We start from the raw sequence: 56,967 nt of genomic DNA, 5'->3' as shown, positions 1-56,967 counted from the left end.
GGCTCGGACTCGTCGCTGCGCGCGGTGGATCGCGCAGCCGCGATCGCCGCGGATCACGGCGCGAAACTGATCGTTGTGACGGCGCATCTCCCCGTCGCCCAGGAACGCGGCCGCTACGCCATCCCGCCGGGGAGCGACCACGGCCAGGACTATCGGACGGTTGGGGAAGCCCCCTTCTACGCGATCCTGCAGAACGCCAAGGAACGGGCGCACCAAACAGGGGCCAAGAACGTGGAGGAGCGGTCGATCGTCGGTGCCCCCATCAACGTGCTGGTGCAGCTCGCCGAGGAGGTCCAAGCCGACCTGATGGTCGTCGGCAACGTCGGGCTCGACAGCGTCGCCGGGCGGCTGCTGGGATCAGTCCCGTCCGAGGTCTCCCGCAAGGTCAAGATCGATGTCCTGATCGTCCACACCGCGAGCTGAAGCATCGGTGCGACTCGGTCCGAAGGTTAGCTGAGCAGCTCGGAGAAGGCGCGCGCGGCCGCGTCGACGCCGACGTCGTCGTCGGTGGCCACGAGATCCAGTAGCAGGCCACGGATTACGGCCAGCCCGAGTCTGGCCAGGGCGGGGTCGACGGGGCTGTCGTAGGCTTCCTTGGCCTCGCGCAGCCAGCCCTCGACGGCACCGGGAACCATTCGGGCGAAAGGTTTTTCGCCCTGCGCGCCGCGGGCGTAACACTCGAAGAATAGCCGTTCGGCTTGGCGCAGTTCGGGCCGACGGAGATCGGCCCACATGGCGGCGAAGCTCTCGGCCGGGTCGGTGGGCAGTTCGGTCAGCAGTCCCATCTGGCGACGCTCGATCTCCTCGACGATCGCCACGAGCATGTCTTCGCGAGAACCGAAGTGGTGCAACAGCATTCGGTGGCTCGTACCGACCGCGTCTGCCACCGCGCGCAGCGACCGGTCGCCGATGCCGCCGGCGGCGAATTCCGTGACGAGGGCATCGAGGAGCTGCCGGCGCCGCTCGGTGTCAGGGGTGCGCGCCATCGGCGCGGCTGAGCTGTTCGGAGCGGGCCTTGAGGCCTTGGGCCTCGAGTTCGAGGTATCGCTGGGTCATCGATCGCATGAGCCGCCCGACAAGAGCGCCCAGCACGCCGTTCTGGTCGATGCGCTGGCGCACCAGGGTTCCCCCGCCCGGTTGGGCGATCACATCGTGGCGGGCGCTGGCCCTGGCGCCGGGAGCGCGTTGTTCCCACGTCCAGGACGTTCCCGGCTCGACTTCGGTGATCCTCCACACCAGCGTCGACAGGCGTGGCTGCTTGATCGCGAAGCGCTTGCCGACCGCGAGCCCGGGCCCATCGACCGCGGCCAGCGACGTCACCGACGCCGTCCACTCCGGCCAGCGCTCGACGTCGGTGAACACCTTCCATACCAATGGGGCCGGCGCGTCGATCTCGACGCTGTCTTCGGTAATCATGTACCAAATGGTACATCCAGCCGCCGATTTCGCCTACGCCACGGCGGCGAACGCGCCATACTGGAAAGGTAAGTAAATCCGGCGGCCCGCGGGCGTCCGCGACACGGAAAACACAACCTCTTGTGTTGCGCTCGGTAGTCGTACCCCAGGGGTAGTGTCTGGAGCCTGACGTCCCTCCGGCAAAACGGCGTGTGAAGTGGGGTTCTGGTGACCGAAAACATGAAACTGATTGACCGCGTTTCGGCGATCAACTGGAACCGGGTGCAAGACGAGAAGGACGCCGAGGTCTGGGACCGGCTGACCGGCAACTTCTGGCTGCCCGAGAAGGTGCCGGTATCCAACGACATCCCGTCCTGGGGCACGCTGACCGCGCACGAAAAGCAGCTGACCATGCGGGTGTTCACCGGCCTGACGCTGCTGGACACCATTCAAGGCACGGTCGGCGCGGTCAGCCTGATCCCCGACGCGCTGACCCCGCACGAGGAGGCCGTCTACACCAACATCGCCTTCATGGAGTCGGTGCATGCCAAGAGCTACAGCCAGATCTTCTCCACGCTGTGCTCGACGGTCGAGATCGACGACGCGTTCCGCTGGTCGGAGGAGAACCCCAACCTGCAGCGCAAGGCCGAGATCGTCATGCAGTACTACCGCGGCGACGAGCCGCTCAAGCGCAAGGTCGCCTCCACGTTGCTGGAGAGCTTCCTGTTCTACTCCGGGTTCTACCTGCCGATGTACTGGTCGAGCCGGGCCAAGCTGACCAACACCGCCGACGTGATCCGGCTGATCATCCGCGACGAGGCGGTGCACGGTTACTACATCGGCTACAAATTCCAGCGCGGCCTGGCGCTGGTCGACGACGCACGCAGGCAAGAGCTCAAGGACTACACCTACGAACTGCTCTTCGAGCTCTACGACAACGAGGTGGAGTACACCCAGGACCTCTACGACGAGGTTGGGCTGACCGAAGACGTCAAGAAGTTCCTGCGCTACAACGCCAACAAGGCGCTGATGAACCTCGGCTACGAGGCGCTGTTCCCGCGCGACGAGACGGACGTGAACCCGGCGATCCTGTCGGCGCTCTCACCCAACGCCGATGAGAACCACGACTTCTTCTCCGGCTCGGGCTCGTCGTACGTGATCGGCAAGGCCGTCGTCACCGAGGATGAGGACTGGGACTTCTAAGTAGGTGGTCAAGGTCCTGAAACCGCGCTTGTCGGTCTGGCGGTTCTCGGGTGTGCGGTAGCGAACACGGTAAAGTGTTGCACCGCTTGAAGATTGGTATTTATTGATCGTGGCCACTGATGGCCTCCGAGGCGTTGCTTGAGCTTTCGTGAGATCCGCCCACGCTTTTTGTTGGCTGGCTTGCTCGCCGGCCTGGTCGTCCCGTTCGGCGCGCTAAAGCAGACACGTCCGACCGCGTTGCATCGCCGCGATGGCGCGGGCGGCTAGGAGAGGTCTGCAGCTTCACGAATTGAGCTTCTCGCCGCCGACGACAACGTCGAGGCCGTATCGTCGACGTCGCTTTCCATGGTGACCGCTGGACCGCGAGGCAGTTCCAACCGCCGGTACAGCGGTCCGTGAGAACGCCGCCCAGTCAGGGCCCAGGTCCACCCGGGTACGACACAATCACCCGGGTGAGTCGGCAACACGGGTGATGACAATTCAACCTGACTTCGGACAGCGTTGACCCGTGGCAGCCCGGGCTTCAAGTCCCCCGCTACCTATCGGTGTCAATCGCAACAAAAGGAGAGTGCAGATGGCTGTCAATACCTTTCGTGGGGTTGTCGATATCCTCGATGCCGCTGTCGGAGGCCCAGACGCCGAGGTTGGCCCACCGCACCACGCGTTCTGGCGCAATGTCAATCGGGACGAGTTCGTCGCCACGAAGTTGTTCGGCCAACCCATCCTGACGCTCGGCGATGGAGCGCATTCGAATGTAATCCTGTCCTTGAAAGGTGAGCCACCGTTCGGCACTGGCCCCGATGCGAAGTTTCCCCGTATGCCAGTCGGATTCGACCCGGTGGCCGACGATGAGATCCGTTCGATCGAACAGTGGATCGACAACGGCGCTCCGGACGGTTCCGATACTCCCGGGACCGCATAGCGGTCCGAACCATATCGGACCAGGTTCCGTGCCCACATTTTGCCCACACCTTGCGGCAATTGACAGATAACTCGAGCAAACACAGCGACAAATATTCGCAGCTCAAGCCCATTTACAGCGCTCTGACCAGGTAGCTGATCCAAACCACGACTTCTGCTCCGGCTCGGGCTCGTCGTACGTCATCGGCAAGGCCGTCGTCACCGAGGACGAGAACTGGGAGTTCTAAAGCGGTTTGTGAACGCCGCGTGAATTGTCGCTAGGGCGCGGCGGCCCGGTGGCGCCGCCGACCGGGTAGCCGGGAGACTGGGGGTGTGGCGATAACCCCATCTTCTACGGCCGCTTTTTTCCGTTCGGTGATCCAGTGGCTGCAGTGCGGCTATCCCGACGGCGTTCCCGGACCCGACCGGGTCCCGCTGCTGGAGCTGCTGCGCAGCACGCCGCTGACCGAGGACCAGATCAAGGAAGTCGTCGACGCGATTGACGAGGAAACCAAGCCGGGCGACGAGATCAACCGCGACGTGATCGCCGATTTCATCTCCGATATGACCCACTACGACGCCGGTCCGGAGAACGTCGCGCGGGTGGCCGCCCGGCTGGCGGCCGCGGGGTGGCCGCTCGCCGGCATCACGCTGTCCACCGAATCGGCGGCAGAACACGGGGCGGCCAACGGCAAGCCCGAACCGGCCCCCAACTCGGTTTCCTGAGCCGCTACAGCTTCGAGATGTCGATGACGAAGCGGTAGCGGACGTCGCTGGCCAGCACCCGCTCGTAGGCCTCGTTGATGTAGTCGGGGTCGATGACCTCGATCTCGGGCGTCACATCGTGTTGGGCGCAAAAATCCAGCATCTCCTGGGTCTCGGCGATCCCGCCGATGTTCGACCCGGACAGGCTGCGGCGTGCCAGCGCCAGCGAAAACGCGCCCAACTCCATGGGGTGCTCGGGGATGCCCAGTTCGACCAGGGTGCCGTCGACGTCGAGCAGGCTCAGGTAGTCGTTGAGATTCAGGTTCGCCGAGACGGTGTTGAGCATCAGGTCGAAGCTGTTGCGCAACTTCTTGAAGGTGCCGCGGTCGGCGGTGGCGTAGTAATGCTTGGCGCCCAGCCGCAGCCCGTCTTCCATCTTCTTCAGCGACTGCGAAAGCACCGTGACCTCGGCGCCCATCGCGGCGGCCAGCTTGACACCCATGTGCCCCAGGCCGCCCAGGCCGATGACCGCCAGCCGCGTGTCCGGCCCGGCCTTCCAGTGCCGCAGCGGGGAGAACAGCGTGATGCCCGCGCACAGCAGCGGCGCCGCCTTGTCCAGCGGCAGCGAGCCGGGGATGCGCAAGACGAAGTTTTCGTCGACGACGACCGCCTGGCTGTAGCCGCCCTGCGTCGTCGTGCCATCTTTGTCCTTGGCGTTGTAGGTGAACGTCGCGCCGTTCTTGCAGTACTGCTCGAGCCCGGCGTCGCAGCTGCTGCACCGGCCGCACGAATTCACCATGCAACCCACGCCGACGTGGTCGCCCACCTTGAACTTGGTGACCTCGGCGCCGACCTCGGTGACGACGCCGGCAATCTCGTGGCCCACGACCAGGGGGTAATCCGGTGTGCCCCATTCGCCTTTGGCCGTGTGGATGTCGGAGTGGCAGATGCCGGCGAACTTGATGTCGATCGCCACGTCGCGCGTGCCCGGGTCGCGCCGCTCGATGGTGGTCTTGGTCAGCGGTTCGGTCGCCGACGTGGCGGCGTATGCCGAAACAGTGCGCATGAATATCCCTCTTCGATGTGATGGGTTCGAATAAAATTTTAGCTAGGGTAACGTTCTTCCGCCAACTATCGGGGCGAACATCACGTTCCGGCGGCGGCGTACCGGGGGCGTGGCGTCAGTTGATCGGGGCGTTCACCAGGCGCAGGTCGTCGACGATGCCGCGGGCCGCGATCAGCCCCTTGCCGGTTTGCCAGATCTCGTCGTTGACGACATAGACCCGATTGTCGCGGTTGGCGGACAACTTGCGCCACGGACCGCTGTCGAGCACCGCGGCGGCCCGGTCGGCGGCGGCCGGGCCGGCGCAGGACAGGTACACCACGTCGGCGTCGGCGATGGACAGGTCCGGGTTCTTCGCGAGGTCCGCGTCGGTGGCGCCGATCTCGACGTAGGGCTTGTCGGTGAACCGCTGCGCGGCCGGCCGGTCCACCCCGACCGCCCCGAGCACGCTGGCCGGGAAGTTGTTGGCCCCGTACACCCGGATCGTCTCGGTGGTCAGCCGCACGATCGACGCCTGAAAGTGGGAGGCGTCATGCCGCGCGCCCACGTCGGTCGCTCGTCGCGCAAACCCGCTGAGCAACGCGTCCATCGCGCTGCCCCGCGCGGTGGCGGTGCCGATAGTGCGCAGGTTGTCCTCCCAGGCCGCGCCCGGTGCGCCGGTGAACACCGTCGGGGCGATCGCCGCCAGCTGCGGATACAACGCGGGCGTCAACCCCTGGGAACCCAGGATCAGATCGGGGTGGGCGGCCGCGACCGCCGTCACGTCCGGGTGGGAGCGTGTACCGGCCCCGGGCACACCGTGCACCGTCCCGCCCAAATAGGTGGGCTGACTCGACGAGCCGTCCGGCAACGCGGCGGCGACCACCCGCGATTGCAGGCCCAGCGCGCACAACGCGTCGAGCTGGTCGCCGGAGAGCACCACGATGCGCTGCGGGTCGGCGGGCACCTGCACCACGTCCGGCTCGACGCCCGCCGCGTTGTGCACGCGCCGCTTCGCGGCCCCCGAATCGGCCTCGGCGGCCTCCCGGGCGCACGAATCGTCAGGCCGGCGGTCGTTTCCCAGCACGCCGGCCCCCGCGATCTGCGTGGTGGGGGTGACCAGCGAACGGGCCGGCGGCGTGGCGGCGGGCTTGTCGGATCCGCAGCCGCCGCATGCCACGGCGACCGCCGCCGTCACCGCGGTGGCCGCGGCCAGCCGAGCGGGTCTGATCACGCCGAACAACACGCGTCAGACGCTAACATCCGGCCAGCTCGGTGCGCATCAGCAACGCCATCAGCCCGCCTATGAAGAAGAAGACGAAGCAGGTGACGGTGTACATCACGCCGATCAGCTTGTGATCGGTGGTGGTGATCAGTTTGTAGACGAGGTTCCCTTTGGGGCCCATCCGATCCGGATGTTTGGAGAAGCTGTTGACAGCCGAAGCGCCCCCCTTGGGAGAACTCGAGGCCGTTCGTCCGTACCCGGACCGGATGGGCCCCAAAGGGAACCTCGTCTACAAACTGATCACCACCACCGATCACAAGCTGATCGGCGTGATGTACACCGTCACCTGCTTCGTCTTCTTCTTCATAGGCGGGCTGATGGCGTTGCTGATGCGCACCGAGCTGGCCGCCCCCGGGCTGCAATTCCTGTCCAACGAGCAGTTCAACCAGCTGTTCACCATGCACGGCACGATCATGCTGCTGCTCTACGCCACACCGGTGGTGTTCGGTTTCGCCAACCTGGTGCTGCCGCTGCAGATCGGCGCGCCCGACGTGGCGTTCCCGCGGCTGAATGCCTTTTCGTACTGGCTGTTCCTGTTCGGTGGGCTGATCGCGGCGGCCGGCTTCATCGTCCCAGGCGGGGCCGCCGACTTCGGCTGGACCGCCTACACGCCGCTGTCTGACGCCGTCCACTCGCCCGGCGCCGGCGGAGACCTGTGGATCACCGGACTGATCCTCGCCGGTCTGGGCACCATCCTGGGCGCGGTCAACATGATCACCACCGTGGTGTGCATGCGCGCGCCCGGCATGACGATGTTCCGGATGCCGATCTTCACCTGGAACATCCTGGTGACCTCGATCCTGATCCTGATCGCGTTCCCGATCCTGACCGCGGCGCTGTTCGGGCTGGCCGCCGACCGCCATCTGGGCGCCCACGTCTACGACGCGTCCAACGGCGGAGTCCTGTTGTGGCAACACCTGTTCTGGTTCTTCGGCCATCCCGAGGTCTACATCATCGCCCTGCCATTCTTCGGCATCGTCACCGAGATCATCCCGGTGTTCTCGCGCAAGCCGGTCTTCGGCTACACCACGCTGGTGTACGCCACCCTGTCGATCGCCGCTCTGTCGGTCGCGGTGTGGGCACACCACATGTTTGCCACCGGAGCCGTTCTGCTGCCGTTCTTTTCGTTCATGACCTACCTGATCGCGGTGCCCACCGGGATCAAGTTCTTCAACTGGATCGGCACCATGTGGAAGGGGCAGATCACCTTTGAGACGCCGATGCTGTTTTCGGTCGGCTTCCTGCTCACCTTCCTGCTCGGCGGCTTGACCGGCGTGATGCTGGCCAGCCCGCCGATCGACTTCCACGTCACCGACAGCTACTTCGTCGTCGCGCACTTCCACTACGTGCTGTTCGGCACCATCGTTTTCGCCACCTTCGCGGGGGTGTACTTCTGGTTCCCGAAGATGACCGGCCGGTTGCTCGACGAGCGGCTGGGCAAGCTGCACTTCTGGTTGACGTTCATCGGTTTCCACACCACCTTCCTGGTGCAGCACTGGCTCGGCGACTTGGGCATGCCGCGCCGCTACGCCGACTACCTGCCCAGCGACGGGTTCCAGCCCTACAACGTCGCCTCGACGGTGGGCGCCTTCATCCTGGGCGCCTCGATGTTCCCGTTCGTGTGGAACGTCTTCAAGAGCTGGCGCTACGGCGAGGTCGTCACGGTCGACGACCCGTGGGGCTACGGCAACTCGCTGGAGTGGGCGACCAGCTGCCCGCCGCCGCGGCACAACTTCACCGAGCTGCCCCGAATCCGTTCGGAGCGGCCGGCTTTCGAGTTGCACTACCCGCACATGGTCGAGCGGCTGCGCGCCGAGGCGCATGTGGGCCGGGCGCACGGGCCCGCGGACAAGGACGTCACCAGGCTCGACGACGTCCAGGTTCGCAGCTGATGGCCTGACGGGCGGCTGTCGGGAGTGAACTCACCACCCAAGGTGTCGGTGCTGATCACCGTCACCGGCGTGGACCAACCGGGCGTGACCGCGACCCTGTTCGAGGCGTTGTCGCGCCACGGGGTCGAGCTGCTCAATGTCGAACAGGTGGTGATCCGGCACCGCCTGACACTCGGCGTGCTGGTGTGCTGCCCGTCGGCCGTCGCCGACGGTTCCGAGCTGCGTGACGACGTCGAGTCGGCCATCCGCAAGGTGGGCCTGGACGTCAGCATCGAGCGCAGCGACGACGTGCCGATCATCCAGGAACCCTCGACGCACACCATTTTCGTGCTGGGCCGGCCCATCACCGCCGGCGCGTTCGGCGCGGTGGCCCGCGAGGTGGCTGCGCTGGGGGTCAACATCGACCTGATCCGCGGCGTCTCCGACTATCCGGTGACCGGGCTGGAGTTGCGCGTCTCGGTGCCGCCCGGCGTCGACGGCCGGCTGCGGACCGCCCTGAACCGGGTGTCCAGCGAGGAGCACGTCGACGTCGCCGTCGAGGACTACAGCCTGGAGCGGCGGGCCAAGCGGCTCATCGTGTTCGACGTCGACTCCACGCTGGTGCAGGGCGAGGTCATCGAGATGCTGGCGGCGAAGGCGGGTGCCGAGGGCAAGGTCGCCGCGATTACCGACGCCGCGATGCGCGGCGAGCTGGACTTCGCCCAGTCGCTCGAGCAGCGCGTGGCGACGTTGGCGGGCTTGCCGGCCACGGTGGTCGACGAGGTCGCCGATCAGCTGGAGCTGATGCCGGGCGCGCGGACCACGCTGCGGACCCTGCGGCGGCTGGGTTACGCGTGCGGCGTGGTGTCCGGGGGCTTCCGCCGGATCATCGAACCGCTCGCCGAAGAGCTGATGCTGGACTACGTCGCGGCCAACGAGCTGGAAATCGTCGACGGCACCCTGACCGGACGCGTGATCGGGCCCATCGTCGACCGTGCCGGAAAGGCCACGGCCCTAAGGGAATTCGCGGAACACGCCGGGGTTCCCATGGCGCAGACCGTCGCCGTGGGCGACGGCGCCAACGACATCGACATGCTGGCCGCGGCCGGGCTGGGGATCGCGTTCAACGCCAAGCCGGCGCTACGGGAAGTGGCCGACGCGTCGCTGAGCCACCCGTATCTGGACACGGTGCTGTTTCTGCTGGGCATCACCCGCGGCGAGATCGAGGCCGCCGACGCCGTTGACGGCGAGGTGCGCCGGGTGGAAATCCCGCCCGACTAAGTGACGCTCGCGGGCCATACGGCACGATGGGCGGATGCCCGAAAACGGAAGCGAGGCAGCCGACCCCGATCTACTGATCGAGTTACGTGAGGTGGCGCTGCGGCGCGGCGGCAACGTCCTGGTCGGGCCGCTGGATTGGGCGGTCGAACTCGACGAGCGCTGGGTCATCGTCGGGCCCAACGGGGCCGGCAAGACGTCGCTGCTGCGGATCGCCGCCGCGGCCGAACATCCCTCGTCCGGTGTGGCTTTCGTGCTCGGTGAGCGGCTGGGCCGCGTCGACGTGTCGGAGTTGCGTTCCCGCATCGGGCTAAGTTCCTCAGCGTTGGCGCAGCGCGTGCCCGGCGACGAGGTGGTGCGCGATCTCGTCGTCTCGGCGGGCTACGCGGTGCTGGGCAGGTGGCGCGAGCGCTACGAAGATGTCGACTACCGCCGGGCGATCGACATGTTGGAGAGCCTCGGCGCCGAGCATCTGGCGGACCGCACCTACGGCACGCTGTCGGAAGGTGAGCGTAAGCGGGTGCTGATCGCCCGCGCCCTGATGACCGACCCCGAACTGCTGCTGCTCGACGAACCGGCCGCCGGTCTGGACCTGGGCGGCCGCGAGGAGCTGGTGGCGCGGCTGGCCGACCTGGCCGCGGACCCCGACGCGCCCGCCCTGGTGCTGGTCACCCACCACGTCGAGGAGATCCCGCCCGGTTTCAGCCACTGCATGCTGCTCGCGGAAGGCCAGGTGGTGGCCGCGGGATTGCTCACCGACGTGCTGACCGCCGAGAATCTGTCCACCGCGTTCGGCCAATCGATCGCCCTCGACGTCGCCGACGGGCGTTACTTCGCGCGGCGAGTCCGCACTCGCGCAGCCCACCGGAGGAGGCAGGAATGACCACCACCCCCGAGCCGCTGCCGACCCGACCGGCGGCCACCGTGATGCTGATCCGCGACGTGCCCGGCGGCTTGAAGATCTTCCTGATGCGCCGCCATTCGAAGATGGAGTTCGCCCCAGGCGTCATCGTGTTTCCCGGCGGCGGTGTCGACGACCGCGACCGCAACGCCGACATCGCGTGGGCCGGCCCGCCGCCGCAGTGGTGGGCGCAGCGGTTCGGCATCGAACCCGATTTGGCCGCGGCGCTGGTGTGCGCCGCCGCCCGCGAGACGTTCGAGGAATCGGGAGTGCTGTTCGCGGGCCCGGCGGGCCCGGGCGGTACGGCACCGGACGGCATCGTCGGCGACGCCTCGGTCTACGCCGATGCCCGGCGCGCCCTGGACGACCGGACGCTGTCATTCGCCGACTTCCTGCGCACCGAAAATCTGGTGCTGCGCTCTGACCTGCTGCGGCCGTGGGCCAACTGGGTCACTCCCGAGGCCGAGCGGACCCGCCGCTACGACACCTACTTCTTCGTGGCGGCCCTGCCGCAGGGGCAGCGCGCCGATGGCGAGAACACCGAATCCGACCTGTCCGGCTGGGCGCTGCCGCAGGACGCCATCGACGACTTCGAGGCCGGCCGCAACATCCTGCTGCCGCCGACCTGGACCCAGCTGGACTCGCTGGCCGGCCGTAGCGTCGCCGATGTGCTGGCCGTCGAGCGCCAGATCGTGACAGTGCAACCTCTCCTCGAAAAGCGTGGTGACAACTGGGTTTTCGAGTTCTTCGACTCCGACCGCTATCACCGGGCGCGCGAATCGGGCGGTTCCATGAAGTGGCCGCTGTGAGCGAGTTCGTCAGCGTGGTGGTCAGCGACGGCTCGCAGGACGCCGGCCTGGCCATGCTGCTGTTGTCGCGCCCCCCGACGAACGCGATGACCCGCCAGGTCTACCGCGAGGTCATCGCGGCGGCCGAGGAATTGGGGCGGCGTGACGACGTTGCCGTGGTCATCCTGTTCGGTGGCCACGAGATCTTCTCCGCCGGCGACGACATGCCCGAGCTGCGGACCCTGCGGGGCGCCGAAGCCGAGACCGCGGCCCGGGTCCGCCAGCAGGCCATCGACGCGGTGGCGGCCATCCCCAAGCCGACCGTGGCCGCGATCACCGGATACGCCCTGGGCGCCGGGCTCACGCTGGCCCTGGCCGCCGATTGGCGGATCAGCGGTGACAACGTGAAGTTCGGCGCGACCGAAATACTGGCCGGGCTGGTGCCCGGCGGCGACGCGATGGCACGCCTGACCCGGGCGGCCGGGGCGAGCAGGGCCAAGGAGCTGGTGTTCAGCGGGCGGTTCTTCGACGCCGAAGAAGCCCTGGCGCTGGACCTCATCGACGAAATGGTGGCCCCCGACGACGTGTACGACGCCGCCGCGGAATGGGCACGCCGTTTCCTCGACGGCCCCCGCCAGGCGCTGGCCGCCGCCAAGGCCGGCATCAACGACGTGTTCGACCTGGAGCCCGCCGCGCGGCTCGCCGCCGAACGCCGTCGCTACGCGGAGGTGTTCTCCGCTGGTCAGGGCGGTGGCGATAGGGCGGATCCCGGCGGCCGTTAGGCTGCCCTGCATGACGAGTTCGACCGACGCCGTTCCGACGCCCCACGCCACCGCCGAGCAGGTGGAGGCCGCCCGGCACGACAGCAAGCTCGCCCAGGTGCTCTACCACGACTGGGAAGCCGAGAACTACGACGAGAAGTGGTCTATCTCCTATGACCAGCGCTGTGTCGACTACGCCCGGGGCCGGTTCGACGCCATCGTGCCCGAGGGGGTCATCGCCGAGCTGCCCTACGACCGCGCCCTCGAATTAGGCTGCGGGACAGGGTTTTTCCTGCTCAATCTGGTTCAGGCGGGCGTCGCCCGGCGGGGGTCGGTCACCGACCTGTCGCCCGGCATGGTCAAAGTCGCCACCCGCAACGGGCAGTCGCTGGGCCTGGACATCGACGGCCGGGTCGCCGACGCCGAGGGCATTCCCTATGAGGACAACACCTTCGACCTGGTGGTCGGGCATGCGGTGTTGCACCACATTCCCGACGTCGAGTTGTCGCTGCGCGAAGTGATGCGGGTGCTCAAGCCCGGTGGGCGGTTCGTGTTCGCCGGGGAACCCACCACCGTCGGCAACGGCTACGCCCGTGCGCTGGCGGACCTGACATGGAACCTCACCATCCGTGCGGTGAAGCTGCCCGGTCTCGGTGGCTGGCGCCGCCCGCAGGCCGAGATCGACGAGAACTCCCGCGCCGCGGCGCTGGAGTGGGTGGTCGACCTGCACACCTTCGATCCGAAAGACCTGGAGCGGATGGCCACCAACGCCGGCGCGGTGCAGGTCCGGACCGCCAGCGAAGAGTTCAGCGCCGCGATGTTCGGCTGGCCCGTTCGCACCTTCGAGTCGACGGTGCCGCCCGGGCGGCTGGGCTGGGGCTGGGCAAAATTCGCCTTCAACGGCTGGAAGACGCTGAGCTGGGTGGATGCCAATGTGTGGCGGCGCGTCGTCCCGAAGGGCTGGTTCTACAACGTGATGGTGACCGGGGTCAAACCCTCCTGAGTCCTGGGCTGCGTTTCAGCGCACACGACGTCGGTTATCTGCGGTCGCAAGCGGGCGCCGCGGCGCTGGCGTCGGTTGCCGAACTCGAGCTGACCGACGCCACCCGGGTCGCCGACGTCGCCGCCGCGCGCGCCCACTTCGGCGACCGGGCGGCGGTGCTGGTGGAGACGGTCCTGTTGCGGCGCCGCGCCTTGGAAAAACTAGACAAGCTGAGTGGGCCAGGGTTCGCGGTGTCCGATTGGCTGTTCACCGACGAGGCGCTGCAGCAAGCCACCGCGGCGCCGGTGGCGTTGCACCGGGCCGGGCGGCTGGCCGAGGGCGGCCCGGACGTCGTTGTGCACGACGCGACCTGTTCGATCGGCACCGAGCTCGCCGCGCTACGTGCTTGCGGGCTGACGGCGGTGGGCAGCGACATCGATCCGGTGCGCCTGGCCATGGCGCGCCACAACGTGGGCGCGGTGGCCGGGCTCTGTCGCGCCGACGCGCTGCGCCCGATCACCCGCGACGCGGTGCTCGTCGTCGACCCGGCGCGCCGTGCCGAGGGGCGGCGGCGCGTGCGCATCGATGACTACCGGCCCGGCCTCGGCGCGTTGCTCGATGCATACCGCGGCCGGGATTTCGTCGTAAAGTGTGCTCCGGGAATCGATTTCGACGAGGTGCGCCGCCTCGGCTTCGACGGGGAGATCGAGGTGACGTCCTATCGGGGTTCGGTCCGGGAAGCATGCCTGTGGTCGGCGGGATTGGCGCGGCCCGGTGTCACCCGGCGGGCGAACGTCCTCGACCGCGGCGAACAGCTCACCGACGCCGAGCCCGATGACTGCCCGGTGCGCCCGGTCGGGCGGTGGATCGTCGACCCGGACGGCGCGGTGGTCCGGGCCGGGCTGGTGCGTCACTACGGCGCGCGGCACGGGCTGTGGCAGCTCGACCCCGACATCGCCTACCTCTCGGGTGATCGGCTGCCGGCCGCGGTGCGGGGTTTCGAGGTGATCGAGCCGCTGGTCTTCGATGAACGACGGCTTCGGCAGGCGTTGTCGGCGCTGGACTGCGGGTCGCTGGAGGTGTTGGCCCGCGGGGTGCGGGTCGACCCCGACGCGCTGCGCAAGCGGATGCGGCTGCGCGGTAGCCGGCCGCTGTCGGTGGTCATCACCCGGATCGGTGCGCGGGCGTCCGGTCGTGCGATGGCGTTCGTTTGCCGGGCGTCCCGGTAGCGCCGGGTACGCTGGCGGCGGTTAGTTTCCGGTCACATCCCGCCCTGGCTAGTTTGCGAGGACAATTCCACGATGCGTTATCTGATAGCCGCTGCGCTGTTGGCACCGGCGGTGTTGTTGGGCTGGCCGGCCGCCGCCGAGCCGCCGTCGTGCGCGAGCCTGGGCGGCAGCGTCGAGGCCGGCCAGATGTGCCGTCTGCACGCCACCGGTGCCAACTACATGCTCACCATGACGTTTCCCACCGACTACCCGGACCAGCAGGCGCTGACCGACTACGTCACCCAAAACCGGGACGGCTTCGTCAACGTCGCGCAGAGTTCCGGGGGGCGCGACCAGCCCTACCAGCTGGAGGCCACCACCGACCAGCGCAGCGCCGGCCAGCCGCCGCACAACACCCGCAGCGTGGTGCTCAAGTTCTTCCAGGACGTCGGGGGAACGCGTTCGTCGACCTGGTACAAGGCGTTCAACTACCACCTCGGGACGAAGCAGCCCATCACCTTCGACACCCTGTTCCCCCCGGGCGCGACGCCGCTGGACGCCATCTTCCCGATCGTCCAGCGCGATCTGGAACGCCAAACCCCTTTGGGCGCCGCGATTTTGCCGTCGACCGGGCATGACCCGTCGCACTATCAGAACTTCGCGATCACCGACGACCAGCTGATCTTCTACTTCGCCCCGGGTGAGATGCTGCCGGCGTTCGGCGGGCCGGCCCAGGCGCAGGTGCCCCGCAACGCCATCCCGCCGCTGGCCATCTAAGTCGCGATCGCAATTATTGGGCTACGGCTCAGACCGGCCCGGCCCGCAATTCCATCGCGACGGCCACCGCCGCCAGCGCCACCTGCGCGAGGCAACCGATGATCGGGACGAAAAAGGCCCTTCGCTTGCGCACCAGCAGATACACGGCGACCACGACGTCGACGACCAAGAGCGCACCGCCGCCCCAGGTGCCCAGGTTCATCGCCCGGTCGATCCAGGCGGGATCGCCGCACTTCTGATAGCTGCACGGGTCGGTGCTCATCACCAGCAGGCCCAGCACCACAAAGGTCGCCCCGTAGAGGCCTCCATGGATGACCAGCAAGACCAGGGTCGCCACGATGTCTGCCGTGCTGGCGCGCCGGCCGTCGGCTGCGTTGGTGGTTGTCGCGTCCTGCGCGGTGGGGTCGTCGATCGGCACTACGGGAGTATGTCCCGGTCAGGCCGGCGCGAAACCGTAGACCTGACCGTCGCTGGTGGTGGCCACCACCCGGCGGTCGGTGCCGACCGCAACCCCCAGCGGGTAGCCGGTGGCCGCCGGCAGCGGATAGCTGTTGAGCGTGTGGCCGTCGCCCGGATCGAAGACCAGCACCGACATCCCGGGCGCACCGTTGGCCGGCGGCCCGCTGACCACCGTGTAGCCGACGCCGGCGCCGGCCAGGCTCGACGACGACAGGGGGACGGTGTCGTCGCGGCGCCACACCTGATCGGCGTGATCGCCGGCGTCCTTGAACGCGACCAGCCGCGTGTCCGGCCCGCCACCGGACACGATCAGCCCCTGCGGGGTGATCGCTGGGGGAGTCTGCGCCAGGAAGCCCAGCGGCGCAGACCACTTCACCTTCGCGTCCGCGGTGCGCAGCGCCCACAGGCGTTGGTCGCGGCCGTTGACGTAGACGGTCGACCCGTCGGCCGACAGCACCGGGCTGGCGATCACACCGGCGCCCACGGCGTCACTGATCCACTCCTTGGTCAGCAGCGGTGTCTGACCGGGGTGGTACTTCAGGCCGACCAGAACCGCGGCCGGGGCCCCCGGCTGCCAGACGCCGAGCACCGCCATCCCGTTGGCCGCCGAGAAGGCGGGGGCCGCCGCCACCGGGCAGCCCTGGCGGGCCGGTGCGCAATCGGCCAGCCCGCGCGTCGCGTCGGTGGGATCGACACCGTCCACCAGATCGAGCGGACTGCTCACCACCTGGCCGCGATGGGAGTCGAAGACCAACACCTGCCCCAGGTGCGTGGCGACCAGCAGCTCACCGTTCCCCAGGAAGCGCGGCGTCGTGGGCATGCCGATCACCGGCTGGCGCCACCGCGTCCACTGGGTCACCGGGAACGACAGGAACGCTCCGGGCTGGCCGACGTACAGGTTGTCGAAGCCGTCGAGCAGCGGGCCGGCGAAACCGCCGCCCTGGAACAACCGCACGCACCAGCGCTGCCGCCCGTTGTCGTTGTTCTCCCACTCCATCAGCGAACAACCCGCCGAGGTCTGGGCGTTGAGTGCCAGATAGCCGCGCGGGCTCAGCGCCGGGCCTGCGGCCAGGCTGCCCTTGACCGACCGGGTCCACTGCAACGACAGCTTGGTGGCCCCGCCGGTCGTGGTGTAGCTGCTGTTGGCGGCGTCAGCGTATTGCGCCGGCCAACCTTGTGCGGCCGTCGCGTCCACCCACGAATCGGTGTTGCCGCAGCCGTTGACCCCCGCCATGAGCACCGCCGCCAGCAGCACAGATGAGCAACGCCGAAGCCGATGCGGGAGATGTCCGGCCAGCACCTGGTTTCCCAAATCCTTCTTCCAACGCGGTCCGCCCGGGGGCGACCCGGCCGTGCGGCATGAGCGGCGATTGAGTACAGGTGAGGGTAACCCGTGGCGGTTCGCGGGCTCGTCATTGACCGCGTTAGGCTTTCCGGCTGTGACGAGCATGTGGGGCGCCCCGGTTCATCGCCGCTGGCGTGGATCGAACCTGCGCGACCCGCGCCAGGCCAAGTTCCTCACGCTGGCCTCGCTGAAATGGGTGCTGCGCAACCGCGCGTACACCCCGTGGTACCTGGTGCGCTATTGGCGGCTGCTGAAGTTCAAGCTGGCCAACCCGCACATCATCACTCGCGGCATGGTGTTTCTGGGCAAGGGCGTGGAGATCCATGCCACGCCCGAGCTCGCACAGCTCGAGATCGGCCGCTGGGTCCACATCGGTGACAAGAACACGATCCGCGCGCACGAGGGCTCACTGCGGTTCGGCGACAAGGTGGTGCTGGGCCGCGACAACGTCATCAACGCCTACCTCGACATCGAGCTCGGCGATTCGGTCTTGATGGCCGACTGGTGCTACGTCTGCGATTTCGACCACCGCATGGACAACATCGACCTGCCGATCAAGGACCAGGGCATCGTCAAGTCCCCGGTGCGGATCGGCCCCGACACCTGGGTGGGTGTCAAGGTGTCGGTGCTGCGGGGCACCGCCGTTGGACGCGGGTGCGTGCTGGGATCGCACGCGGTGGTCCGCGGTGTGATTCCGGACTTCTCGATCGCGGTCGGCGCGCCCGCCAAGGTGGTCAAAAATCGCCAGCTCGCCTGGGAGACCTCGGCCGCACAGCGCGCCGAACTGGCCGCGGCTCTGGCCGACATCGAACGTAAAAAGGCCGCCCGCTAGCGATTTGGTTGCGGCCGGTCGTCGACCTGGAAATGGAAGTTGACGTCGCCGGCATCGACGTTCGTGACGGTCACCAGCACGCCGTACTTTTCGCCATGGTCGATGAGCTGACACCGAAGCATCGCTCCCGCAACGCCTTTCAAATTGTCGGGGCAGGTCACCGAGTCCGGCTTTCTGCCCACCCGCTCGCCGAGTTGGGTGCTGATCGCGTTGGCGACCTGGTCCTTGTCGACCATCTCCACCATGCTGAACTTGACGTCGCTGCCGTCGACGCTGGTGACCGTGACGGTGACGCTGAACGGCCGGTTTTTGACCTTCATTTCACAGTTCACCTGGGCGCCGACTTTCGCGGGCAGGTCGTTCGGGCAGTTCACCGACTCGGGCTTGTTGCCCGCGGCGTCGGCCATCTTGGCGGTGATCTGGCCGGCGACATCGCTCTTGCTCACCGTGTGCGACGATCCGATCGAGCATGAACAGCCTGCGACGAGTGCTGTAAGCCCGGCAGCGGCGGCCGAAACCAGCAGCGTCCGGATGATGCAGGATGTCATTGTTTTCTCGGGATCTGCCATCGACGCCGCGGCTCGCTCAGATGCTCTGATAACGCCGCAGCGCCTCGGCCCGCTCGGCGGCGTGCTCGACGATGGGCTGCGGGTAACCGTCCGGCCGCTCACCCTTGCGCAGATGCGCGTCATCGGCGGAGCGTAGCTCGGGCACCCAACGGCGGATGTAATCGCCTGTGGGGTCGAATTTTTCGCCCTGTGTCATTGGGTTGAACACCCGGAAGTAGGGCGCGGCATCGGTGCCGCAGCCGGCGCACCACTGCCAGCCATGCTGGTTGTTCGCCATGTCCCCGTCCACGAGCTGGTCTAGAAACCATTCGGCGCCCCACTGCCATGGCAGGTGAAGATCCTTGACCAGAAACGACGCGGTGGCCATCCGCACCCGGTTATGCATGAATCCGGTCTCCCGCAGCTGACGCATCCCGGCGTCGACGAAAGGAAAACCGGTTTCGCCGGCCTTCCACGCCTCGAAGCGGCGCTTGGCCTCGGCGCCGGAGTCGGTCCGGATGCCGTCGAAATCGCCGTTCCAGTTGCGCCACGCGCTCGCCGGCCAGTGGTGCAGCACATCGGCATAGAAGTCACGGAAAGCCAACTCCCGCAGGTACGCTTGCGCCCCACCGCTGCGCAGGTCCAGGTCGGCGGCCAGGGTGCGGGGGTGGATGGTGCCGAACTTCAGGTGCGCCGACATCCGGCTGGTGCCTTCGAGATCGGGTCTGTTGCGGTCGTCGGCGTAGCTTCGCAATCCGTTGTCGACGAAGGACTTCCACTGTGTGCGTGCCACCACCTCGCCGGCGGCGACATCGAGCGGGACGCCGGGATCGGGGATTTCGCAGTGCTCGATCCGCAGGCGCGCCGGATCCAGCCAGCGCGTGGACGCCGCGCTCGATTTCGCCGGCTCTCGCCAGCCGGTTGTGCGCCACTGCCGCAAAAACGGAGTGAACACCTGGTAGGGCGAGCCATCCGGCTTGGTGACACGTCCGGGCGCGACGAGATACGGCGACCCCGTCACCACCAGCGGCACCGCGCCCAACGCGGCCCGCACCCGTTCGTCCCGGCGCTTGCCGAACGGTGCGAAGTCTTGCGAGATGTGCACCGACGACGCGCCGATCTCCATGGCGATGCGGGGGATTAGGGTGTCGGGCTGCCCTCGGGTGACGAGCAGCCGGCCGTCCAGGTCGTCGTGCAGCCGCCGCAGTGAGTCACCCAGGAACTGCAACCGGCGCCGTCCCGACGAGCTTTCCAAACGCGGATCGAGCACAAAGCAGGCGAGCACCTCATCGCACTCGGCCGCGGCGAGCAGCGCCGGGTGATCACCGAGCCGCAGATCGCGGCGAAACCATAACAGCGCGGGCAATATTCGACCCCCTAACGGTTGAGCCGCCAGATGTGGGTGGACAGGACTGTCGCGAAGCCGCACCACACCGGATAGGGCAGTAGCGCCAGCCCGCCCCGCGGACTGGCGTCGGCCGTGCGCCTGACCAGGTCGGCACTGCTGGCCGTCAGCGCCGCGGCACCCACCGCAGCCGCGCCGAGCTTGTGGTACCGAAAGAAAAGCCAACTCCACCCGGCGTTGAGGAGCAGATTCACCACGAGCGCCGCGGCGTAGTTACGCGCCTTGTCATGCTGCCCGGTTGCGCGAAACCGGTCGAGGGCCACCGCCGACGTGGCCGCGATGTCCGCGTAAAGAGTGGTCCACACGGTGGGGAAGGCGGCGGGGGGCGGCTGGTATGCGGGCTTGCGAAGCCGCGAATACCACCACGAGGCGGCGTCGGCGCTGGCGACGCTGCCGGCGCCGGCGGCTACCGCGACGCCCAGGGCTGTCGCACCCAAGATCGATTTGTTCACGGTGTACTCCGTTCGCATTGGGCCTGATCCGCTTGCTGCTCAACGGGTTCGGTGTAGGAAGGGCTGTTGGGCCACCAGATCCGGTCGCCGATGAGGGCGAACAACGCCGGGATGACCAGGGTGCGCACCACGAAGGTGTCGAGCAGGATGCCCAGGCCGACGATGATCCCCAACTGGGTCAGGACGATCAACGGCAACACCCCGAGCACGCAGAACACCGCGGCCAAAACGATGCCCGCGCTGGTGATCACGCCGCCGGTGGCCGAGACGGCGCGCACCATCCCATCGCGGGAGCCGTGCTGCGCGGACTCCTCGCGGGCGCGGGTGACCAGAAAGATGGTGTAGTCCACGCCGAGGGCGGCCAAGAACAAAAACGCGAACAACGGCGTGGTGTTGTCCAGTGCCGGAAACCCGAAGACGTGGATACTCGCCCAGCCGCCCATGCCCAGCGCGGCCAGCGCACCCAGAATCGTCGCGGCCAGCAGGGTCGGTGGCGCGAGGACCGAGCGCAGCAACACGTAGAGGACGACCAGGATGACGGCCAGGATCGCCGGGATCAGCAGCACGCGGTCATGCGCGGCCGCGTCCCGGACGTCGAGGGCCTGCGCGTCGGCCCCGCCCACCAGCGCACCGGCTTCGGCGGCGCGGGTCGAATCCCGCAGTGCGGCAACGACACCGAATGCCCGTTTGGATGACGGCGGTGCGTCGATCACCACCGACCACTTCGTCAACCCCGACGCCGAGCGGCCGGACTCGGTCACCGAGACGACCCCGGGAGTGGCCGCGATCGCCTGCTGCACGGACGACGCGTTGGCTGTGGGGGCGACGACCAGCGTCGGGTTGGCCAGGCCCGCCGGGAAGTGTTCGGCCACAACGGCATAGCCGGACACCGAATCCGCGCGTACGCGGAATTGCTCGGTCTGCGACAACCCGATCCGGGTCCCCCACAAGCCCGTGCCCAGGGCGGCCAGGACCGCGATCGCGACCACCGCAACCAACCCGGGACGACGGGCCACCCATTCCGCCACGCGACGCCAGGCACCGGAATCTACGGCCGCGTCCTCCCCGGCGTGCGGGATGAACGGCCAAAACAGTCGCCGGCCGCACACGGCGAGCAATGGCGGCAGGATCAGCAGGACCGACACCGCGGCGACCACGAGTCCGCATGCCGCCAGCGCTCCCAGACTGCGCGTGCTCGGCGTCGCGGCGAACAGCAGCGTGAGCAGCGCCAGCACCACGGTGGCATTGCTGGCAACGATGGTCGGGCCCGCTCGGCGCACGGCGTGACGCAACGCGTCACGGTGACCGCAATGGCGCCGAAGCTCTTGGCGATACCGAGAAATCAACAACAGCGCGTAATTGGTGCCTGCCCCGAACACCAGCACGCTGGTGATCCCGGACGTGGCGCCGTCAAAGCTCAACCCGGTCCACGACGCCACCGCCGTGCCGGCCGCGGCGGCGACCCGATCGGCGAATCCGACGACGAGCAAGGGGACCAGCCACAGCACCGGGGACCGGTAGGTGGCGATCAGCAGCAGCGCCACCACCGACGTCGTCACCGCGAGCAGGGTGATGTTGGCGTTGGTGAAGGCGCTGGCGATGTCGGCGCCGAACGCCGGGCCGCCGGTGACGTGAACCTGCAGGTCAGCGGGCAGGCCCGTCGCCGCGGCCGTGCGCAGCGCGGTGACGGTGTGATCGAGGGCAAGCCCGGACAGGTTGGCGCTGATCGGCACGATGCCCAGGACGGCCTTTCCGTCCTTCGACGGCAGCGCGGGCGCCGCGGCGCCGCCGGGTTGCGCTGCGGCCAGCGCGCGATCGCGGGCCGCCTGGGCGGCGCCGACGTCGGAAGGGCTCAGCACCGCACCGTCGGCGCGGCTGACCACCACGATCAGCGGGGCGCGGTCGCCGCCGGGGAACTGCCGGGACAGCGCGTCCACTTCGGCCGATGGGGAGTCGTCGGGTAGCGACCGGGGCGACTGGCCGGCAGCCGCGTTCCCGCCGATGAACACCAAAAAGCCGATGCCCAGCAGGGCCGCGACGAGCGCGAGCAGCCACGAACGTCGGCCGGCGACAGCGGTGGCCAAGGGTTCCCACACCACGAACACAACCCTTTCAGTTTGTTAAACATTAATCAACTGAAATGATGCACCGCCATCGCGTCGTGATGGCGGTGCGCAAAGGGGGCACTATGGACATTATGGACGCGATGGAAAGACATTGATGGACGCGATGGTTGCCGGCGATGACCACTGACCGTGGGGCGATGAGGAATCGCAAGCGGCGGCACATCGATGTGTGCCTTGGCGAGCCGGTCGGTTATGAAGGGGTCACCACCGGCCTGGACCGGTATCAATTGCCGTATAACGCCCTCACGCAGACCAGCTTGGGCGACATCGACCTGTCCACCTCGTTTTTCGGCGTCAACCTGCTGTCTCCGATCCTCATCGGCGCGATGACCGGGGGCGCCGAGCTGTCCGGGACGATCAACCGCAATCTGGCGGCGGCCGCGCAACAGCTGGGCGTCGGTATGATGCTCGGCTCGCAGCGCATCATGCTCGACAGCGCGCTGGGGGAGCGCGCCGCGGACAGCTTCACGGTTCGCGATGTCGCCCCAGATGCCTTGCTATTCGGCAACATCGGACTATCTCAACTGGCGAAGGCGGCCGTGCCCGATCTGGCGAAGGCCCTCGATCGGGTCGGCGCCGACGCCCTCGCCGTCCACACCAACCCGTTGCAGGAAGCGATGCAAGACAACGGCGACACCGACTTTTCCGGGTCGGTGGACCGGCTGCGAGAAGCGGCCGACGTCCTCGGCTACCCGGTGTTGCTCAAGGAGGTCGGCCACGGGATCGGCGGCGCCGCGGTGGCGGAACTCCTTGGGGCCGAAGGCAAGCTTCCGATTGCCGGAATTGACGTGGCGGGCGCCGGCGGCACGTCGTGGTCGCGGGTCGAACAGTTCGTGCGTTACGGCGAACTGCGCCACCCGGAGTTGGCCGACTGGGGCATCCCCACCGCGCGTGCGGTCCTGGAGGTGCGCGAGGCGCTGCCCGAGATCCCGTTGGTGGCTTCCGGCGGCATCCGAACCGGGATGGACGCGGCCAAGGCGATCGCGCTGGGTGCCGACGTCGTGGCGGTGGCCCGGCCGCTGCTGGCGGCAGCGATCGAATCCACCGCCGCCGTCGTGGATTGGCTGCAGCCGTTCATCGACGAGCTTCGGGTGTGCCTGCACGGCTGCGGTGCGGCCGACCTTGCGGCGCTGCGCGACGTCGACCTCGTCCGCGTGACGTAGATCCACGCGACGTGGCTGTCATCCTGGCGTACGGCTCGCCGGCACTCGGGCATCTGCTGCCGGTCGGCGCCCTGCTGACCGAACTCGTCCGGCGGGGTCACGACGTTCATGTGCGCACCATGGCAAGCGGCGTCTCGACGATGCGCTCCGTTGGTGTGCACGCCGCGCCCGTCGATCCGCGAATCGAGGCGATCGTCGGAAGGGACTGGCAGGCGCGAAACGCGTTGGAAGTCTTGACCTCATCCGTCGACGTGCTGTGCCGGCGCGCGGTGTTCGAGGTCGACGACGTGCGACGTGCGGTGGCCGAGGTTCGGCCGGATGCGGTCATCGTGGACGCGAACTGCTGGGGTGCCTTGTCGGCCGCCGACGCCGGGGAAATTCCGTGGTTGCTGTTTTCGCCGTTTACCCCGTACCTGCGCTCCCGGGGAGTGCCACCGTTCGGGCCGGGGCTGCGGCCCCTGGCCGGCGTCGTCGGCGAGGTCCGGGACGCCACGGTGCGCCCGATCGTGAGGTACCTGTTCGACCGGCCAATGCTGCCGCGCATCAACGCAATTCGCGCGCAGCTGGGGCTGCCGCCGGTGGAATCTGTGGACGGCTTCATGCGGCGCGCGCCGCTGATGCTGGCCGTCGGAGGGGAGCCTTTCGAGTATCGGCATCCCGGCTGGCGCGATGTGGTGCACCACATCGGCGCGTGCGTATTCGAGCCCACCGAAACCGTGACACCGAGTTGGATCGATGACCTCGACCGGCCGGTCGTGCTGGTGAACACGTCGTCGCTGCGGCAGGCCGACGAACCGCTGGGGCGAATCGCCTTGCGCGCGCTGGCCGACGAGGACGTTCACGTCGTGGCGACGTTTCCGGCGGGCATACCCGCCGATCTGCCTCGGCCCGTCAACGCGACGGTATGCCGGTTCGCGCCGCATGCCGCCATTTTGAAGAAGGCCGCCTGCGCGATCACGCATGGCGGAATGGGGACCACGCTGAAGGCTCTCGACCGGGGCGTACCGGTCTGTGTCGTTCCCTTCGCCCGCGATCAGGCCGAAGTCGCCCGGCGGGTGGAGGTCGCCCGGTGCGGCACCCGCCTGAGGGCGAAAGACCTCACACCGGCGCGGCTGAAAGCGAAGGTGCGTCAGGCAATGACGATGGCGGACGGGGCGCGCCGGGTCGCCGCCGGGTTCGCCGCCACCGGAGGTGTGGCCCGCGGAGCGGATCTGATCGAGCAGCGGCTGTTGGGCCGCACCGTCGAGCGCCCGGTGCACTAGCCGGGCCGCCGGTGCGTCTCAGCGCACCGCGCTGCCGCGGCGTTTCGCCGGGGCGCGCCTCCCCTCCGGGGCGGCGGTCCGTTTGGGATGCGGTGCGGTGAGCGTGGATTCGAAGGTGGACATCGCCTCGGCCATCGCCGTGAAAACCCGGTGGGCGGCGGCCAAGTCGCGGTCGGGCAGGTCGGCGAGGGCGGTATGCAACTCGGCGCCGAGGGGCGTGAAGAATGAGCGCGCCAGCGCCATTCCCGCTTTCTCGTAGCGCAGCAGCGTCTTGCGGCGGTCCTGCGGGTCCGGTTCGCGCCGGACGTGCCCGGCGTCGATCATGCGGTCCACGAGATAGGTGATCGCCGCGGGCGATACATCCATGCGCCTGCGCAATTGCGCCGCCGTCAAAGGCGTTCCGGCGGTTTCGGCGACCATGATGTGCAGCAGCGCGCGGAAGTCGGTGCCGCTGACCTCGTTTTGCCGCGCGAAGTGCCGGCCGATGCGGTCGGACTGTGCTGTGATCGCGCGCATGTCGGCCGACATCAACTTCTCGAGTTCGGCTCGTTCTATTCGCCCGTCAGCGGCGCCGCGCTTGGTCACTTACCCGCATCCTTCTTGCAAGATACGCCGGCCTGCGTTTCGGGACCGCTCTGCGCGGCCTGGTCCGGTCGGTGGCCCTCAGCCTACGGCACCCCTGTCGGATCACCGTGGCTTAGCCGGTGGTTGGAGGCGACACCGCCGCGTCGAGTTGGAGGTCGGCGTGGCCGGTGAGTTTCGAACGCGTCGGTGATTCCCGCTGAGCTGGGCACGAATCGCCGATACGATTCACATAGTTAATAGTCAAGTCGTTGGGCCTACCGACCGCGGCGGCCTGTGGTTTGAACGCGTGCGCCTCGGGTATGTGATGGGCGATGACCGTGATCGAGACGTCGCAACGCCTGCGGCGCACCCAGCGCAAAGCGCTCCGCCTGCAACGGCGTTTGTGGCTTGCCCAACTGGCCATGTGGCCCGCCGCGATCGTGTTGGCGGCACTTGTGCTGGTCGCCGGGTGGCTACTGTGGCGGCGGTCAGCCGCCCGTGCCGACGGCCCGCGTCCGGGGCCGCAGACTCCGCCGCGCGAGGACGCACCATGACACGCCCGCCGCGCTGAACGCCAAGGCCTGCGCGGCACCGATGCGCCCGGTCGGCACGAAATGACCTGCGACATACTGGTCGACGAAGCCCGACGCCGGCAGCGGATCCATCTTCGCGCGACGGCGCGCCCACGATTCCAGCGTCGTCAATGGGCACGGAAGCCTGAGCGCGACAACCGCGATGCCCCAACCGACGGCCGGCACGTGCAGCACCATGGTGCGCGGCCAGCGCAATGCCAGAAAGCCGCCGCCAGGCACATACAGCAGGTACGCAAGGTGCGCGCCGACGGTCACTGCGACCGCGGCAGCATAGCGCCTCGTGGCAGCCGAGGCGGACCCGGGTGCGGAACTGATCCGACAATTCTTGCACGGGCGCCGCACCGCTGTGGGTCATCCGCGTGCGGTGCGTACCTGATAGCGGCGCTCGGCGTAGGCGAGGTCGTCGCGCCAGAGCCTGCTGGACGCGACGCGCATGAGCGGTGTGATCAGCGGCGCCAACCGAGCGGCCCGCTTGAACCCGGGCCGCCCCGAATGTGCGATGGTGGCCTCCAGAACGGCGGTGCGGGGACGGCCGTCGGGGCCTAAACCGATTGGGGTGGCATGGGTTTCGACGACGCTGCCCGACCCCTCGCCATCCACGATGCGCATGACGATCGTGCGGGCCTCCGGGCAACTGAACTCCGCGACGACGGGCACCCCCAGCCGTCCCATCCGGAAGGTCACCGCCACCATGAAGCGGTCGGCCTGTTCTGTCGGCGTGGTGAGCACCTCGAGGCGGGTGAACGAGTACGGGTGAAACCAAGCGCCGTGCCACGGATCGAGCCGGTTGGCAATGATGTCGATCGGCTCGCAGACGCCATCCATGCTGGCGACGGCGGCCAGGGTGTCGCCGGTCGGCCGGTCCGCAATGACCGGAAGCTCCAGTGGCGCCTCCCGTCCGACCGCATCGAGGCGCACCCAGACCAGGGTGCCGTCGTCGTGACCGGGTAGTGGGCTCCAACCGAATTCACGGGCGCGCCCGTCCAGGGTCAGCCCGTGCCACCGGCACACCAGCGCGCCCCGGTGCACCTTGCCGGTGGCGAGGTCGGCCCCCAGATGCGGGCAGGTGCGCGGTCCCACGCACAACCGGTGCTGCTCGTCGCGCCAGGCGACAACCTCGACCCCGGCGACACGCGCGCCGAACGGCCGCCCGCCGACCACCTGGCGGCTGGCGGCGAACGCATACCAGTTGCCGGTAGGTCGGTGCTGGGAACGTCGCAGCGCCGCCTCGATGATGGCGGGTTGTGCGTCGCGATAGGTCGGGTGCTGATCGGCCCACGACACGCGCGGGATCACCTGCAGGGGCCAGTCTTTGGACCGTGCCCGCAGGCTTTGCAGCTGGTCGCGGATATTCATCGCCGGGTGGCTCTCTCGCGGGTGGCGAGCCATCGCAGCAGTGGTGAGCGGCCGTGGGTGGGCACCGTGGACAACGGGTGTCCGGCCAGTCCCCAGCGTTGCAGCAGTTGGTTCGCGGCGCACCAGCCGGTGGTGGCGGCGCGCTCCATCAGCGCCACCGGCAAGTCGATCCGGATGGCGTCGCCGGCCAACATCAGGCCCGGCGCCGGGGTGATCACCGCTGGGCGGTCCGAAAAGGTGCCCGGCGCGAAAAGCGGGCAGTCGCTGCGGTGCAGCAGCCGCTCGTGAACGATCTGCGCCGCCGCTGTTTCCGGGTACACCGAGTGCAGCTGGCGTAGCGCCGCGGCGCGTGACGGCGCCGAATCCAGCGCGTAGGAATGCAATTCGACCACGGAACCGTGCTGCGCGCGCGCCCACGTGCTGGCCTCGCGTTCGTAGCGTTCCAACACGCTGATGTTGTCCAACGGCTTGTGCCCGGCCGTGCCCAGAAACGCCGGCCGTCGCGCCGAGACGGGACGGTCGAGCCAGAACCGGTGCACGGCGAACGGCGGCGCGGTGTGCAGCCGCGAGATCTGGGCCCGCCAGTCATCGGTGCCCAGGCCGCTCGAGGCGGCCACGATCCGCTGCAAGCCCGCGACGTCGGTGGCCAGCACCACGGCATCGACGTCGAGCTGCTCGTCGGAATTGGTGTGCACGCGAAAGCCGCCCGCCGGGTCCGCGTCGATGCTCAGGGCGCTGGTGCCGAGCCGAAACCGCACCGCGTGCCCTTCGAGGTAACCGCACAAGGGCTGCCACAACGCGCTGTCGTAGTTCGCGCGCGGGACGTCGAAGATCAGGCCCTCGGCCGATCCCAGGAAGTAGATGTGGAACATCGTCGCCAACTCGGCCGCGGACAGCCTGGCGGGGTCGGCGAAGAAGCTGCGGGAGAACACCTCGAACGCCAGATGCCGTGCGGCCTCGGGGAATCGGATGTCCTCGAGGAATGCCGCGGCGTCGGTGTGGTCGAGGCGCTCGTAGGTGCCGGGCACCGACACCGCGGCCAGCGGCGCGGCGGCGCGGGCGTCGATGCGGGTGAAGTCGCGAAGCCGAAACGTCGGACTCCGCGCCGCGAAGACGATGGCGTTCCACGGCGGGGTGCGCGGTAGTCCGCGGAAGCTGTCGCGCCGTCCCGCCCCGTCGATGAGCGGGTAATCCTCGACGGCGCTGAGCATCCGCAATCGGGGATCAATCCGTCTCAGCAGGGCGCGCAAGTTGTAATACTGCCGGAAGAACGCGTGGAAGCCGCGGTTCATCGCGAGGTCGACACCGCCGTCGCGCTCTGTCCAACCGCCGACCCGACCGCCGAGGTAATGCTCGCGTTCGATGACGTCGACGGCGACGCCGCGCTCAGCGAGTCCGGTGGCGGCTGTCAGGCCCGCGATCCCGCCGCCGATGACGGCGACCCGGGGGCGCGACGGCAGCGCACCGGCGTCAGGCAATCCCGTTGGTGCGGGCAGTGTTCGGCGGCGACGATCGGTGGGCGCGGTCATGACGGCGCATCCGCCAGAAAGGTGTGCACGATGTTGGCTTCCCAGCCGGGCATGGTCTCGCTGTGCACGGCGGTGAAGCCGGCGTCGGCGAGGCGGGACCGGAACCGCGCGGCGCCGTCGAACGCCAGCACGCTGCGCCATAGGTAGCGATACAGCGCGGTGTCGCGGGTGCGCCACCACCCGGACGGGATGATGATGCCCCAACAGACCGCGTGCCAGATGCGGGTGGCGGCGCGGGAGTCGCGCACCGAATACTCGTGCACCGCCAGGGTGCCACCCGGGTGCAACAGCATGCGGAACTTGCGCAGTTGGTCGTCGCGGTCGGCGACGTTGCGGATCAGGTAGGCGGCCAGGATGCCGTCGAATGGCCCGGTGATCCCATGCTTCGCCAACTGTTCGACGGGAGTGTGGACGAAGCGCACCGTCGCGGGCCAGTCCTTCGCGCGCGCCGCATCGAGCATTCCGCGCGACGAGTCCACGGCGACGATGTCGGCTCCGGGCGCGACGGCGAGCAGAGCCGCCGTCGACGCCCCCGTCCCGCACCCGGCGTCGAGCAACCGTAAGCCCTTGCCGCGGGCCGGAATCCGCATCCGGCGCGCGGACAACAGCAGCTGCTCGTGGTAGCCCGGGCTGGCGCCGACCAGCCGATCGTAGGCCGCGGCGCCCGCGTCGAACGCGGCTGCCAGGTCGGCGGGGGCGGGCCCCGCATCACCGACGCGCACGTTGCCGTTCCCACAGCAACAGCACCGCGGTGACCAACGCGAAGCCGAACAGAAAGTCTTCGACCGGAATGTCGAACGGAAAGCGCAGCCCGCTCAGCTGCCGATCGTCGTAGATGACGATGGGCGAGCTGAGCTTCGTCAGCCATCCGTCGACCGGGATCTGGAAGCCGAGGACGATCAGCATCGACAGCCAGTACGCCGGCCGGCGGAAGAGCCCGGTGCGCAGCACCGCGAATTCCAGTGCGCAGACAGCGAATACCGCCAGCGCGGCGGGCAGGGCGTAGCCAAGGCCGGTCATCGCCGGTGCACCTTTGCCAGGATGGCGCTCACGGCGTTGTAGGTCAGCAGCGCGCATGCGGGAATGACGAGAAAGAACAGCACCTCCTCGATCGGCACCCGAAACGGGATGCTCAAGCCGCTGAGGTACGCGCCATCGTAGGTCCACACGTGTGCGGCGACCGCGATCTCGTCCCAGACCAGGAACACCGCGGCGACCGGAAGTACCGCCTTGAGGAAGCGTCGCCATTGCCGGTAGACGCCGGGTCCCAACGTCTCCAGTGGCGCGGTGATCAGCAGGCATGCGGCCAGCACCGCGAGGTATTGCCACCGATCGCTCATGCGGCCCCCGAGTTGACATCGTCCCGCTCGCCATTTCGCGCCCGCCACGACCGTATCAGTCCCGCACCGGCGACCCGAAGCCGTCGAGCCTTGCTCACGGTGGCCCGGCGGTCGAACACCGCGAACTCGCTTCTTTCGATGCAGTCCAGGATTTCTGCGTACAACGCGGCCGCCGTTGCCACGCACGGCCGTGAGCGACGCGCGAGGGTGGCGATTCCCGCCGTAGCGAATCGATAAGTCTGACGGGCAATTTCGTGCTGCGCGGCCAGGGCGCGGCGCACCCGGGCGTCGGTACGGCGGTGCGTGTGACACCACTCCAACAGCTCCCGATCGACCCCGTCGGCGGCGAGTTCGTCGGCCGGCAGGTAAACCCGGCCGCGCACCAAATCCTCGTCGACATCGCGCAGGAAGTTGGTGAGCTGGAAGGCCCGGCCCAGCGCCGCGGCATAGGGCGCGGCCTCCTCGGCCGGCGTCACCGTCCCCAGGATCGGGAGTACTTGCAGCCCAATCGCTTCCGCGGAGCCCCGCATGTAGAGGTTGAGCGCTCCGCGGTCGGGATAGTCGGTGACCGTGAGGTCCATTCGCATCGACGTCAGGAAGTCCTCGAAGAGCCCGGCGCTGATCTGGTAGCGCCGCACGGTGTGGGTCACCGCCGCCACCAGCGGATCGTCGAGGTGAGAGCCGTCGGAGAAGAAGCGCTCGGACAGTTGCTGCAGCCGCCTGCCACGACTGGAAATGTCTGTCTGCGGATCGAGGTCGTCGAGGATGTCGTCGGCGTAGCGGGCGAAGCCGTACAGCGCGTGCACGGGTGGACGTTGGTCGGGCGCAAGCAGCCGGGTGGCCAGGAAGAAGGTGCGGCCATGGGCGGCATTGAGTTCCCGGCACCGGCGATATCCCTCGCGCAGCCGCGGATCGTCGATTCCGGCCGCGGCCAATTCGCTGCGCATCATGGCGAACCGGCTTTCATGTCGAGGTTGGCCCTTGAGCGCTTGGCAACGCCGGTGATGCGGTCCGCGGCGAGGCGCCCGGATATCAGGGTGGTCGGCACGCCGACGCCGGGCACCGTCGAGGACCCGGCGAGCACCGCGTTGTCGATGCCACCGACCATGTTGGCCGGACGGAACGGGCCGGTCTGGCCGAAGGTGTGGGCCAGCGCGAACGGGCTGCCGGCGGCCATGCCCTGGCGAGCCCAATCGGCGGGGGTGACGACGTCGAGAATCGTTGCGTCCTGCCCCAATCCGGGTAGCAGCCGGTCCGCGACGTGTGCGATGAGGTTGTCGGTGTAGGCGGCGCCGGCTCGTGACCAATCGATGGAGCCCCGCTCCAGGTTCGGCGCCGGGGCCAGGACATAGAGCAGATCGCGTCCCGCGGGAGCCAGCGCTGGGTCGCCGGCCGTCGGGCGGGTCACCAGTAACGACGGATCGGCCATGACTCGGCCGTCGCGGATGATGTCGGTGAAGGTCTGATCCCATGCCTCGCCGAACAGGATCGTGTGGTGGGCCGTGTCGAGAGCAACCGTGGGACAACCCAGATGAACCACCACCGCCGACGGTGAGGCTCGCAGCCGCACGGCGCGACGCGGTGTGCGGCCCAGCAGCGCGTAGGTCTGGGGCAGTTCGGTGGTCAGCACGACCGCGTCGCACGAGATGCGCCCGGCCTGTTCGGTGAGTACGGCCCTGACCCGACCGCCGGATTGTTCGAGCGCGGTAACCGTTGCGCCGTAACAGAATCGGACGCCGGCATCGGCGGCGCCGGCGGCCAGCGCGTCCGGCAGCGCGCGCACGCCGCCTCGCGGAAACACCACGCCCGAGATGGTGTCCATGTAGGCGATGACCGCGTAGACCGCCAGGGCGTCACGCGGCGCCACCCCGGCATACAGCGACTGAAAGGTGAAGATCCGCTGCAGCCGCGGATCGCTGATGTGCCGCTTGATCATGCGGTCCCATTTGCGGAAGCCGCCGATCGCGGTCAGCTGCGCCAGCTGTGGGGTGAGCAGCGAGAGCGGGGAATCGAAATTGGCACCGATGAACCCGTCGAATTCGGTGCGGTACAACCTCGTCAGCCACTCCCGTAGCCGCCGGTAGCCCGCCGCCTGCCCGGCGCCGGCGAACTCAGCGATCGCGTCGGCCATCCGCTCTGCGTCACTGTGCACATCAAGCGCGCAGCCGTCGGCGAACACAGCGCGGTAGGCGGGATCGACCGTCAACAGCTCCAGCCGGTCGGACCGGGTCTCGCCGACGGCCGCGAACGTCTCGTCGATGATGTCCGGCATGGTGAGCACCGTTGGCCCGGTGTCGATCCGGTACCCGTCGATGTCGAGCCGGCCGGCCCGCCCGCCCGGCCATGGCTCACGTTCCACCACGGTGACCGCGCGCCCCCGACCGGCCAGGTGCAGCGCCGCGGACAGGCCGGCCAGGCCGGCGCCGATCACCACGACGTGGTCGGCGCGTCCTTCGATAGTCCGCATGGTCAGCGGACTCCCGAGTCGCTGTTACTCATACGGCGCGATCCGTACAGGCCGCGGCCATGTCGGCCAGCGCGATGCGAACGGGTTCCCCGATCGGCGAGTCGCCGAGGTGGGCGCGCGCGGAAGCGACGCGGTCGCTGATCATCTGTTCGATCAGCCCCACGGCCCCGGTCTCGATGATCAGCGCTTTCCACCTGTCGATCGCGTCGTCCCCGAGGGCTTCACGATTCGCCAGCTCGGTGAGTTCACGACGGGTCGACGGGTCGGCCAGTTGGTAGGCGGTCACCACGACGCTGGTTGCCTTGCGCTCGAGCAGATCTCCCGCGCCGGGCTTACCCGTCACCGCGGGGGACCCGAAGACGCCGAGCACGTCGTCGCGGAGCTGGAACGCCTCGCCGACGGCGCGGCCGTAGCGGCCCAGTTGGGACAGCGTGTGAGCGTCGCAGCCGGCCATGGCCGCCCCGATCTCCAGGGGCCGGCGCACCGTGTAGTTGCCCGATTTACGCCGTGCCACGTCGAGCACGAATTCCAGCCCGGGCGCCTGCCGCGCGTCGTTGGTCAGGTCGGCGAACTGTCCCACGGCGAGCTCGGTGCGCATCGCGTCATAGCGCGGCCACGCCCGTTGCAGCCGTCGGGGGTCGAGTCCACTGTCGCGCAGCATCTGCTCGGCCCAGATCAGGCACAGGTCGCCGAGCAGGATCGCGGCCGACTCGCCGAATCGCCGTGAGGGGCCGGGCAATCCGCGCTCCCGGTGCCACTGCCCGAATTGCCGATGCGCCGACGGGCGGCCGCGCCGCACGTCGGCGCCGTCCATGACGTCGTCTTGCAGCAGCGCGAAGGCGTGCACCAACTCAAAACTCGCCGCGGCCCGCAACGCTGCCGGGTTTGGCGGCGCACCGCACAGCCACCCCAAGTACATGAACGTCGACCGCAGGCATTTGCCGCCGGAGACGAAGTCGGTCAGGATGTCGCCGACCGCTTCGATACCCGCCCCGCCCAGTTCGGCGACGCGCCGCTCGGCGACAAACTCGGCGACCTCGACCAACACCATCCGCCGCAGGTTCGACCGCCACTCGCCGAAGTTGTCAGTGCCTGAGCAGCCCGTCACCGCCGGCGGTGACGCGGCGGCGGGCGAAATTGACAAAGCTCCCATGGTGCCCAAGCGCTCCCTCCCGGACGGCCTGGAATGACCGGGCCTGCGGTCCGGTACACGCGGTCATACCCACCGACGAGGCGGGCAAACCACGGCGTGAGCCACCAGGCTCCGCCCAGCTCCGCCCGGTAGGACATACCGCATTGTTCAATAACTTAAACATTCATTTTGTGAAGCTCGGCCGTCCCGCGCCGGCCGAAGCGGCGACCGCCGGCCTTGCCGCGCCATCCGCAGGGTGGAACCTCGTGATGGGCCGAAACACTAACTCGTGCAGTGCTTTAACGCGGGTGGCATCACGAAGCGGCGCTGCGGCCGACCTGAATCCGCGGCCGTCGAAGCCGAGGCAGGTCGGCCAGCAACCTTCGCCGCGCCGCAAGCATGTCTTCGATGGCTTGAAAGGCTTCCGGTACCGAGTCGGTGGTCGCCAACCCGTTGTCGTGCACAATGCGCAGCAGCGGCCGCAGCGCCGTGCCGGTGACCACGCTGCAGTGCACGCGCGCTTTGCGGAGCTCGTCGTTGACGAACAGCAGCGCCTGAAAGCCGTCGACGCTGATGAAGCGCAGCCGGCTCAAATCGACGACCACGGGGGTCTTGAGCCGGGCGAAGCTGCGAATAGCTTCGGCGAGGTCTTTTGCATTCGAGGCATCGATCTCGCCGTCGATGCGCACCACCGTGGCGAGGCAGCGCGCATAGACGAATACGTGTGCCCTGGCGAATTGGGCCATGTGGCGACAGCGTGCGGGATCATGGTGGTCCGCCGAATTCGCGGAGTGAGGAGCAGCCATTGCAGCGCCTATCGGTGGTGGTGAAAGGGGAGTGACCAGTGTTTGCACACCGCTCCCGCTAGAGACGCAGCTGTGAACTCAACCTGACAGCAGCCTAGCGGCGACGCCATCGCTCAGTAGCAGCGTTTCGTTTTTTGGCCGGTGGGCGCGGCGGCCCGGCCGCTGGTGAATCCGGTGATGAAAGCGCGTTTGGCCGCGCGGCCGAAGGGTATACGCGGGCCACGTCACAAACGCGACGAATCCCTTGACGGACGCGAGGGGTGGTGCGGCCCAATGGAAAAGCTCGGCCGCCGCTGGTGGCGGTTAGCGGTTGTGCCCGCTGCCACGATGATGCTCATCGGCACGCCGGGATGGGCCGGCGCCGACCCAGGAATCACGGTGTTTCCGGGAATGGAGATTCGCCAGGGCAACGCGGTGTGCATGCTCGGAATGGTCGAGCCGCGGCTCCGTGTTGCCCTGACCAGCGGCCAATGCGACGGTGGGCAGTCGATGGTGACTGACCGCGACCGCAAGCCGATCGGCGACGTGGTCCTCGGCCGACGGCAAGTCGACACGGACTCGGCTGCTGACGCCTCGATGCTGCCGGTGGAATACGAAGTCATCGCTCTTGCAAATAATGTCACGGCCTCGGATGTGTTGCCCACGGGCCGCCAGCTGCGATCCACGCCCGGGCTGCGCGCGCAGCCGGGTCTGCCCGTGTGTCAGCTGCGCCGCTCGACCGGGCAACGCTGCGGCTCCGTCAGCACGGTCGCCAACGGCCGTTTCGCCATCGCCGACATGGTGGTGGACGGTCGTGACTTCGGGGGCCCGGTCTACGCCCTGACCGACGACAACAATGCCGTCATCGTGGGGCTCTACGAGGGAATGTTCAGGTCCTCGCCCCAGTTCGAGTCGTGGCAGGCGGTCATGGCGCAGGTCTACATCGACAGCCACTCCGCGGGCGCGCAGCAACAGTTGCCCGCTCTGCGCATGATCAACTGGCACACCGGCGCTCACGCTTTTGCCGCGCCGTAACTGTCCCGCGGTCCCAAGCACAGGGGGGCGCAGGGCGTGTTTCCGGCGGCGCAGAACGGGAACTCGCCGCCGGTGGGTGTTTTAGATCTTGTGACGGTGCCGTTCCAGTGGGGCTCCGCGATCCGGGGCAAGCGGTTGTTTCATCCCAGCGGCGTGCTGGCGGAAGGCTTCGTCGAACGCGTTGCCCCCGTGGGCCAGGGCTTGCCGATGCCTTCGTCGGAGGTCGTTGCCCGAGTGTCCAAGGCCAGCGGCACGCCCGGGCCGCTGCCCGACTTCATCGGCCTGGCCTTCCGGCTACCCCCTGCGGATCCCGCGGCCACGCCCTGGGACATATTGCTGGTCTCGTCGGGATCCGGGGTGCTGTCCCGTGCGGTGGCGCTGCGGCCGACCGCGTCGTGGAGCGGTCAGACCCTGACCACGCTGATGCCGTCGCACTTTCAGGGCAACAATTGGTGGCTGCGAGCCCGGACTCCGAACGACATCGGCGGCACCGGCCTGTCGCTGGACAGCGTCCGCGAGCGCCTCGAGCGCGGGAAGATCGAGATCGCAGTCGACCAGGCTTGCGGCAGAGGTGATTTCACGCCATTAGCGCACTTGACGCTGACGACCGCCGTCGATCCGGAACGACATCAAGACGTGTCGTTTGATCCGGTGGTCAACACCGCGCCCGGGGTGAGCCTGCGCCCGCGCTGGCTCACCGATCTGCGCGCCCGCGCATATCGGCAGAGCCGTGAGGGTAGGGATGCCGATGAATAACCCACCGCATCGTCAACCGGTGCGCCCCAACAGGTGACGCAGCACCTGGTCCAGATCGGGTTGGCGAAACCGGTGACCGGCCGCGACGAGCTTGCGAGGAGCCACCCGCTGACTCGCGCAGGCCAGTTCGCGGGCGCCCTGCCCGCCGAGCAAGAGCCGCGGCGCCAGCGACGGCACCGGCAACACCGCTGGACGGTGTAATACCTTCGCCAGGGTAGACGTGTATCCGGTGTTGCGGACCGGCTGCGGCGCAACGGCGTTCACCGGCCCCGACAGCGTCGTGTCCCACAGCGCACGGTGATACACGTCGACGAGATCGTCGATGCCGATCCAGGACAGCCATTGTCGCCCGTCGCCGAGCCGGCCCCCGAGCCCGGCGGTGAACAGGGGACGCATCAGCTTCAGCGTGCCGCCGCGCGGCGATTGGACGATGCCGGTGCGCACCCGCACCACACGCAGGCCGGCCTGCCGGGCGGGCGTGGTCGCCTCTTCCCAGCCTGCCACCACGTCGGCCAGGAATCCGTCACCGCGTTCGCCGTCCTCGGCGAGCGTCTCATCGCCACGGTCGTAGCCGTAATAGCCGATCGCCGACGCCGAGATCAGCACGGCCGGCCGCGGGTCGCTACGGCCCAGCAGTTCGGCAAGCCGCCGGGTGGGTTCAATCCTGCTGTCCCGGATGGCGGTCCGGTGCCTTTCGGTGAACCGTCCGGCGATCGAAGCGCCCGCCAAATGGATGACCGCGTCGACTCCCGCGAGCAGCTGCGGGTCGGGATCGTCCGGATCCCACCGCCGTTCGTCTGTGCCGCGTGCGCTGCGCCGGACCAGCTGGATTACCCGATGGCCGCCGGTGCGCAGAAACGCCGTCAGCGCCGAACCGACCAGCCCCGACGATCCGGTGATGGCGATCGTCGACGGCTTCAGACCGTTCTCGGCGGCCAGCCGGTGGGCGGCCAAATCGTCGGCCAGCTGGTGATGCCGGTAGTCGAACATGGGCCGCAACAGCGATGCGGGCACTCTTGTGTCGACGCGGTCGATCACCCGGGTGCGGCCATCACCGATATCTTCGAATTCGTGGGTGTGGCGCCAGCGCACCGCCATTCGTACCGGAAGCGTGGCCAGGCCGTCACCACCGATGGTGTCGACGAACCGGCGCGGCGGGTCGTAGCCGTCCGGCTGATGCACCGCGACCCAGCGCAGGCCGCCGGGCAGCGCCAGCGTGGCGCGGCCGTCCTCGAGGGAGGACGCCTCGGCGACGAGCCGCATCGGCTGCCACGGCGGCGAGAGCCGGTGGAAAGCTCCCGGCCTGGCATGCCAATCGAAGACGTCGGTGATCGGCGCGTGCACCACGCTCGAATAGTCCAGGGCCATGCCTGAAACGTTAGAAAGCTCGCTACCGGTCCGGCAAGGCGTGTTCGACGATGGGCAGCCGCGCCTGCGGCTGCCGCTCGCCGCGCTTGGCAGACAGATACACCTGCGCGGTCTTGTCGGCCACCGTATGCCAATCGAAGTCCGACGTGAGCCGTTCGCGGGCGGCGTGCGCGCGTTGTTGGGCGGCGTGGGGATCGTCAAGCACGGTGCGGATCGCCGCGGCCAGCCGGGCCACGTCGCGGGGCGGACACGAGACGCCGGTCTGTCCGTCGATCACCGCCTCGCCCAGACCGCCGATGTTCGACGTCACCAACGGGGTGCCGGCCGCGGCCGCCTCCAGGGCAACGATGCCGAACGGCTCGTAGTGACTGGGCAACACCGCGGCGTCGGCGCGATGCAGCACGGCCAACAGCTCGGCGTGTTCGAGGTGCCCGACGAACCGAATTGCCTTGAGCACCCGGTGTTTGCGGGCTTGCCCGGTGAGCCAGTCCTGCTGGGTGCCCTCGCCGGCGATGGTCAATGTGGTGCCCGGGTGGGTGCGCCTGATTCGCGGCAGGGCGGCGATGGCGTCGTGAACGCCCTTCTCGTACTCGAGCCGCCCCAGGTAGAGCAGTTCGGTCGGGCCCGAGCGCGGCCGGCGCTCGGCGAACGGCCATCGCGCCGTCTCGATGCCGTTGCGGATCACGGTGATCTCGGCCAGCCCGGGTCCGAACAGTTCGGTGATCTCGTCGGCCATCGACCCCGAACAGGTGATCAACGAATCGGATTCGCGCACCAGCCATGACTCCACCGCGTGCACCTGACGGCTGAGCGCACCGCTGACCCAGCCGGAATGCCGGCCGGCTTCGGTCGCGTGGATCGTGGAAACCATTGGCACGTCATAGAATTGGGCCAACGCTATCGCCGGGTGGGCCACCAGCCAGTCGTGGGCGTGCACGACGTCGGGACGCCACACGTGCGTGCTGCCCGGTTTCTGCTCCTGCAGCATTGGAGGCAGCCCGGCGCGGATCATCGAATGCCCCATGGCGAGCGTCCAGGCCATCATGTCGGTGCCGAAGGTGAATTCGTGCGGATCCTGGGCGGCCGCGATCACGCGAACGCCCTCGCTGATCTGGTCGGAGGACGGGTGGCTGCGGGGATCGGTTCCGGTGGGTCGGCGCGACAGCACCACGACGTCGTGGCCGGCGGCGGCCAGCGCGGTGGACAGGTGATGGACGTGCCGGCCGAGCCCGCCGATGACCACCGGCGGGTATTCCCACGACACCATCAGGATTTTCACTTCGCGGTCCACCTCATCGGGGCAGCCTGCGCGCATCGAGGGCGCCGAAGAGTCCGTCGGCGCGGTTCCAACCCCGGGCCAGCCGCTGCGCGGTGTCGCGGCGCCCGGAGGCCAACGCCCCCGCGATTTCCCGGGTGGCGTGCGCGTGCAGGTGGGCGCGGTAGCGGGCGTAGTCGGCGGCGGAATCCTTGCTCACCATGAACGGCCAGTCGCTGGAGACGGTGAGCAACGTTTCGCGCAGGATCTGATCGGCGACGTGGTCGCGGGGGATCGGCCCGTCCAGCGTCGCGGTTTGGGACAATGCCTTGTCGACGGTGCTCAGCGCGGTGTCGACCACTTCGTTGTTGAGCTGCACCAGATCGGCGACCTGGTCGCCGGCCCACACCTGCCAGTCCTTGCCCGAGCCCCACGAGCTGGGCGGCAGGGCCACCGGGCTACCGACGAAGCCGTCGGCGATCGCGTCGTTCAGGGTGCCCACCCGCACGCCGGCGTCGGGCAAGGCGCGCAGCACCCGCTCCAGCCACGTCGGGCCCTCGTACCACCAGTGGCCGAACAGCTCGGTGTCGAAGGCGGCGACCACGTGAGCGGGCCGCCCGATGCGCGCGGACTCGCTCGTCAGGCGGTGGCGGACCGTGTCGACGAAGTCGGCGACGTGGATGTCGACCATGTGATCGGCCCGCTCGGGGTCATACGGCGCCTTGCCGTCCGAGGACACGTTGCGGCCGGTGACCCTGGCCGGTTTGAGGCCGGTGAGGTGGTCGTAGGTGTGGAAATCGCGATACGCGGCATGCCCGGGGTAGCCGGACTTCGGTGACCACACCCGGTAACTGACCTGCAGGTCGCGCCCGAACGCCACCACGTCGCTGTCGCCGACGGGCCTGCCCAGCGCGGTGTCGCCGTGCAGCGACGGGCCGTCGACCATGAAATGCGTGACTCCGGCGGCGGAGTAGTCGTGTTCCAGCCCGGGCGCATAGGCGCACTCCGGCGCCCAGATGCCGGTCGGGTGGTGCGCCAGCCGCTGATGCGCGTCGGCCAGACCCTCGCGCAGGGCGAACTCGCGCAACCGGGGGGCGAGCAACGGTTGGAACGGATGGGCCAGCGGTCCGCCGAGCAGCTCCACCGTGCCGGCGTCGAGCAGGCTACGCAGCATCGGGCTGCCGCCGTGCCGCCACAGGGTGGCGAAGTCGTCGAGTGCCCGCTGCGCCTCAGCCGACTCGCGAACCCCCAAGGCGCGCAACGCTTCCGGTGTGCATGACTGATAGCCGGCCGATTTCGATCGCGGGGCCGATCGCACACTGGCCGCCTCGGCGGCGCGCAGCCGCCAGTTCGCCAGCCAATGATGCATGCCGCCAAGGCAATACGGGTCGTCGAGTTGCGCGTTCACCACCGGCGTGACGCCGAGCGTGAGCAGCCCCCGGCGGTTTTCGCCGGCCAACGTGTTCAGCACTCGCATCAGCGGCAGGTAGGCCGCCGCCCAGGATTGATACAGCCATTCCTCGCCGACCGGCCAGCGGCCGTGGTGGGCCAGCCACGGGAGGTGGGTGTGCAAAACCAGGGTGAAGAGGCCGGGGACCCGGTCTTGCGTCGAGTTCACGGCGCTACCGCGATCGCGATCAGATCGAGGCTGTCGTCGATGTGCTGGCCCGTCGCCGCGCCGGCTCCGCTCTCTATCAGGTCGAAGTCGTCGGTGGTGACCGCGGCGACGTCGGCCGCCAGGTCGGGCGGCCACGGCGCATCAGCGACCGCGCGCGCGATCTGCGCGTCGATGATCGAGCCGCCGTGGCGGGCGTCCATCTCGCGCAGCCGCGGACCGTGGAACAAGCCGCTGATCGACACGTTGGAAAAACCCCCGCCGACGAGCAGCTCGGCCAGCTCGGCGGCGTTGAGTTCGCGGGTGTGGAACGGGTTGATCGGGGTGTCGCGGCCGGGTGAGAACGTGATCCGGTTGGGCGTGGACATCATCAGCAGCCCCGCCGGCCGCAGCACCCGCGCGCACTCGACGACGAATTGTGTTTGGTCCCACAGATGCTCGATCACCTGGAAGTTGACCACAATATCGACCGACGAATCGGGCAGCGGCAGGTGCGCGAGGTTCGCCTGCATGACGTCCACCCGGGGGTAGCGGCCGCGGACGTGGGCCACGGCGGACTCGTCGTAGTCCACCGCGATGACGCGGCGCGCGACGCCGGCGATCAGATCGGCGCCGTATCCCTCGCCGCAGCCCGCCTCGAGCACGTCGGCGCCCACGCAGTGCTCGGCGAGCCGCTGGTAGACGACCTCGTGGCGGCGAAACCAGTAGTTTTCGATGTCCAGGTCCGGGATGGTGCGCTCGCCCGTCAGCATCAACACCGTGTCACCCGCCGGCGCGGTATCGCCGGGGGTGTGCGGGGGAACGTCGGGGACCGGTGCGCTCATTGCATAGGCAGGCTAACGCGAAGTGTCGGATTCGCGAACCACGAAAGTGGGTAGCCCCCCGCGCGCAGGGGGAGGCGCGCCGCGAGAACGCGCAGTACCACCCGCTATGGTGTGAAGGCATACCGCACAAAGTTACCGAGCAGTAACACGGCCGTGCGTTGCGAAAAAACGCGTACCGAGGTCTCGCAGTCGATCGCTGCGGACCCCTTCGAGGAGGACGAACCACACTCATGACGAACATCGTGGTCCTGATTAAGCAGGTCCCAGACACCTGGTCGGAGCGCAAGCTGACAGACGGCGATTACACGCTGGACCGCGAGGCTGCCGACGCGGTGCTGGATGAGATCAACGAGCGCGCGGTGGAAGAGGCCCTGCAGATCCGGGAGAAGGAAGCCGCCGACGGCGTCGAGGGATCGGTCACCGTGCTGACCGCGGGTCCCGAGCGTGCCACCGAAGCGATCCGCAAGGCCCTGTCGATGGGCGCCGACAAGGCCGTCCACCTCAAGGACGACGGCCTGCACGGTTCCGACGTGGTGCAGACCGGGTGGGCGCTGGCCCGCGCGCTGGGCACCATCGAGGGCACCGAGCTGGTGATCGCCGGTAACGAGGCCACCGACGGGACCGGCGGGGCGGTGCCGGCCATCATCGCCGAGTACTTGGGCCTGCCGCAGCTCACCCACCTGCGCAAGCTGTCCCTCGAGGTCGGCAAGGTCACCGGCGAGCGCGAGACCGACGACGGCGTCTTCAGCCTGGAGGCCACGCTGCCTGCCGTCGTCAGCGTCACGGAGAAGATCAACGAGCCGCGCTTCCCGTCGTTCAAGGGCATCATGGCCGCCAAGAAGAAAGAGGTCACGGTGCTGACCTTGGCCGAGATCGGGGTCGAGAGCGACGAGGTCGGGCTGGCCAACGCCGGATCCACCGTGCTGTCGTCGACGCCGAAGCCGCCGAAGACCGCGGGTGAGAAGGTCACCGACGAGGGCGAGGGCGGCAACCAGGTCGCCCAGTACCTGGTCGGCCAGAAGATCATCTAGTCGAGCACCCCAACCTGACCATTCGAGAGACGAGAAGAGCGATATAACCCATGGCTGAAGTACTGGTGCTCGTGGAGCACGCCGAAGGTGCGCTGAAGAAGGTCACCTCCGAATTGATCACCGCCGCCCGCGCGCTGGGCGAGCCCTCCGCCGTCGTGGTCGGGGCGCCGGGCACGGCCGCCCCGCTGGCGGACGGTCTGAAGGAGGCCGGCGCCGCCAAGATCTACGTCGCCGAGTCTGACGACGTGGACAAGTTTCTGGTCACCCCCGTGGTCGACGTGCTGGCCGCGCTGGCCGAGTCGAACGCCCCGGCCGCGGTGCTGCTGTCGGCCAACGCCGACGGCAAGGAAATCGCCGGTCGCCTGGCGGCCCGGATCGGATCGGGTCTGCTGGTCGACGTCGTCGAGGTCAAGGAGGGCCCCAAGGCGATCCACTCCATCTTCGGTGGCGCGTTCACCGTCGAGGCCCAAGCGAACGGCGACACCGCGGTGATCACCCTGCGGGCCGGCGCCGTCGACGCCGAGCCGTCGGCCGGTGCGGGCGAGCAGGTCACCGTCGAGGTCCCGGCCCCCGGCGAGAACGCCACCAAGATCACCGCCCGCGAGCCCGCGGTCGCCGGTGACCGCCCGGAGTTGTCCGAGGCCACCATCGTGGTGTCCGGTGGTCGCGGCGTGGGCAGCGCGGAGAACTTCTCCGTGGTCGAGGCGCTGGCCGACTCGCTGGGTGCGGCCGTCGGCGCGTCGCGCGCCGCCGTGGACTCCGGCTACTACCCGGGCCAGTTCCAGGTGGGCCAGACGGGTAAGACGGTCTCGCCGCAGCTCTACATCGCGCTGGGCATCTCCGGTGCCATCCAGCACCGCGCGGGGATGCAGACCTCCAAGACCATCGTCGCGGTCAACAAGGACGAAGAGGCACCCATCTTCGAGATCGCCGACTACGGCGTGGTGGGCGACCTGTTCAAGGTCGCTCCGCAGTTGACCGACGCGATCAAGGCACGCAAGGGCTGAGTTTCTCGGCCTCGAGAGCCCCCGGCGCCGCGGTGTGCCGGGGGCTTTCTTCTGTCTCCCGCAATCCCATGCGTCACAAAGCTCCCACAAATTCCTCTCCCAGCTTCCAGTGACTCGAGTGACGGATGGGATGTCGTGGGCTAGCCCTCGCCCAGGTGGGTCGGTCTCATTTCGTCATCTGACGTGCACCGACACGTCACAGCGTCGATGCCGACCAGCTCATCGGCTACGCCACGTTGGGTCCCATGAGCATTGGTTGTGTCCTCATCCCCAGCGACAAACCCCGCGGTGCGGTGATCGGCCCGCCGGCGGCGCCGCGCTACTCCCTGTTGCTGTCCACCGATCCCGGCATGATCGAGGCGGCGCAGCGACTCCGCTACGACGTGTTCGCCAGCACGCCGGGCTTCGCCCTGCCGTCGACCGGCGGGCACGGACGGGACCGGCTCGACGAGGACCGGTTCGACGAGTTCTGCGACCACCTGCTCGTGCGCGACGACCACACCGGCGAGCTGGTGGGCTGCTACCGCATGCTGGCGCCGGCGGGCGCCATCGCGGCCGGCGGCCTGTACACCGCCACGGAGTTCGACATCCGCGCGTTCGATCCGCTGCGGCCGTCGCTGGTGGAGATGGGGCGCGCTGTGGTGCGCGACGGGCACCGCAACGGCGGCGTCGTGCTGCTGATGTGGGCCGGCATCCTCGCGTATCTGGACCGGTACGGATACGACCACGTGACCGGATGCGTGTCGGTGCCCATCGGCGGTGAGCCCGACGATCAGCCCCGGGGCAGCCAGCTGCGCGGCGTCCGCAACGTCATCCTGAGCCGTCATGCCGCGCCGCCTCGGTACCGGGTGCGGCCACACCGGCCGGTCGTGGTCGACGGGACGGCCCTGGACGACATCCCAGCGCCCGCCCGGCCGTCGGTTCCCGCACTGATGCGCGGCTACCTGCGGCTGGGCGCTCAGGTGTGCGGGGAACCGGCCCACGACCCGGATTTCGGTGTCGGTGACTTCTGCATCCTGCTGGGCAAACAGCACGCCGACACCCGATACCTGAAGCGACTCCGATCCGTGTCGGCCGCGGCGGCAATGACCACCGCGACGGCGGGCGTCCGGCGATGAACGTCCCGGTCGGCGCCGGGCATCCCTGGCTACCGCGCGCATCGTGCGATGCCGGCTGCGTCGGGGTCGGCGACGTGGTTGCCTCCCGGGCGCTGTTGGTGGCGCTGCGGGTGGCGCTTCGCCTCCTGCTGGCGCTGCTGCTGGCGCCGGGGCTGCCCCTGTTGGCGGTCCCACTGCCGGGACGTACCCGCGTGCAGCGCGTCTATTGCAGGCTGGTGCTGCGCTGCTTCGGCATCCGGATTACGGTGTCGGGCAACCCGATTCGCAACCTGCACGGCGTGCTGGTGGTCAGCCCGCACATGTCGTGGCTCGACGTCTTCGCCATCGGCTCGGTGTTGCCCGGATCCTTTGTCGCCCGCGCCGACATGTTCACCGGGCCGGCGACCGGGATCGTTGCCCGCACCTTGAAGGTCATCCCGATCGAGCGGTCCAGTTTGCGGCGGCTGCCCGAAGTGGTGGACGCCGTCGCCCGCCGGTTGCGCGCGGGCCAGACGGTGGTGGTGTTCCCCGAGGGCACCACGTGGTGTGGGCAGTCAGGCGACGGGGCCGCCCGGGAGGCGGCGGCCGGAGGAGGATCCGGCCACTCGCACCGGGGTCGCGGGGCGTTCTATCCGGCGATGTTCCAGGCCGCGATCGACGCCGGCCGGCCGGTGCAGCCCCTGCGGCTGACCTACCACCACGTCGACGGCAGCCCCTCGACCGTGCCGGCCTTCGTCGGCGACGAGTCTCTGCTGGGCTCCATCCGCCGGCTGCTCGCCGTGCGGCGCACGCTGGCGCGGGTGTACGTCGAGTCTCTGCAGCTCCCGGGGACCGATCGGCGCGCGCTGGCCGGCCGCTGCCAGTCCGCGGTGGGTGTCGGGGAGGGCCGGTGCGCTGGTCACGGGCACGTGCTGGTGGCCTGAGCCCACCGGTGGGCCGGTATCGTGGGTCGCGTCATGGTCTACCTGGATCACGCCGCCACCACCCCGATGCACCCCGTCGCCGTCGAGGCGATGACGGCTGTGCTGGGCACGGTCGGCAACGCCTCCTCGCTGCACACCAGCGGCCGGGCGGCGAGGCGCCGCATCGAGGAGTCCCGTGAGCTGATCGCCGACAAGCTGGGGGCGCGTCCCTCGGAGGTCATCTTCACCGCGGGCGGCACCGAGAGCGACAACCTGGCGGTCAAGGGCATCTACTGGGCCCGCCGTGACGCCGAGCCGCGTCACCGCCGCATCGTCACCAGCGAGGTCGAACACCACGCCGTGCTGGACTCGGTAAATTGGCTCGTCGAGCACGAAGGCGCCGAGGTGACCTGGCTGCCGACCGCCGCCGACGGCTCGGTGTCGGCGGCGGCGCTGCGCGAGGTCCTCACCCGCCACGACGACGTCGCGCTGGTGTCGGTCATGTGGGCCAACAACGAGGTCGGCACCGTCATGCCGACCGCCGAACTCGCTGCCGTTGCAGCAGAATTCGACGTGCCGATGCACAGCGACGCCATTCAGGCGGTCGGGCAGCTGCCCGTCGACTTCGCCGCCAGCGGGTTGTCGGCGATGAGCGTGACCGCCCACAAGTTCGGCGGTCCCGCGGCCGTGGGCGCGCTGCTGCTGCGCCGCGACGTCGCGTGCGTGCCGCTGGCGCACGGCGGTGGGCAGGAACGTGACATTCGTTCGGGCACCGCCGATGTGGCCGGTGCGGTCGGAATGGCCGCGGCGGCCCGGATCTCGGTCGACGGGCTCGAGGTCAACAGCGCCCGGCTGCGGGCGTTGCGGGATCGGCTGATTGACGGGGTGCTGGGCGGCATCGAGGACGTCAGCCTCAACGGCGCCCGCGACCCGCTACGCCTCCCCGGCAACGCGCACTTCACGTTCCGCGGTTGCGAAGGCGATGCGCTGTTGATGCTCCTGGACGCCAACGGAATCGAGTGTTCGACCGGTTCGGCGTGCACCGCCGGTGTGGCGCAGCCCTCGCACGTGCTGATCGCCATGGGTGCCGACCCGACCAGCGCCCGCGGATCGCTGCGGCTCTCCTTGGGGCACACCAGTGTTGACGCCGACATCGACGCGGTGCTGCGGGTGCTGACCGCGGCGGTGGACCGCGCGCGGCGGGCGGCGCTGGCCGCCGCGGGGGCGTCCTAAATGAAAGTCCTTGCTGCCATGAGCGGTGGCGTCGACTCGTCGGTCGCCGCGGCCCGGATGGTCGACGCCGGACACGACGTGGTAGGGGTGCACCTGGCGCTGTCGAGGTCGCCCGGCACGCTGCGCACCGGTTCGCGGGGATGCTGCTCGAAGGAAGACGCCTCGGACGCCCGCCGGGTCGCTGATGTGCTCGGAATCCCGTTCTACGTCTGGGATTTCGCGGAAAAGTTCCAGGCGGACGTCATCGACGAATTCGTCTCGTCCTATGCCCGCGGCGAAACACCCAATCCGTGCGTGGTGTGCAACCAGAAGATCAAGTTCTCGGCGCTGTCGGTGAAAGCCGTTGCGCTCGGCTTCGACACGGTGGTCACCGGCCACTACGCCCGGCTTTCCGGCGGGCGGCTGCGCCGCGCCGTCGACCAGGACAAGGACCAGTCCTACGTGCTGGCGGTGCTGAGCGCCGCGCAGTTGCGCCACGCGGCGTTCCCGATCGGTGACACCCCCAAGTCGCAGATCCGCGCCGAAGCCGCCCGGCGCGGGCTGGCCGTCGCCGAAAAGCCGGACAGTCACGACATTTGCTTCATCCCGTCGGGCGACACCCGCGCCTTTCTGGGCGCCCGCATCGGGGTCCGCCGGGGCGCCGTGGTCAACGCGGACGGGACGGTGCTCGCCGAGCACGACGGGGTGCACGGTTTCACCGTCGGCCAGCGCAAAGGGCTCGGCATCGCCGGACCGGGCCCCGACGGTGGCCCCCGCTACGTCACCGCGATCGACGCCGAGACCGCGACCGTGCGCGTGGGGGAGGCGGCCGATCTCGACGTGCGCGAACTGGTCGGGCGGGCAGCGATATTCACTTCGGGCGTGGCCCCGTCGGGCCCGGTTGAGTGTGCGGTTCAGGTGCGCGCGCACGGCGAAACGGCCGACGCCGTAGCCGAACTCGTCGACGACGAACTCATCGTGCGGTTGCGCGTTCCGCTGCGCGGTGTCGCGCCGGGCCAGACGCTGGTGCTGTACCGACCCGACCCCGAGGGGGACGAGGTGCTCGGCAGCGCCACCATCGCCGCAACGTCGTGCTGATCGGCGGCTAACGCGGAACGTTCGCCGCGATGTTCGTCATCACGATGTCGGACACCGATTGCGCGAAGCCGCAGAAGGTGACCTCCAGCATGGCCACCGACAGGATCCGGTAGTCGCGGCCGCAGCCACCGGGCCGCAGGTGCAGGGACGTGTCGTCGGCATTCCACTCGCCGACGTAGAGCTGCCCACCCGAGCCGTCCGCGCAGTCCCCGACGGTGCCCACCAGGGTGGTGAACGCGGTCCGTGCGGTGTCGGCATCGCGATAGGCCGCGGCGCCCTCCGAAATCAACGCGCCGTCGGGTGGGTCCTGAAAGGTCGTCTTGTGAAACGCCTCGAGGTCGCGCCCGAAGGTCGCCGTCTCGTCATAGATGAACCGGCACTCCGGCGGCGCGGTCTCGGCCAGCGCCTCGATGTTCACGGGGCTGGTGCCGTCCATCGACGGGATGATGGTCAGGTGTTCGCCGGCGCCGGTGATCGCGCGCATCCGCGACTGGTCCAGCAGGATCGTGTCGACGTTGACGCCCTGCACCACCCTGCGGTTCGCGTCCGGTCCCGCCAACGCCGCGCCGTCCACCACCCGAGTGCACGAGACCGCCAACAGCGCGGCCGCGCACCACAGCGGTAGCCACGCACATTTCGCCTTCTGCGACACCGTTTCGCACCCCTTTGAGTCGAACCTACCTGCGCCGCCCCCCGGCACACAGACCCCCGCCCAACAACGGTCCAGGTGAGGTCGAATACGGTTGGCCGGTGAGTGTTTTCGCGGGGGCCAGCGGTGTCGGATCGTGGCCCGGCACCGCCGCGCGCGAGGCCGCCGCGGTAGTCGTCGGTGAATTGGCGGGCGCGCTGGCCCACATCGTCGAGCTGCCCGCCCGCGGAGTGGGCGCCGACATGCTCGGGCGGGCCGGCGCGCTGCTGGTCGACGTCGCCATCGACACGGTGCCGCGCGGCTACCGCCTTGCCGCCCGGCCGGGCGCGGTCACCCGCCGCGCCATCAGCCTCCTCGACGAGGACATGGACGCGCTGGAAGAGGCCTGGGAGGCCGCCGGCCTGCGCAATGACGGCCGCGCGGTCAAGGTGCAGGCGCCGGGGCCCATCACGCTGGCCGCCGAGATCGAGCTGGCCAACGGGCACCGGGCGATCACCGACCCCGGGGCGCTGCGCGATCTGACGGCGTCGCTGGCCGAAGGCGTGGCCGCACATCGTGCGCAGCTGTGCCGGCGCCTCGAGACGCCGGTGGTGGTCCAGTTCGATGAGCCGTCGCTGCCAAAAGCGTTGGGGGGAGGGCTGCCAGGGGTGACCGCGCTCAACCCGGTCGCGCCGCTCGACGAGGCGGTGGCTGCCAGCCTGCTCGACACCTGCGCCCAAACGGTGGGCGGCGAAGTGCTGCTGCACTGCTGCGCGCCCGGTGTGCCGTGGGAACTGTTGCAGCGCAGCATGTTCAACGCGATATCGGTGGATGCCGGCACGTTGAGCGCGGCGGATCTCGACGGTATCGCCGCGTTCGTCGAGTCGGACCGCACCGTCATGGTGGGCGTCGTCCCCGCCACGAGCCCGCCACGGCCGCCGTCGGCGGAGGAGGTCGCCGCCGCGGTGGTCGCGGTGACCGATCGCCTCGGCTTCACCCGCTCGGCGCTGCGCGAACGCATCGGCGTCACCCCGGCCTGCGGTCTGGCCGGCGCCACGCCCGAGTGGGCCCGCAGCGCGATCGAGCTCGCCCGCACGGCGGCCCAGATGTTCGCCGAGGATCCCGACGCCATCGAATAGGCAACCGATCGGGTCTTGCGTCGGTGTCCTCGGATAGCCTGCCAAGGTGAGCTCTGCAGAAGCTGATTCGGTGGCGCCCGAGGTTCGGCGGCAGTGGCAGAACCTGGCCGAAACGGTCCGTGAGCACCAGTTCCGCTACTACATCAAGGACGCGCCGATCATCTCGGACGCGGAATTCGACACGATGTTCAACGAGCTCCTCGCGCTGGAGGAGCGTCACCCGGAGCTCAGGGTCGCCGATTCGCCGACGCAGCTGGTCGGTGGGGCGGGTTTTGCCACCGAGTTCGGCGAGGCGCAGCACCTGGAACGGATGCTGAGCCTCGACGACGTCTTCGACACTGACGAGCTGGCCGCCTGGAGCAATCGCGTCGAGAACGAGGTCGGCAAGGAACCGCATTACCTGTGCGAACTCAAGATCGACGGGGTGGCGCTGTCGCTGGTGTATCGCGAAGGCCGGTTGGAGCGCGCCGCGACCCGCGGGGACGGCCGGGTCGGCGAGGACGTGACGCTCAATGCGCGCACCATCGACGACATTCCCGAACGCCTGTCGGCCGACAAGGACTTCCCGACGCCGGCCCTGCTGGAGGTGCGCGGCGAGGTGTTCTTCCTGCTCGCCGATTTCGAGGCGCTCAACGCCAGCCTGGTCGAGGACGGCAAGGCGCCGTTCGCCAATCCGCGCAACAGCGCGGCCGGGTCGCTGCGCCAGAAAAACCCGGCCGTGACCGCCCGGCGCAAGCTGCGGATGATCTGTCACGGCATCGGCCGCACCGAGGGTTTCGCGCCGAAGACCCAGCACGAGGCCTACGCCGCGCTGAAGGCCTGGGGGTTGCCGGTGGCGGAACAAACGGCGCGCGTGCGTGGCCTCGCGGCGGTCGAGGAGCGGATCGGCTACTGGGGTGAGCACCGTTACGACCTCGAGCACGAGATCGACGGTGTGGTGGTCAAAGTCGACGACGTCGCGTTGCAACGCCGGCTCGGGACGACGTCGCGCGCGCCGCGCTGGGCCGTCGCCTACAAGTACCCGCCCCAGGAGGCGCAGACCAAGCTGCTCGACATCCGCGTCAACGTCGGGCGCACCGGGCGCGTCACGCCGTTTGCGTTCATGACACCGGTGAAGGTGGCCGGGTCGACGGTCGGGCTGGCCACTTTGCACAACGCCGCCGAGGTCAAGCGCAAGGGCGTGCTGATCGGCGACACCGTGATGATCCGCAAAGCCGGCGACGTGATCCCGGAGGTGCTGGGCCCGGTCGTCGACCTACGCGACGGCTCCGAACGCGAATTCGTCATGCCCACAACGTGTCCCGAATGTGGCACCACGCTGGCGCCCGCCAAGGAGGGTGACGCCGACATCCGCTGCCCCAACGCCCGGGCCTGCCCTGCGCAGCTGCGGGAGCGCGTGTTCCACGTCGCGGGTCGCGGGGCGTTCGACATCGAGGGGCTCGGCTATGAGGCCGCCATCGCGCTGCTCAAGGCGCACGTGATCGCCGACGAGGGTGACCTGTTCACCCTCACCGAGGACGACCTGTTGCGCACCGAGCTTTTCCGGACGAAGGCGGGCGCCTTGTCCGCCAACGGCAAACGCCTGCTCGACAACCTGGACAAGGCCAAAAAGGTGGCGCTGTGGCGGGTTTTGGTGGCGTTGTCGATCCGGCACGTCGGGCCGACGGCGGCGCGCGCCCTGGCGACCGAGTTCGGTGATCTGGACGCGATCATGTCGGCCTCGACCGAACGGCTGGCCGCGGTCGAGGGGGTGGGCCCGACGATCGCCGCGGCGCTCACCGAATGGTTCACCGTCGACTGGCACCGCGCGATTGTCGACAAGTGGCGCGACGCCGGGGTGCGGATGGCCGACGAGCGCGACTCCAGCGTGCCGCGCACGCTGGAGGGGCTGACGGTCGTGGTCACCGGTTCGCTCGCCGGCTTTTCGCGCGACGACGCCAAGGAGGCGATCCTGGCGCGCGGGGGCAAGGCCGCCGGGTCGGTGTCGAAGAAGACCGACTACGTGGTGGCCGGGGATTCGCCGGGCTCGAAGTACGACAAGGCCGTCGAGCTGGGGGTGCCGGTGCTCGACGAGGACGGATTCCGGCAGCTGCTGGCCGACGGCCCGCCGGAAACGCCGCCGGGATGAGCCGATGACCGGTCGGTACGGTGATTCCACCCGCAGCCTCAAAGCCGTGAATTCTCAACCGGTTTCGGGCCAACCGGTCGCGCCGCAGGCGGTGCTCGCCGCCACGTATCATCTGTCGGCCGACGAAACCTTGGACAGCTACGGCCGCAGCTCCAATCCGACCTGGCGCCAACTGGAGTCGGCGCTCGCCGAGCTGGAGGCGGCGGCAGGCGCTTTGGTGTTCGGCTCGGGGATGGCGGCCATCAGCGCGGTGCTGCGGGTGCTGGCGCCGCCCGGGTCGACGTTGGTGGTGCCGTCCGACGGCTATTACCAAGTGCGCCGCCACGCCACCGAAGACCTGGCGACCGCGGGGGTGAGGGTCATCGAGGCGTCGAGTTCGCAGATCTACGACGCCGCGTCGGGGGCCGACGTGGTGCTGGCCGAGACCCCCACCAATCCCGCGCTGGATGTGGTCGATCTGCACCGGCTGGCCACCCTCTGTCACGGTCGCGGCGCACGCCTGGTCGTCGACAACACCGCCGCCACGCCGTTGGGTCAGCAGCCGCTGTCGTTGGGCGCCGACGCGGTGGTGGCCAGCGCCACCAAGTCCCTGTCCGGCCACAGCGACCTGCTGGCCGGCTACGTCGCAACCAACCAGCCGGAGTTGCTCGCCGCCGCGGAGCGCCAGCGACTGCTCGCCGGCGCGATCCTGGGCGGGTTCGAGGCATGGCTTCTGTTGCGCAGCCTGCAAACTGCCGGACTGCGATTCGAGCGCCAATGCCAGAACGCCCGGGCGGTGGCGACGATGCTGACCCGCCACCCGGCGGTACGCGCGGTGCGCTACCCCGGGTTGCCGCAGGACCCGGCGCATCCCGTGGCCATGGCGCAGATGCGCCGATTCGGGGGCCTGCTCTCGGTCGAACTGGCCGACGCCGCCGCGGTGCTCGCACTCGTCGACGCCAGCGAGCTGCTCGTCGCCACCACCAGCTTCGGCGGCCTGCACACGTCGGTGGACCGGCGGGCCCGCTGGGGCGATCCGGTGGCCGACGGAGTCGCGCGCGTCTCGCTGGGCATCGAGGACACCGACGACCTTGTCGCCGACATCGAACGTGCGCTCATGACCTGCCGATAAGGACATACCCACGCCGCACGCCCCGGGCGGCTCTATCGTGGGCTCTATGACCCAGACGGCCGAGGAGTGCGAACAGGCATCGCCGTGGTCGCCGCGCGAGGCCGAAATCCTGGCGGTGACCCTGCGGTTGCTGCAGGAACACGGCTATGACCAGCTGACGGTGGACGCGGTGGCCAACGCCGCCCGCGCCAGCAAGGCCACGGTGTACCGGCGGTGGCCGTCCAAAGCCGAACTGGTGTTGGCCGCCTTCATCGAGGGTGTCCGCCAGGTCGCCGTCCCGCCGAACACGGGGACGTTGCGCGGCGACCTGCTGAGCCTGGGGGAGACCATCAGCCTGGAGTGCGGGCAGCACGCCAGCACCATCCGGGCGGTCATGGTCGAGGTGTCGCGCCACCCCGCGCTCAACGAAGCCCTGCAGCATCAATTCCTCGACCAGCGCAAAGCAATGATCCAGCACGTGCTGCGCCAGGCCGTCGATCGGGGCGAGATCGCCGAAGACGTCATCAGCGACGAACTCTGGGACCTGTTGCCCGGCTACCTCATCTTCCGGTCGATCGTCCCGAGTCGGCCGCCCAACCGGCGCACCGTGCAGGAGTTCGTCGACGGGTTCCTCATCCCCGGCCTGACCAGGAGCGGCGGATAACGACGCCGGCATTTCGAGATATCCCGCCGTCGGGAAATATGTACGCTCGCGTCTCTTGTACAGTACGGTCCCGTACCGTACTGTCATAGCTGTCGATCACGCTTATAACGCTGGCAGCCGCGCTCGGTTTGGGCGCGAACCTGTCGCCCGATATTCGAAAGGCTAACGGGTGAAAGGCTTTTCGATCGCAACGCTGGTCAAGCGCGGTTGGATGGTGATCGTCACCGTGCTCGTCGTCGCGCTGGCGGGTTTCGGCATCTACCGGCTGCACGGAATTTTCGGATCGCACACCAACACATCGGCCAGCAGCGGATTGGCAGGCGAGATCGTCCCGTTCAACCCCAAGCAGGTGGTCCTCGAGGTCTTCGGCGCGCCGGGTGCGGTGGCGACCATCAACTACCTGGATGTCAACGCCCAGCCGCAGCAGGTCAAAGACGCCCCGTTGCCGTGGTCGTTCACCATCACCACCACCGAGCCCGCGGTCATCGGCAACGTCGTGGCGCAGGGCAACGGGGACACCCTGGGCTGCCGCATCACCGTCAACGGTGAAGTGAAAGACCAACGCACGGTTAACAAAGTCGACGCCTACACCTTCTGTCTGGATAAATCTGGATGAGCAACGATCAACGGCCGCAGTCCTTCGCGGCGCGCACCATCCGCCGGCTCGCGCTGCCGATTCTGCTGTTCTGGGTGGGTCTGGCCGCCCTCACGAACATCGCGGTGCCGCAACTGGAAGACGTCGGAAAAGTGCACAACGTGGCGCTGAATTCGCCAGATGCGCCGGCGCTCAAGGCGATCAAGCGCATCGGGGAAAAGTTCCACGAGTTCGACACCGACAGCTCAGCGATGGTCGTGCTGGAAGGCGACAGGCCGCTCGGCGCCGATGCGCACCGCTTTTACGACGAGATGATCCGCAAGCTCGAGCGGGACCGCAAGCACGTCGAGCACGTTCAGGACTTCTGGGGCGACACGCTGACCGCCGCGGGATCGCAGAGTAGCGACGGCAAGGCCGCCTACGTGCAGCTGTTTCTCGCGGGCAATCAAGGCTCGGCGCTGGCCAACGAGGCCGTCGGCGCCGTGCGCGACATCGTCGAGCACACGCAAGCGCCGCCGGGGGTCAAGGCATACGTCACCGGCGCGGCCCCGCTGATCTCCGATCAGTTCGACGTCGGCAGCAAGGGGACCGCAAAGGTCACCGGGATAACCGTCGGGGTCATCGCGGTGATGCTGTTCTTCGTCTACCGATCGGTCCTCACCACCCTGCTGGTGCTCGCGACGGTGCTGATCGAAATGTCGGCTGCGCGAGGGCTTGTCGCGTTCCTGGGCAATGCCGGGGTCATCGGGCTGTCGACCTACGCGACGAATCTGTTGACGCTGCTGGTGATCGCCGCGGGCACCGACTACGCGATATTTTTCGTGGGTCGCTACCAGGAAGCCCGCACAACCGGTGAGGATCGCGAAAAGGCGTTCTACACCATGTATCACGGCACGACCCACATCGTGTTGGGTTCGGGGCTCACCGTCGCCGGCGCGGTGGCCTGCCTAGGGTTCACCCGGCTGCCCTACTTCCAAAGTTTGGGCATCCCGGCCGCGTTGGGCATCCTCGTCGCGCTGTTCGCCGCGCTCACCCTGGGTCCGGCCATCCTCACCCTGGGCGCCAAGGTGGGCATCTTCGACCCCAAGCGCGCGATGCGAACGCGCGGGTGGCGGCGGATCGGCACGGCCATCGTCCGCTGGCCCGGCGCCGTCCTCGCGGCGGCGTGTGTGCTGGCCCTGGTGGGTTTGCTCGCGCTGCCCGGATACAAGACCAGTTACGACACCCGCCCGTACATGCCGGCCAGCGCGCCGGCCAACATCGGGTACACGGCCGCCGAGCGGCACTTCTCGCGCGCCCGGCTGGAGCCCGAATTACTCATGGTCGAAACGGATCACGACATGCGCAACCCCGCGAGCATGCTGATCCTGGACAAGGTGGCCAAGGCGGTGTTCCACGTGCCCGGCGTCGCCCAGGTGCAGACCATCACCCGACCCTTGGGGACCCCGCTGGTCCACAGCTCGCTGGCGTTTGTGGTGAGCAATCAGAGCGCCGCCCAGCAGCAAAACCTGACCTACCAACGAGATCGGGCCGACGACGCCCTCAAGCAGGCGAACGAACTGTCGAAGACGATCAACATCCTGAAGCAGCAGTACGTCCTGCAGCAGCAGCTCGCCGATGCCACACACAGCGAGACCCAAAGCTTTCACGACACGATCGTCACGATCAATGAGCTGCGCGACAAACTCGCGAACCTCGACGACTTCCTGCGCCCGATTCGCAGCTACTTCTATTGGGAAAAGCACTGCTACGACATCCCCGCCTGCTTCGCGATGCGCTCCACGTTCGAGGCCCTCGACGCCACCGACCAGCTCAGTGAAAAATTTCAAGATCTCGTCGCGACGCTGGACAAACTGGATGCGCTACAACCGAAGCTGGTGGCGTTGATACCGCCCCAGATCCAAAGCCAGGAAACCAATCGCGATCTCACCCTGACCAATTACGCCACGCTGTCCGGCATCTACGCGCAGACCGCGGCCGCCATCGAGAACGCCACGGCGCTGGGGCAGGCCTTCGACGCCGCCAAGAACGACGACACCTTCTACCTGCCGCCCGAGGTCTTCAACAACCCCGACTTCAAGCGGGGGCTGAAGTTGTTCCTCTCGCCCGACGGCAAGGCCGCCCGCATGATCGTCACGCATGAGGGCGATCCCGCAACGCCCCAAGGCATTTCGCATATCGATCCGATCGCCAAGGCCGCGCACGAGGCGTTGAAGGGCACGCCCATGGCCGGCGCGCAGATCTATCTCGGCGGGACGGCGGCGACATACAAGGACATTCAGGACGGGGCCAAGTACGACCTGATGATCGTCGCCTTCGCCGCGCTGAGCCTGATCCTGCTGATCATGATGATCATCACCCGCAGCCTGATCGCTGCGCTCGTCATCGTGGGCACCGTCGCGCTCTCGCTGGGCGCCTCGTTCGGGATCTCGGTTCTGGTTTGGCAGTACCTGTTCGGCATCCAGTTGTATTGGGTGGTGCTCGCGCTGGCGGTAATCCTGTTGCTCGCAGTGGGATCGGACTACAACCTGCTGCTGATCTCGCGATTCAAGGAAGAAATCCATGCGGGCCTGAAGACCGGCGTCATCCGCGCGATGGCCGGCTCCGGCTCGGTGGTCACCTCCGCCGGACTGGTGTTCGCCATCACTATGTGCGCGTTCGTCTTCAGCGGCTTTCAGGTTCTCGGCCAGATCGGCACCACCATCGGCCTGGGCTTGCTGTTCGACACGCTGATTGTGCGGTCGTTCATGACGCCTTCTGTCGCAACGCTTCTCGGGCGCTGGTTCTGGTGGCCGCAGCGGGTGCGACCCCGTCCGGCCAGCACGATGCTACGACCCTACGGTTCGCGTCCGGCGGTTCGTCAGCTGCTGCTGTGGGACGACGACGATCCGGTGGCGATGTCGTCAGAAGCTCGCTGAAGCGGTTCCCCCGGGCCGCGCCCACCGTACGAATCGCCGATTCGGTGATACATGCGGAAAGCGGGGGTTCGGGCGGCCGGGTTTTGTCGGTGGTGGCTGCGATGATGGCGTCATGTCTTCGATCGGATCTGTTGGCGCTGTGGTGGTGAGT

General features: G+C 68.5%; 55 protein-coding genes and 2 pseudogenes (1 of these 57 only partly in view). 30 read left to right on the top strand and 27 right to left on the bottom strand.

The genetic code is table 11. The features are described from left to right. A protein-coding gene (locus A5775_RS02130) for a universal stress protein (RefSeq protein WP_067246682.1) crosses the window boundary here: on the top strand, window positions 1-423 show its 3' portion. The gene continues 36 nt to the left of window position 1, outside the view; only the last 423 of its 459 coding nucleotides appear in the window; the start codon falls outside the window, past its left edge; the stop codon is at window positions 421-423. Window positions 424-449: 26 nt separating this feature from the next. Here A5775_RS02130 and A5775_RS02125 read toward each other — a convergent pair whose 3' ends face one another. Both A5775_RS02125 and A5775_RS02120 read right to left on the bottom strand, forming a co-directional pair. Continuing rightward, window positions 450-986, bottom strand: coding sequence for a TetR/AcrR family transcriptional regulator (locus tag A5775_RS02125; RefSeq protein WP_067246678.1), 537 nt, complete (start codon window positions 984-986; stop codon window positions 450-452). After that, window positions 970-1,416, bottom strand: a complete 447-nt coding sequence (locus A5775_RS02120; protein WP_067246674.1) for an SRPBCC family protein — start codon at window positions 1,414-1,416, stop codon at window positions 970-972. The genes A5775_RS02125 and A5775_RS02120 overlap by 17 nt, the downstream gene beginning before the upstream one ends. A gap of 207 nt (window positions 1,417-1,623) precedes the next feature. On the opposite strand from A5775_RS02120, the gene nrdF reads away from it, so the two are divergent. From nrdF to A5775_RS02105, 4 genes and pseudogenes are all read left to right on the top strand, one after another. Next, window positions 1,624-2,598, top strand: coding sequence for a class 1b ribonucleoside-diphosphate reductase subunit beta (gene nrdF / locus A5775_RS02115; RefSeq protein ID WP_197512305.1), 975 nt, complete (start codon window positions 1,624-1,626; stop codon window positions 2,596-2,598). Between the two features lie 574 nt (window positions 2,599-3,172). Continuing rightward, a complete protein-coding gene (locus tag A5775_RS02110) occupies window positions 3,173-3,520 on the top strand; it encodes a hypothetical protein (RefSeq protein WP_067246671.1) in 348 nt (115 codons plus the stop codon). A gap of 133 nt (window positions 3,521-3,653) precedes the next feature. Then, window positions 3,654-3,746, top strand: a pseudogene (locus A5775_RS26165) (hypothetical protein); the annotation flags it as partial. 127 nt (window positions 3,747-3,873) lie between these two features. Then, window positions 3,874-4,224 (top strand): DUF3349 domain-containing protein, encoded by a 351-nt coding sequence (locus tag A5775_RS02105; RefSeq protein WP_067246668.1) that lies wholly within the window; start codon window positions 3,874-3,876, stop codon window positions 4,222-4,224. Between the two features lie 4 nt (window positions 4,225-4,228). Here A5775_RS02105 and A5775_RS02100 read toward each other — a convergent pair whose 3' ends face one another. The 3 genes and pseudogenes from A5775_RS02100 to A5775_RS25250 all read right to left on the bottom strand — a co-directional run. Then, window positions 4,229-5,269, bottom strand: coding sequence for an NAD(P)-dependent alcohol dehydrogenase (locus A5775_RS02100; RefSeq protein WP_067246665.1), 1,041 nt, complete (start codon window positions 5,267-5,269; stop codon window positions 4,229-4,231). A 115-nt stretch (window positions 5,270-5,384) separates the two neighbouring features. After that, window positions 5,385-6,491 (bottom strand): iron-siderophore ABC transporter substrate-binding protein, encoded by a 1,107-nt coding sequence (locus A5775_RS02095; RefSeq protein WP_067246660.1) that lies wholly within the window; start codon window positions 6,489-6,491, stop codon window positions 5,385-5,387. Between the two features lie 19 nt (window positions 6,492-6,510). Continuing rightward, a pseudogene (locus A5775_RS25250) lies at window positions 6,511-6,651 on the bottom strand (hypothetical protein); the annotation flags it as partial. Between the two features lie 25 nt (window positions 6,652-6,676). Between A5775_RS25250 and ctaD the strand changes: the two are divergent. From ctaD to A5775_RS02055, 8 genes are all read left to right on the top strand, one after another. Next, the gene (gene ctaD, locus A5775_RS02090) at window positions 6,677-8,422 is read left to right on the top strand and encodes a cytochrome c oxidase subunit I (RefSeq protein WP_067247207.1); all 1,746 of its coding nucleotides are present in this window, start codon (window positions 6,677-6,679) and stop codon (window positions 8,420-8,422) included. A 24-nt stretch (window positions 8,423-8,446) separates the two neighbouring features. Continuing rightward, window positions 8,447-9,682 (top strand): phosphoserine phosphatase SerB, encoded by a 1,236-nt coding sequence (gene serB / locus A5775_RS02085; RefSeq protein ID WP_067246656.1) that lies wholly within the window; start codon window positions 8,447-8,449, stop codon window positions 9,680-9,682. Between the two features lie 16 nt (window positions 9,683-9,698). Next, window positions 9,699-10,562, top strand: coding sequence for an ABC transporter ATP-binding protein (locus tag A5775_RS02080; RefSeq protein ID WP_156660535.1), 864 nt, complete (start codon window positions 9,699-9,701; stop codon window positions 10,560-10,562). Then, entirely contained in the window at window positions 10,559-11,389 is an 831-nt protein-coding gene (locus A5775_RS02075; protein ID WP_067246648.1) for an NUDIX hydrolase, read from the top strand. The genes A5775_RS02080 and A5775_RS02075 overlap by 4 nt, the downstream gene beginning before the upstream one ends. After that, the gene (locus A5775_RS02070) at window positions 11,386-12,150 is read left to right on the top strand and encodes an enoyl-CoA hydratase (RefSeq protein ID WP_067247204.1); all 765 of its coding nucleotides are present in this window, start codon (window positions 11,386-11,388) and stop codon (window positions 12,148-12,150) included. Before A5775_RS02075 ends, A5775_RS02070 begins: the two co-directional genes overlap by 4 nt. Window positions 12,151-12,160: 10 nt before the next feature. Continuing rightward, window positions 12,161-13,132: a class I SAM-dependent methyltransferase gene (locus A5775_RS02065; RefSeq protein ID WP_067246644.1), complete on the top strand. Its 972-nt coding sequence runs from the start codon at window positions 12,161-12,163 to the stop codon at window positions 13,130-13,132. After that, on the top strand, window positions 13,090-14,340 hold the full coding sequence (locus A5775_RS02060; RefSeq protein ID WP_197512312.1) for a class I SAM-dependent methyltransferase: 1,251 nt from the start codon (window positions 13,090-13,092) through the stop codon (window positions 14,338-14,340). Before A5775_RS02065 ends, A5775_RS02060 begins: the two co-directional genes overlap by 43 nt. Before the next feature lie 72 nt (window positions 14,341-14,412). Continuing rightward, a complete protein-coding gene (locus tag A5775_RS02055; protein WP_067246638.1) occupies window positions 14,413-15,096 on the top strand; it encodes an esterase in 684 nt (227 codons plus the stop codon). A 28-nt stretch (window positions 15,097-15,124) separates the two neighbouring features. Here A5775_RS02055 and A5775_RS02050 read toward each other — a convergent pair whose 3' ends face one another. After that, complete coding sequence (locus A5775_RS02050) at window positions 15,125-15,514, bottom strand: DUF6264 family protein (RefSeq protein WP_067246635.1); 390 nt, start codon at window positions 15,512-15,514, stop codon at window positions 15,125-15,127. An 18-nt stretch (window positions 15,515-15,532) separates the two neighbouring features. Then, complete coding sequence (locus A5775_RS02045; protein WP_067246632.1) at window positions 15,533-16,810, bottom strand: PQQ-binding-like beta-propeller repeat protein; 1,278 nt, start codon at window positions 16,808-16,810, stop codon at window positions 15,533-15,535. A 184-nt stretch (window positions 16,811-16,994) separates the two neighbouring features. Here A5775_RS02045 and A5775_RS02040 point away from each other — a divergent pair, with 184 nt between their 5' ends. Beyond that, window positions 16,995-17,732 carry an acyltransferase gene (locus A5775_RS02040; RefSeq protein WP_067246629.1) on the top strand — a complete coding sequence of 246 codons (738 nt, stop codon included), beginning with the start codon at window positions 16,995-16,997 and terminating at the stop codon, window positions 17,730-17,732. Here A5775_RS02040 and A5775_RS02035 read toward each other — a convergent pair. Genes A5775_RS02035 through A5775_RS02020 form a run of 4 tightly spaced genes read right to left on the bottom strand, consistent with a single transcriptional unit; the run spans window position 17,729 to window position 22,236 of the window. Then, a complete protein-coding gene (locus A5775_RS02035; protein ID WP_067246623.1) occupies window positions 17,729-18,280 on the bottom strand; it encodes a DUF4333 domain-containing protein in 552 nt (183 codons plus the stop codon). The genes A5775_RS02040 and A5775_RS02035 overlap by 4 nt on opposite strands. A 37-nt stretch (window positions 18,281-18,317) precedes the next feature. After that, complete coding sequence (locus A5775_RS02030) at window positions 18,318-19,646, bottom strand: deoxyribodipyrimidine photo-lyase (protein WP_067246621.1); 1,329 nt, start codon at window positions 19,644-19,646, stop codon at window positions 18,318-18,320. An 11-nt stretch (window positions 19,647-19,657) separates the two neighbouring features. Beyond that, window positions 19,658-20,137 carry a TspO/MBR family protein gene (locus A5775_RS02025; protein WP_067247200.1) on the bottom strand — a complete coding sequence of 160 codons (480 nt, stop codon included), beginning with the start codon at window positions 20,135-20,137 and terminating at the stop codon, window positions 19,658-19,660. Beyond that, window positions 20,134-22,236, bottom strand: a complete 2,103-nt coding sequence (locus A5775_RS02020) for an MMPL family transporter (RefSeq protein ID WP_197512304.1) — start codon at window positions 22,234-22,236, stop codon at window positions 20,134-20,136. The genes A5775_RS02025 and A5775_RS02020 overlap by 4 nt, the downstream gene beginning before the upstream one ends. A gap of 143 nt (window positions 22,237-22,379) precedes the next feature. Here A5775_RS02020 and fni point away from each other — a divergent pair, with 143 nt between their 5' ends. Together fni and A5775_RS02010 are read left to right on the top strand one after the other, a co-directional pair. Beyond that, window positions 22,380-23,426 carry a type 2 isopentenyl-diphosphate Delta-isomerase gene (gene fni / locus A5775_RS02015; RefSeq protein ID WP_067246617.1) on the top strand — a complete coding sequence of 349 codons (1,047 nt, stop codon included), beginning with the start codon at window positions 22,380-22,382 and terminating at the stop codon, window positions 23,424-23,426. Between the two features lie 11 nt (window positions 23,427-23,437). Further along, window positions 23,438-24,688, top strand: coding sequence for a glycosyltransferase (locus tag A5775_RS02010; protein WP_067246614.1), 1,251 nt, complete (start codon window positions 23,438-23,440; stop codon window positions 24,686-24,688). 18 nt (window positions 24,689-24,706) lie between these two features. On the opposite strand, the gene A5775_RS02005 is transcribed toward A5775_RS02010, so the two are convergent. From A5775_RS02005 to A5775_RS01955, 11 genes are all read right to left on the bottom strand, one after another. Continuing rightward, complete coding sequence (locus A5775_RS02005; RefSeq protein WP_067246611.1) at window positions 24,707-25,273, bottom strand: MarR family winged helix-turn-helix transcriptional regulator; 567 nt, start codon at window positions 25,271-25,273, stop codon at window positions 24,707-24,709. A gap of 467 nt (window positions 25,274-25,740) precedes the next feature. Then, window positions 25,741-26,100 carry a DUF2784 domain-containing protein gene (locus A5775_RS02000; protein ID WP_067246608.1) on the bottom strand — a complete coding sequence of 120 codons (360 nt, stop codon included), beginning with the start codon at window positions 26,098-26,100 and terminating at the stop codon, window positions 25,741-25,743. A gap of 96 nt (window positions 26,101-26,196) precedes the next feature. Continuing rightward, window positions 26,197-27,201 carry a DUF5914 domain-containing protein gene (locus A5775_RS01995; protein WP_067246605.1) on the bottom strand — a complete coding sequence of 335 codons (1,005 nt, stop codon included), beginning with the start codon at window positions 27,199-27,201 and terminating at the stop codon, window positions 26,197-26,199. Further along, the gene (locus A5775_RS01990; RefSeq protein WP_067246601.1) at window positions 27,198-28,730 is read right to left on the bottom strand and encodes an FAD-dependent oxidoreductase; all 1,533 of its coding nucleotides are present in this window, start codon (window positions 28,728-28,730) and stop codon (window positions 27,198-27,200) included. The genes A5775_RS01995 and A5775_RS01990 overlap by 4 nt, the downstream gene beginning before the upstream one ends. Continuing rightward, window positions 28,727-29,452: a class I SAM-dependent methyltransferase gene (locus tag A5775_RS01985; protein WP_067246596.1), complete on the bottom strand. Its 726-nt coding sequence runs from the start codon at window positions 29,450-29,452 to the stop codon at window positions 28,727-28,729. The genes A5775_RS01990 and A5775_RS01985 overlap by 4 nt, the downstream gene beginning before the upstream one ends. After that, a complete protein-coding gene (locus A5775_RS01980; protein WP_067246593.1) occupies window positions 29,439-29,750 on the bottom strand; it encodes a lycopene cyclase domain-containing protein in 312 nt (103 codons plus the stop codon). The genes A5775_RS01985 and A5775_RS01980 overlap by 14 nt, the downstream gene beginning before the upstream one ends. Next, a complete protein-coding gene (locus A5775_RS01975) occupies window positions 29,747-30,070 on the bottom strand; it encodes a lycopene cyclase domain-containing protein (protein WP_067246590.1) in 324 nt (107 codons plus the stop codon). The genes A5775_RS01980 and A5775_RS01975 overlap by 4 nt, the downstream gene beginning before the upstream one ends. Beyond that, window positions 30,067-31,020 (bottom strand): phytoene/squalene synthase family protein, encoded by a 954-nt coding sequence (locus tag A5775_RS01970; RefSeq protein ID WP_067246586.1) that lies wholly within the window; start codon window positions 31,018-31,020, stop codon window positions 30,067-30,069. The genes A5775_RS01975 and A5775_RS01970 overlap by 4 nt, the downstream gene beginning before the upstream one ends. Further along, complete coding sequence (crtI, locus tag A5775_RS01965; RefSeq protein ID WP_067246581.1) at window positions 31,017-32,537, bottom strand: phytoene desaturase family protein; 1,521 nt, start codon at window positions 32,535-32,537, stop codon at window positions 31,017-31,019. The genes A5775_RS01970 and crtI overlap by 4 nt, the downstream gene beginning before the upstream one ends. A gap of 28 nt (window positions 32,538-32,565) precedes the next feature. Next, window positions 32,566-33,690: a polyprenyl synthetase family protein gene (locus tag A5775_RS01960; protein WP_197512303.1), complete on the bottom strand. Its 1,125-nt coding sequence runs from the start codon at window positions 33,688-33,690 to the stop codon at window positions 32,566-32,568. 293 nt (window positions 33,691-33,983) lie between these two features. After that, complete coding sequence (locus A5775_RS01955) at window positions 33,984-34,415, bottom strand: STAS domain-containing protein (protein ID WP_067246574.1); 432 nt, start codon at window positions 34,413-34,415, stop codon at window positions 33,984-33,986. 333 nt (window positions 34,416-34,748) lie between these two features. Between A5775_RS01955 and A5775_RS01950 the strand changes: the two genes are divergently transcribed. Together A5775_RS01950 and A5775_RS01945 are read left to right on the top strand one after the other, a co-directional pair. Then, window positions 34,749-35,489, top strand: coding sequence for a hypothetical protein (locus A5775_RS01950; RefSeq protein ID WP_067246571.1), 741 nt, complete (start codon window positions 34,749-34,751; stop codon window positions 35,487-35,489). A 72-nt stretch (window positions 35,490-35,561) separates the two neighbouring features. Next, entirely contained in the window at window positions 35,562-36,245 is a 684-nt protein-coding gene (locus A5775_RS01945) for a phosphodiesterase (RefSeq protein WP_067247197.1), read from the top strand. A 12-nt stretch (window positions 36,246-36,257) separates the two neighbouring features. Here the strand turns inward: A5775_RS01945 and A5775_RS01940 are convergent, their stop codons facing one another. The 4 genes from A5775_RS01940 to A5775_RS01925 are packed head-to-tail and all read right to left on the bottom strand — an operon-like array spanning window position 36,258 to window position 41,307. Further along, entirely contained in the window at window positions 36,258-37,613 is a 1,356-nt protein-coding gene (locus A5775_RS01940; protein WP_067246568.1) for a TIGR01777 family oxidoreductase, read from the bottom strand. Between the two features lie 22 nt (window positions 37,614-37,635). Continuing rightward, complete coding sequence (locus A5775_RS01935) at window positions 37,636-38,892, bottom strand: glycosyltransferase family 4 protein (RefSeq protein ID WP_067247194.1); 1,257 nt, start codon at window positions 38,890-38,892, stop codon at window positions 37,636-37,638. Window positions 38,893-38,905: 13 nt separating this feature from the next. Continuing rightward, window positions 38,906-40,486 (bottom strand): glycoside hydrolase family 57 protein, encoded by a 1,581-nt coding sequence (locus A5775_RS01930; RefSeq protein ID WP_067246565.1) that lies wholly within the window; start codon window positions 40,484-40,486, stop codon window positions 38,906-38,908. Next, window positions 40,483-41,307: a bifunctional 2-polyprenyl-6-hydroxyphenol methylase/3-demethylubiquinol 3-O-methyltransferase UbiG gene (locus A5775_RS01925; RefSeq protein WP_067246562.1), complete on the bottom strand. Its 825-nt coding sequence runs from the start codon at window positions 41,305-41,307 to the stop codon at window positions 40,483-40,485. The genes A5775_RS01930 and A5775_RS01925 overlap by 4 nt, the downstream gene beginning before the upstream one ends. A gap of 230 nt (window positions 41,308-41,537) precedes the next feature. On the opposite strand from A5775_RS01925, the gene A5775_RS01920 reads away from it, so the two are divergent. The 6 genes from A5775_RS01920 (at window position 41,538) to mnmA (ending at window position 47,654) form a co-directional block, all read left to right on the top strand. Continuing rightward, complete coding sequence (locus A5775_RS01920) at window positions 41,538-42,338, top strand: electron transfer flavoprotein subunit beta/FixA family protein (RefSeq protein WP_067246558.1); 801 nt, start codon at window positions 41,538-41,540, stop codon at window positions 42,336-42,338. Between the two features lie 50 nt (window positions 42,339-42,388). Beyond that, complete coding sequence (locus A5775_RS01915) at window positions 42,389-43,345, top strand: electron transfer flavoprotein subunit alpha/FixB family protein (RefSeq protein ID WP_067246553.1); 957 nt, start codon at window positions 42,389-42,391, stop codon at window positions 43,343-43,345. Between the two features lie 245 nt (window positions 43,346-43,590). Further along, window positions 43,591-44,463 (top strand): GNAT family N-acetyltransferase, encoded by an 873-nt coding sequence (locus tag A5775_RS01910; RefSeq protein WP_067246550.1) that lies wholly within the window; start codon window positions 43,591-43,593, stop codon window positions 44,461-44,463. After that, window positions 44,460-45,365, top strand: a complete 906-nt coding sequence (locus A5775_RS01905; RefSeq protein ID WP_067246547.1) for a 1-acyl-sn-glycerol-3-phosphate acyltransferase — start codon at window positions 44,460-44,462, stop codon at window positions 45,363-45,365. The genes A5775_RS01910 and A5775_RS01905 overlap by 4 nt, the downstream gene beginning before the upstream one ends. A gap of 33 nt (window positions 45,366-45,398) precedes the next feature. Next, complete coding sequence (locus tag A5775_RS01900; protein WP_067246544.1) at window positions 45,399-46,577, top strand: cysteine desulfurase family protein; 1,179 nt, start codon at window positions 45,399-45,401, stop codon at window positions 46,575-46,577. Continuing rightward, the gene (gene mnmA, locus A5775_RS01895; RefSeq protein WP_067246541.1) at window positions 46,578-47,654 is read left to right on the top strand and encodes a tRNA 2-thiouridine(34) synthase MnmA; all 1,077 of its coding nucleotides are present in this window, start codon (window positions 46,578-46,580) and stop codon (window positions 47,652-47,654) included. A 7-nt stretch (window positions 47,655-47,661) separates the two neighbouring features. Here the strand turns inward: mnmA and A5775_RS01890 are convergent, their stop codons facing one another. Next, window positions 47,662-48,306 (bottom strand): sensor domain-containing protein, encoded by a 645-nt coding sequence (locus A5775_RS01890; RefSeq protein ID WP_067246536.1) that lies wholly within the window; start codon window positions 48,304-48,306, stop codon window positions 47,662-47,664. 98 nt (window positions 48,307-48,404) lie between these two features. Here A5775_RS01890 and A5775_RS01885 point away from each other — a divergent pair, with 98 nt between their 5' ends. The 6 genes from A5775_RS01885 (at window position 48,405) to A5775_RS01860 (ending at window position 56,816) form a co-directional block, all read left to right on the top strand. Next, the gene (locus A5775_RS01885; RefSeq protein ID WP_067246531.1) at window positions 48,405-49,421 is read left to right on the top strand and encodes a methionine synthase; all 1,017 of its coding nucleotides are present in this window, start codon (window positions 48,405-48,407) and stop codon (window positions 49,419-49,421) included. Window positions 49,422-49,467: 46 nt separating this feature from the next. Beyond that, entirely contained in the window at window positions 49,468-51,549 is a 2,082-nt protein-coding gene (ligA, locus tag A5775_RS01880) for an NAD-dependent DNA ligase LigA (protein ID WP_067246528.1), read from the top strand. Between the two features lie 4 nt (window positions 51,550-51,553). Further along, window positions 51,554-52,660, top strand: coding sequence for a cystathionine gamma-lyase (locus A5775_RS01875; protein ID WP_067246526.1), 1,107 nt, complete (start codon window positions 51,554-51,556; stop codon window positions 52,658-52,660). 34 nt (window positions 52,661-52,694) lie between these two features. Then, on the top strand, window positions 52,695-53,303 hold the full coding sequence (locus A5775_RS01870) for a TetR/AcrR family transcriptional regulator (RefSeq protein ID WP_156660534.1): 609 nt from the start codon (window positions 52,695-52,697) through the stop codon (window positions 53,301-53,303). A gap of 169 nt (window positions 53,304-53,472) precedes the next feature. Then, window positions 53,473-53,919, top strand: a complete 447-nt coding sequence (locus A5775_RS01865) for an MmpS family protein (protein WP_197512301.1) — start codon at window positions 53,473-53,475, stop codon at window positions 53,917-53,919. After that, complete coding sequence (locus A5775_RS01860; protein WP_067246519.1) at window positions 53,916-56,816, top strand: RND family transporter; 2,901 nt, start codon at window positions 53,916-53,918, stop codon at window positions 56,814-56,816. The genes A5775_RS01865 and A5775_RS01860 overlap by 4 nt, the downstream gene beginning before the upstream one ends. The last annotated feature ends 151 nt before the right edge of the window (window positions 56,817-56,967 follow it).

Origin of the sequence: Mycobacterium sp. 852002-10029_SCH5224772 (assembly GCF_001667315.1) — a bacterium.
In the GTDB taxonomy this organism is placed as follows: domain Bacteria; phylum Actinomycetota; class Actinomycetes; order Mycobacteriales; family Mycobacteriaceae; genus Mycobacterium.
Note: the sequence above shows the minus strand (reverse complement) of the source record. Positions and strands in the feature narration are given on the sequence as shown.

What these genes read in the sequence shown, in the direction of transcription:
- A5775_RS02125 (WP_067246678.1), bottom strand. Translation starts at nt 986, where the DNA reads ATGGCGCGCACCCCTGACACCGAGCGGCGCCGGCAGCTCCTCGATGCC.
- A5775_RS02120 (WP_067246674.1), bottom strand. Translation starts at nt 1,416, where the DNA reads ATGATTACCGAAGACAGCGTCGAGATCGACGCGCCGGCCCCATTGGTA.
- A5775_RS02110 (WP_067246671.1), top strand. Translation starts at nt 3,173, where the DNA reads ATGGCTGTCAATACCTTTCGTGGGGTTGTCGATATCCTCGATGCCGCT.
- A5775_RS02100 (WP_067246665.1), bottom strand. Translation starts at nt 5,269, where the DNA reads ATGCGCACTGTTTCGGCATACGCCGCCACGTCGGCGACCGAACCGCTG.
- A5775_RS02075 (WP_067246648.1), top strand. Translation starts at nt 10,559, where the DNA reads ATGACCACCACCCCCGAGCCGCTGCCGACCCGACCGGCGGCCACCGTG.
- A5775_RS02065 (WP_067246644.1), top strand. Translation starts at nt 12,161, where the DNA reads ATGACGAGTTCGACCGACGCCGTTCCGACGCCCCACGCCACCGCCGAG.
- A5775_RS02055 (WP_067246638.1), top strand. Translation starts at nt 14,413, where the DNA reads ATGCGTTATCTGATAGCCGCTGCGCTGTTGGCACCGGCGGTGTTGTTG.
- A5775_RS02035 (WP_067246623.1), bottom strand. Translation starts at nt 18,280, where the DNA reads ATGACATCCTGCATCATCCGGACGCTGCTGGTTTCGGCCGCCGCTGCC.
- fni (WP_067246617.1), top strand. Translation starts at nt 22,380, where the DNA reads ATGACCACTGACCGTGGGGCGATGAGGAATCGCAAGCGGCGGCACATC.
- A5775_RS01995 (WP_067246605.1), bottom strand. Translation starts at nt 27,201, where the DNA reads ATGAATATCCGCGACCAGCTGCAAAGCCTGCGGGCACGGTCCAAAGAC.
- A5775_RS01990 (WP_067246601.1), bottom strand. Translation starts at nt 28,730, where the DNA reads ATGACCGCGCCCACCGATCGTCGCCGCCGAACACTGCCCGCACCAACG.
- A5775_RS01980 (WP_067246593.1), bottom strand. Translation starts at nt 29,750, where the DNA reads ATGACCGGCCTTGGCTACGCCCTGCCCGCCGCGCTGGCGGTATTCGCT.
- A5775_RS01975 (WP_067246590.1), bottom strand. Translation starts at nt 30,070, where the DNA reads ATGAGCGATCGGTGGCAATACCTCGCGGTGCTGGCCGCATGCCTGCTG.
- A5775_RS01970 (WP_067246586.1), bottom strand. Translation starts at nt 31,020, where the DNA reads ATGATGCGCAGCGAATTGGCCGCGGCCGGAATCGACGATCCGCGGCTG.
- crtI (WP_067246581.1), bottom strand. Translation starts at nt 32,537, where the DNA reads ATGCGGACTATCGAAGGACGCGCCGACCACGTCGTGGTGATCGGCGCC.
- A5775_RS01960 (WP_197512303.1), bottom strand. Translation starts at nt 33,690, where the DNA reads ATGGGAGCTTTGTCAATTTCGCCCGCCGCCGCGTCACCGCCGGCGGTG.
- A5775_RS01955 (WP_067246574.1), bottom strand. Translation starts at nt 34,415, where the DNA reads ATGGCCCAATTCGCCAGGGCACACGTATTCGTCTATGCGCGCTGCCTC.
- A5775_RS01950 (WP_067246571.1), top strand. Translation starts at nt 34,749, where the DNA reads ATGGAAAAGCTCGGCCGCCGCTGGTGGCGGTTAGCGGTTGTGCCCGCT.
- A5775_RS01940 (WP_067246568.1), bottom strand. Translation starts at nt 37,613, where the DNA reads ATGGCCCTGGACTATTCGAGCGTGGTGCACGCGCCGATCACCGACGTC.
- A5775_RS01925 (WP_067246562.1), bottom strand. Translation starts at nt 41,307, where the DNA reads ATGAGCGCACCGGTCCCCGACGTTCCCCCGCACACCCCCGGCGATACC.
- A5775_RS01920 (WP_067246558.1), top strand. Translation starts at nt 41,538, where the DNA reads ATGACGAACATCGTGGTCCTGATTAAGCAGGTCCCAGACACCTGGTCG.
- A5775_RS01915 (WP_067246553.1), top strand. Translation starts at nt 42,389, where the DNA reads ATGGCTGAAGTACTGGTGCTCGTGGAGCACGCCGAAGGTGCGCTGAAG.
- A5775_RS01910 (WP_067246550.1), top strand. Translation starts at nt 43,591, where the DNA reads ATGAGCATTGGTTGTGTCCTCATCCCCAGCGACAAACCCCGCGGTGCG.
- A5775_RS01905 (WP_067246547.1), top strand. Translation starts at nt 44,460, where the DNA reads ATGAACGTCCCGGTCGGCGCCGGGCATCCCTGGCTACCGCGCGCATCG.
- A5775_RS01900 (WP_067246544.1), top strand. Translation starts at nt 45,399, where the DNA reads ATGGTCTACCTGGATCACGCCGCCACCACCCCGATGCACCCCGTCGCC.
- mnmA (WP_067246541.1), top strand. Translation starts at nt 46,578, where the DNA reads ATGAAAGTCCTTGCTGCCATGAGCGGTGGCGTCGACTCGTCGGTCGCC.
- A5775_RS01875 (WP_067246526.1), top strand. Translation starts at nt 51,554, where the DNA reads ATGACCGGTCGGTACGGTGATTCCACCCGCAGCCTCAAAGCCGTGAAT.
- A5775_RS01860 (WP_067246519.1), top strand. Translation starts at nt 53,916, where the DNA reads ATGAGCAACGATCAACGGCCGCAGTCCTTCGCGGCGCGCACCATCCGC.